The organism is Motiliproteus sp. SC1-56 (assembly GCF_017309075.1).
Classification (GTDB): domain Bacteria; phylum Pseudomonadota; class Gammaproteobacteria; order Pseudomonadales; family Balneatricaceae; genus Motiliproteus.
The window spans coordinates 338095-380704 of sequence record NZ_JAEMGS010000001.1 but is presented as its reverse complement, the minus strand read 5'-3'; the positions used below and the strand labels follow the sequence as shown (position 1 = coordinate 380704).

The 42610-nt window shown below is 61.8% G+C and carries 44 protein-coding genes, 1 tRNA gene, 1 other RNA gene and 1 pseudogene (1 of these 47 cut by a window edge); 17 read left to right on the top strand and 30 right to left on the bottom strand.

Annotated elements, in window-relative coordinates; all coding sequences use genetic code 11:
* Positions 1-158: pseudogene (locus tag JGZ97_RS01870) on the top strand (IS256 family transposase); the annotation flags it as partial.
* Positions 159-224: 66 nt separating this feature from the next.
* Here the strand turns inward: JGZ97_RS01870 and JGZ97_RS01865 are convergent.
* The 4 genes from JGZ97_RS01865 to JGZ97_RS01850 all read right to left on the bottom strand — a co-directional run bounded on the left by JGZ97_RS01865 (position 225) and on the right by JGZ97_RS01850 (position 3436).
* Complete coding sequence (locus JGZ97_RS01865) at positions 225-728, bottom strand: hypothetical protein (protein ID WP_207060893.1); 504 nt, start codon at positions 726-728, stop codon at positions 225-227.
* Positions 729-771: 43 nt separating this feature from the next.
* Positions 772-1209 carry a hypothetical protein gene (locus JGZ97_RS01860; RefSeq protein WP_207060892.1) on the bottom strand — a complete coding sequence of 146 codons (438 nt, stop codon included), beginning with the start codon at positions 1207-1209 and terminating at the stop codon, positions 772-774.
* Positions 1210-1959: 750 nt separating this feature from the next.
* A complete protein-coding gene (locus JGZ97_RS01855; protein ID WP_207060891.1) occupies positions 1960-2325 on the bottom strand; it encodes a hypothetical protein in 366 nt (121 codons plus the stop codon).
* Between the two features lie 55 nt (positions 2326-2380).
* On the bottom strand, positions 2381-3436 hold the full coding sequence (locus JGZ97_RS01850) for a restriction endonuclease (protein WP_207060890.1): 1056 nt from the start codon (positions 3434-3436) through the stop codon (positions 2381-2383).
* A gap of 597 nt (positions 3437-4033) precedes the next feature.
* Here JGZ97_RS01850 and JGZ97_RS01845 point away from each other — a divergent pair.
* Positions 4034-6169, top strand: a complete 2136-nt coding sequence (locus JGZ97_RS01845) for a Tex family protein (RefSeq protein WP_207060889.1) — start codon at positions 4034-4036, stop codon at positions 6167-6169.
* Between the two features lie 115 nt (positions 6170-6284).
* On the opposite strand, the gene JGZ97_RS01840 is transcribed toward JGZ97_RS01845, so the two are convergent.
* From JGZ97_RS01840 to rep, 6 genes are all read right to left on the bottom strand, one after another.
* A complete protein-coding gene (locus JGZ97_RS01840; protein WP_207060888.1) occupies positions 6285-7007 on the bottom strand; it encodes a tellurite resistance TerB family protein in 723 nt (240 codons plus the stop codon).
* Positions 7008-7597: 590 nt separating this feature from the next.
* Positions 7598-8275, bottom strand: coding sequence for a hypothetical protein (locus JGZ97_RS01835; protein ID WP_207060887.1), 678 nt, complete (start codon positions 8273-8275; stop codon positions 7598-7600).
* Positions 8276-8417: 142 nt separating this feature from the next.
* Positions 8418-8552, bottom strand: a non-coding RNA gene (locus JGZ97_RS01830) — RtT sRNA.
* 45 nt (positions 8553-8597) lie between these two features.
* Positions 8598-8674, bottom strand: a tRNA-Arg gene (locus JGZ97_RS01825).
* 83 nt (positions 8675-8757) lie between these two features.
* Positions 8758-10278: a GGDEF domain-containing protein gene (locus JGZ97_RS01820; RefSeq protein ID WP_207060886.1), complete on the bottom strand. Its 1521-nt coding sequence runs from the start codon at positions 10276-10278 to the stop codon at positions 8758-8760.
* 99 nt (positions 10279-10377) lie between these two features.
* Positions 10378-12447: a DNA helicase Rep gene (rep, locus tag JGZ97_RS01815; RefSeq protein ID WP_370583977.1), complete on the bottom strand. Its 2070-nt coding sequence runs from the start codon at positions 12445-12447 to the stop codon at positions 10378-10380.
* A gap of 204 nt (positions 12448-12651) precedes the next feature.
* Here rep and JGZ97_RS01810 point away from each other — a divergent pair, with 204 nt between their 5' ends.
* Complete coding sequence (locus JGZ97_RS01810; protein WP_207060884.1) at positions 12652-14376, top strand: bifunctional diguanylate cyclase/phosphodiesterase; 1725 nt, start codon at positions 12652-12654, stop codon at positions 14374-14376.
* On the opposite strand, the gene JGZ97_RS01805 is transcribed toward JGZ97_RS01810, so the two are convergent.
* A complete protein-coding gene (locus tag JGZ97_RS01805; protein ID WP_207060883.1) occupies positions 14348-15865 on the bottom strand; it encodes a YifB family Mg chelatase-like AAA ATPase in 1518 nt (505 codons plus the stop codon). The genes JGZ97_RS01810 and JGZ97_RS01805 overlap by 29 nt on opposite strands.
* A gap of 109 nt (positions 15866-15974) precedes the next feature.
* Positions 15975-16235 carry an accessory factor UbiK family protein gene (locus JGZ97_RS01800; RefSeq protein WP_207060882.1) on the bottom strand — a complete coding sequence of 87 codons (261 nt, stop codon included), beginning with the start codon at positions 16233-16235 and terminating at the stop codon, positions 15975-15977.
* Positions 16236-16537: 302 nt separating this feature from the next.
* On the opposite strand from JGZ97_RS01800, the gene JGZ97_RS01795 reads away from it, so the two are divergent.
* From JGZ97_RS01795 to JGZ97_RS01770, 6 genes are all read left to right on the top strand, one after another.
* Positions 16538-16876: a P-II family nitrogen regulator gene (locus JGZ97_RS01795; protein ID WP_207060881.1), complete on the top strand. Its 339-nt coding sequence runs from the start codon at positions 16538-16540 to the stop codon at positions 16874-16876.
* Between the two features lie 75 nt (positions 16877-16951).
* The gene (locus JGZ97_RS01790) at positions 16952-18214 is read left to right on the top strand and encodes an ammonium transporter (RefSeq protein WP_207060880.1); all 1263 of its coding nucleotides are present in this window, start codon (positions 16952-16954) and stop codon (positions 18212-18214) included.
* Between the two features lie 255 nt (positions 18215-18469).
* Entirely contained in the window at positions 18470-18808 is a 339-nt protein-coding gene (glnK, locus tag JGZ97_RS01785) for a P-II family nitrogen regulator (protein ID WP_207060879.1), read from the top strand.
* A gap of 23 nt (positions 18809-18831) precedes the next feature.
* The gene (locus JGZ97_RS18065) at positions 18832-19320 is read left to right on the top strand and encodes a DUF192 domain-containing protein (RefSeq protein ID WP_207060878.1); all 489 of its coding nucleotides are present in this window, start codon (positions 18832-18834) and stop codon (positions 19318-19320) included.
* Between the two features lie 71 nt (positions 19321-19391).
* Positions 19392-20426, top strand: coding sequence for an arginine N-succinyltransferase (gene astA / locus JGZ97_RS01775; RefSeq protein WP_207060877.1), 1035 nt, complete (start codon positions 19392-19394; stop codon positions 20424-20426).
* 153 nt (positions 20427-20579) lie between these two features.
* Complete coding sequence (locus tag JGZ97_RS01770) at positions 20580-20756, top strand: hypothetical protein (protein WP_207060876.1); 177 nt, start codon at positions 20580-20582, stop codon at positions 20754-20756.
* Positions 20757-20858: 102 nt separating this feature from the next.
* On the opposite strand, the gene JGZ97_RS01765 is transcribed toward JGZ97_RS01770, so the two are convergent.
* Positions 20859-21920 carry a tartrate dehydrogenase gene (locus JGZ97_RS01765; RefSeq protein WP_207060875.1) on the bottom strand — a complete coding sequence of 354 codons (1062 nt, stop codon included), beginning with the start codon at positions 21918-21920 and terminating at the stop codon, positions 20859-20861.
* An 84-nt stretch (positions 21921-22004) separates the two neighbouring features.
* A complete protein-coding gene (locus JGZ97_RS01760) occupies positions 22005-22673 on the bottom strand; it encodes a cupin domain-containing protein (protein ID WP_207060874.1) in 669 nt (222 codons plus the stop codon).
* Positions 22674-22840: 167 nt separating this feature from the next.
* Here JGZ97_RS01760 and JGZ97_RS01755 point away from each other — a divergent pair, with 167 nt between their 5' ends.
* The 3 genes from JGZ97_RS01755 (at position 22841) to JGZ97_RS01745 (ending at position 25170) form a co-directional block, all read left to right on the top strand.
* Positions 22841-23446 carry a TetR/AcrR family transcriptional regulator gene (locus tag JGZ97_RS01755; RefSeq protein ID WP_207060873.1) on the top strand — a complete coding sequence of 202 codons (606 nt, stop codon included), beginning with the start codon at positions 22841-22843 and terminating at the stop codon, positions 23444-23446.
* Positions 23443-23814: a thioesterase family protein gene (locus tag JGZ97_RS01750; protein WP_207060872.1), complete on the top strand. Its 372-nt coding sequence runs from the start codon at positions 23443-23445 to the stop codon at positions 23812-23814. Before JGZ97_RS01755 ends, JGZ97_RS01750 begins: the two co-directional genes overlap by 4 nt.
* Positions 23815-23976: 162 nt before the next feature.
* A complete protein-coding gene (locus JGZ97_RS01745) occupies positions 23977-25170 on the top strand; it encodes a YbfB/YjiJ family MFS transporter (RefSeq protein WP_207060871.1) in 1194 nt (397 codons plus the stop codon).
* 21 nt (positions 25171-25191) lie between these two features.
* Here JGZ97_RS01745 and JGZ97_RS01740 read toward each other — a convergent pair whose 3' ends face one another.
* From JGZ97_RS01740 to pomA, 4 genes are all read right to left on the bottom strand, one after another.
* A complete protein-coding gene (locus JGZ97_RS01740) occupies positions 25192-25497 on the bottom strand; it encodes a hypothetical protein (RefSeq protein WP_207060870.1) in 306 nt (101 codons plus the stop codon).
* A 152-nt stretch (positions 25498-25649) separates the two neighbouring features.
* Positions 25650-26063 (bottom strand): STAS/SEC14 domain-containing protein, encoded by a 414-nt coding sequence (locus tag JGZ97_RS01735; protein WP_207060869.1) that lies wholly within the window; start codon positions 26061-26063, stop codon positions 25650-25652.
* A gap of 113 nt (positions 26064-26176) precedes the next feature.
* Positions 26177-27136 carry a flagellar motor protein MotB gene (locus tag JGZ97_RS01730; RefSeq protein WP_207060868.1) on the bottom strand — a complete coding sequence of 320 codons (960 nt, stop codon included), beginning with the start codon at positions 27134-27136 and terminating at the stop codon, positions 26177-26179.
* Between the two features lie 15 nt (positions 27137-27151).
* Positions 27152-27913 (bottom strand): flagellar motor protein PomA, encoded by a 762-nt coding sequence (gene pomA, locus JGZ97_RS01725; RefSeq protein WP_207060867.1) that lies wholly within the window; start codon positions 27911-27913, stop codon positions 27152-27154.
* Positions 27914-28118: 205 nt separating this feature from the next.
* On the opposite strand from pomA, the gene JGZ97_RS01720 reads away from it, so the two are divergent.
* From JGZ97_RS01720 to dxs, 3 genes are read left to right on the top strand one after another with little or no spacing between them, the layout of a single operon-like run.
* On the top strand, positions 28119-28361 hold the full coding sequence (locus tag JGZ97_RS01720) for an exodeoxyribonuclease VII small subunit (RefSeq protein ID WP_207060866.1): 243 nt from the start codon (positions 28119-28121) through the stop codon (positions 28359-28361).
* Complete coding sequence (gene ispA / locus JGZ97_RS01715; protein ID WP_207060865.1) at positions 28358-29239, top strand: (2E,6E)-farnesyl diphosphate synthase; 882 nt, start codon at positions 28358-28360, stop codon at positions 29237-29239. Before JGZ97_RS01720 ends, ispA begins: the two co-directional genes overlap by 4 nt.
* A gap of 19 nt (positions 29240-29258) precedes the next feature.
* Complete coding sequence (gene dxs / locus JGZ97_RS01710) at positions 29259-31061, top strand: 1-deoxy-D-xylulose-5-phosphate synthase (protein ID WP_207060864.1); 1803 nt, start codon at positions 29259-29261, stop codon at positions 31059-31061.
* 11 nt (positions 31062-31072) lie between these two features.
* On the opposite strand, the gene ribA is transcribed toward dxs, so the two are convergent.
* Positions 31073-31678 carry a GTP cyclohydrolase II gene (gene ribA, locus JGZ97_RS01705; protein ID WP_207060863.1) on the bottom strand — a complete coding sequence of 202 codons (606 nt, stop codon included), beginning with the start codon at positions 31676-31678 and terminating at the stop codon, positions 31073-31075.
* A gap of 203 nt (positions 31679-31881) precedes the next feature.
* Between ribA and JGZ97_RS01700 the strand changes: the two genes are divergently transcribed.
* Entirely contained in the window at positions 31882-32592 is a 711-nt protein-coding gene (locus JGZ97_RS01700) for a zinc metallopeptidase (protein WP_207060862.1), read from the top strand.
* Here JGZ97_RS01700 and JGZ97_RS01695 read toward each other — a convergent pair.
* The 10 genes from JGZ97_RS01695 to JGZ97_RS01650 all read right to left on the bottom strand — a co-directional run bounded on the left by JGZ97_RS01695 (position 32569) and on the right by JGZ97_RS01650 (position 40341).
* Complete coding sequence (locus JGZ97_RS01695) at positions 32569-33036, bottom strand: phosphatidylglycerophosphatase A (protein WP_207060907.1); 468 nt, start codon at positions 33034-33036, stop codon at positions 32569-32571. The genes JGZ97_RS01700 and JGZ97_RS01695 overlap by 24 nt on opposite strands.
* 18 nt (positions 33037-33054) lie before the next feature.
* Positions 33055-34005, bottom strand: coding sequence for a thiamine-phosphate kinase (thiL, locus tag JGZ97_RS01690; RefSeq protein ID WP_207060861.1), 951 nt, complete (start codon positions 34003-34005; stop codon positions 33055-33057).
* Between the two features lie 8 nt (positions 34006-34013).
* Positions 34014-34430 carry a transcription antitermination factor NusB gene (gene nusB, locus JGZ97_RS01685; RefSeq protein WP_207060906.1) on the bottom strand — a complete coding sequence of 139 codons (417 nt, stop codon included), beginning with the start codon at positions 34428-34430 and terminating at the stop codon, positions 34014-34016.
* Positions 34431-34475: 45 nt separating this feature from the next.
* A complete protein-coding gene (ribE, locus tag JGZ97_RS01680) occupies positions 34476-34949 on the bottom strand; it encodes a 6,7-dimethyl-8-ribityllumazine synthase (RefSeq protein WP_207060860.1) in 474 nt (157 codons plus the stop codon).
* 23 nt (positions 34950-34972) lie between these two features.
* Entirely contained in the window at positions 34973-36085 is a 1113-nt protein-coding gene (gene ribBA / locus JGZ97_RS01675; RefSeq protein ID WP_207060859.1) for a bifunctional 3,4-dihydroxy-2-butanone-4-phosphate synthase/GTP cyclohydrolase II, read from the bottom strand.
* Between the two features lie 18 nt (positions 36086-36103).
* Positions 36104-36790: a riboflavin synthase gene (locus tag JGZ97_RS01670; protein WP_207060858.1), complete on the bottom strand. Its 687-nt coding sequence runs from the start codon at positions 36788-36790 to the stop codon at positions 36104-36106.
* Positions 36791-37912, bottom strand: coding sequence for a bifunctional diaminohydroxyphosphoribosylaminopyrimidine deaminase/5-amino-6-(5-phosphoribosylamino)uracil reductase RibD (gene ribD / locus JGZ97_RS01665; protein WP_207060857.1), 1122 nt, complete (start codon positions 37910-37912; stop codon positions 36791-36793).
* A gap of 2 nt (positions 37913-37914) precedes the next feature.
* The gene (gene nrdR / locus JGZ97_RS01660) at positions 37915-38382 is read right to left on the bottom strand and encodes a transcriptional regulator NrdR (RefSeq protein ID WP_207060856.1); all 468 of its coding nucleotides are present in this window, start codon (positions 38380-38382) and stop codon (positions 37915-37917) included.
* Positions 38383-38471: 89 nt separating this feature from the next.
* Positions 38472-39725: a serine hydroxymethyltransferase gene (gene glyA, locus JGZ97_RS01655; RefSeq protein WP_207060855.1), complete on the bottom strand. Its 1254-nt coding sequence runs from the start codon at positions 39723-39725 to the stop codon at positions 38472-38474.
* 199 nt (positions 39726-39924) lie between these two features.
* The gene (locus JGZ97_RS01650; protein WP_207060854.1) at positions 39925-40341 is read right to left on the bottom strand and encodes an Hsp20/alpha crystallin family protein; all 417 of its coding nucleotides are present in this window, start codon (positions 40339-40341) and stop codon (positions 39925-39927) included.
* Between the two features lie 298 nt (positions 40342-40639).
* Between JGZ97_RS01650 and ettA the strand changes: the two genes are divergently transcribed.
* The gene (gene ettA / locus JGZ97_RS01645) at positions 40640-42298 is read left to right on the top strand and encodes an energy-dependent translational throttle protein EttA (RefSeq protein WP_207060853.1); all 1659 of its coding nucleotides are present in this window, start codon (positions 40640-40642) and stop codon (positions 42296-42298) included.
* Between the two features lie 44 nt (positions 42299-42342).
* Here ettA and JGZ97_RS01640 read toward each other — a convergent pair whose 3' ends face one another.
* Positions 42343-42610: the 3' end of a hypothetical protein gene (locus JGZ97_RS01640; protein WP_207060852.1), read on the bottom strand. It continues 338 nt past the right edge of the window; 268 of the gene's 606 nt are visible here — the last part of the coding sequence; its start codon lies off the right edge, out of view; it ends in the stop codon at positions 42343-42345.

Below are 42610 nucleotides of genomic sequence, written 5' to 3'. Positions count from 1 at the left end.
CCAAGACTCGCCGATCATTCCCGACGGACAAATCAGTGATGAAGGTGCTCTATCTGGCCTTGCACCAGATCGCCAAGAAGTGGACCATGCCGATACGGGACTGGAAGCAGGCGATGAGCCAATTCATGATCCTGTTCGGTGACCGGATATCACATTGATCAACCGCCACTTACACAGAAAAATTTACAGTCTCGCCTGTAACGCCTTGTTATGAAAGAATAACATTAAATTTTGTGGAAGTTGCGGTCTCTATCGTACAAATAAATTTTGCCAAATCTATTATCACTACCATTTTTTATAATTTTGATTTTTAAAACAAGATCTTCAATATCTTCAATGTCAACGAATGGAGAGAACAAGCCAACCAAGAGTATTCCCTGGGCATACATTTTGTAAACATTACGTATTGCATTTTTATTATATTTCGCCAAGACAACATCTTGAACTACTCCTTCATATATTTGTTCAGGATCAATTATTAATTTTCTTTTCGTATGAATATGGGGAACATCATCAGCAGGGTACGAACTGATGCTTCTAGCTAATTCTTCATTTAGAAATGCATCTGTTATTTCTACCCAAGTTTCCTTACCATCTATATTCACTAGAGCGTCTGGTGGTTCAGGGTGGCCAATGATTTTGAGAGTGACACCTTTGTTTAATAAATATTTTTCAAAACTATGCAAAACACTTTGCTCATGTTTTTCTTTTGCTTCTCTTCTTTTCACTTTTTGAATACATTTCAAGATATCGAAAGGTTAACATACTAATCTACCACGGCAATTCATCTTCAGTTGCACAACTAATGCTGAGCAAATGCTGAGGGTATTTCCTCAAAATTGCAAAATATATTTCTATCATTGTTAAACTTCTTTTCTTTTTGTCTTCATATTCCTTTCGACCACTCTCTCCAATTATTGCACCAGGTGTCCCAAGATCGATTAAACAGGTTGAATAGTTGCCATTATCTTTTATGTAAATTTTAACTGAAAAGTTCGGGGTATATAAAAATTTAACGCTTCTTCTGTTCTTCCTTGACTGCATGTGTGTATATATTTTTTCCTTCCAAATGTAATCATATATTTTATCAGCCAGTTGCGGTGTTATTTTCATACCGAAAACCTTAAAACCAGCAGCCTCAACTTTTTCAGGGGTAAGATGATTTTTAATTTTATCCCATACATCTCGTCTAAAATACTCACGCTTCATATTTTATAAAAATCCTTTTTTAGGTATTCATAACAGTTTAATTCTGGGGCGCCCGTTTTGCCGTATTAATATCCTGAATAAAGGTTGGCAAATGGCTGAAAAGAAGAAGAAATTTGAGAACACCGATCATCTTCCTCCAATGAAAACGAGCATGCGCATCTATCCGGGTGGGGGGGCACTGTATCTCCGTGCCCCGCTATTCCTAACACCCTGATAATGTGGGATTTTGGTACGAGATGCCAGAGCAAACCGTGCAGCCAGCCCAGACAAAACGAGCGTCTTTTTCACAATGGAGCAGATATGCTGTATTCATAACAAGCCTTCCTAGTCTGTACATTTAGTGCTGCTAAAAGTCCGAAAAGAGGCCAGCTCTGTCATTCAGCATGCCTGATTGACCAAGTTTCAGCGTCCAGTTTTGACCGGGGTGGCTGGCTTACAAGCCGCCCGTATCGAGGCTTCTAGCCAATTCTAGGCTGATCAACAGCTGGGATGTCGCCACCGTCGCGCAGGTCGCTGTCGCGCCCGCTGCTATTAACCTTCATAAGATGACAATGGACGAATAGCGGACCTTGCGACCCTGGCTGGAGCAAATTGGCGAGTATGACGCTGGCATTGTCGAGTACACGATTGATGCGTGCCGAGCCCACCCGGATTCGAGGCAACACCTGTTGGGCCAAGGTTCCAAAGAAAACAGTCCTATTTAAACTAGCCCCTCTCACCAAAGCAATGACTTCAGAGGAAGCAGATCCTTCAGAGCCACTCTGGCTCATCCACCTTTCCGGCATCCCGCAAGGCCTCCACTGAGGCCTTCGCCCCCCACTCGACTGCCATATGATGCCCATTCAAATACAGCACTCCTTGGCTGGGATTTGGCTGACCGGTTTGTGAACGATATACCAGAAGGATGTTCAGAAGCTCCCTAAGGTGCAGCAAGAAACCAGATTCCCGCAGCGCGTCACAACAATCGTCCCCATCAAGCTGCCAATCTATGTAGTCGAGTTGGTTGTCCGGCGATTCGCTAAAGAAAAACGCCCGGCCATTAATAGTTTTATGCCGGAGGTGCTGATCCGCTAACAGATCTAAGCGATATTGGTCGAAGCATTCATCATAAGTCATACTTTTCCCTCATCAGAAACCAGTAACGGTCCGCACCACCAGCTGACTCCCTCCTCTAAAGCAGTAGGGAAGGCAACTTGGAGAGGCCCAGTTTATTGAGCGTGGCGAATGACAGATCATGAGCATGGTCTACAAGCCACTCTGTGAAGGTTTCACCGTCCATCACACCAATTCCATCGCTTTGAGCTTCTTCTACCAACTCAGCCGAGACGCCTCCCGTAGTAATGATCCAGCGCTGGACTCCGTCATCGCTGTCTAACAGCTTAAGCTGCTGGAGAGCCTGACGACCGGTCATGCCATTGTGATGCTTTACCTGTATTAACAGTTTGTTGGAAGAAAAACGATCACCACGGAAGGCCTCGACATCGGCATCTGCGCCCCCCTCGAAAGCGGACTTAGAGAGTACTCGTGCTGAATACCCTTCCAGCCGCAGGAGCTCTGCCACTAAGTTTTCTAAACCTATACCACCACTCTGTAAGTTTGTCTGGCCGTTACGAATATTAGCCAGCAAGCGCTTCCTGAGAGTATCCAAGGCGTCAGCTTCCAAGGCCTCGATATGAGAGTTGAAACTAGTTCCACCACCACTGCATACCTGATCAACCATTCGCAAAATGTCTTCGCGGAACTCGTTCAGGGATACCACAGACATCCGTATCCGCAAACGCGTGGAAAGCGCTTCCGGCAGCTCAGAGCGAGGAATCCGAACAACTGATCCGTCCTCGTTTCGCAAATACTCTACGCCCACCCGATTCTCACCGTATTCTACTCCTGTACGGTAGGAGCGAATCCCAGTAGCAAACCCAATAGCTACCGCTCGATAAAGAGGGACAACCACAATGTCTCCCTCGGAAATAGCGAGAAAGCGCTTCATCTGGTTGCGGTGTCGACCGGGGTCAATTCCTTTGGCCGAGAACGCCCCCATAAGCTCATCAAAAGACGAGGCATCGCTAAAATCGACTTGCCGCCATCCGTAACCTGCTAGGTTTTCACCAACCAAATCAGAAGGACTTCGAACCAGATAAATATTGCAGTTTTCCAAACCTAGCACTCCGTTATGCTCTTTATCGACACGTAAAAATACCTTATCGACCCAAATTACATTCCAGTACATCTAGAGGCAAGGACCCAGCTTGGCAGCGACACCTCGATTCCATCAAACTCACGAGCTGAGAGCTAGGCGGTCCAGCCGCATACTGGCCAAAAGCGACACTCTCTCTGCAAGAATTTGTTTTTCATGGACTAACCAGAAATAAGTCTCCCAGTGCGTAGGTTCCTTAGCCAAGCGCTCATGCGACGCAACCGCTAACGCATTTACCCGCCAAATGGGCGGTCATGCCCCCCCCCTGAAAAATGGGGGGGCTTTTTCTTACAGGGTCATGGACGCGGGTTCGAGTCCCTAAAACGGACTCGAACCCGCGTCCATGCAAAACGACTGGCGATTACCCGCCAATGTGCTACGCTGTCATTGTCTAGCATGCTGTAACAGCTTGAAATTTATCGGTAACCGAGGTCGGTGGAGAGTCCCGCCAGCTCCACCAACAATAAACCTTCGCCGGCAGGCGAGGGTTTTTTTATTTTCCAGCATTCAGGCGCAGAGAAAACGCGCCGCTGCCAGTTGCCTCCCCTCGATCCCATCCGCTAGGCTAGCGGCCCCTGTGCGTCCGCCATTGCGGGCGTCCCGCTCACTCTTCACGGGCCCGTGCCAATCATGATTCATCTGCGTATCGCCAGCGAACTTCAGGTTAAACCCGGGCAGGTGGAGTCGGCCATTCGGCTGCTGGACGAGGGCGCCACCGTGCCCTTCATCGCCCGCTACCGCAAAGAGGTCACCGGGGCGCTGGATGATTCCCAGTTGCGCCAGCTACAGGAGCGGCTCAGCTACCTGCGAGAGCTTGAAGAACGGCGCGCCACGGTGCTGCGCAGCATCGAGGAGCAGGGCCAGCTGACCGACGTCCTGCGAACCCAGGTGCTGAACGCCGACAGCAAAGTTCGCCTGGAAGACCTCTACCTGCCCTACCGCCCCAAGCGCCGCACCAAGGCGCAGATGGCGCGCGAGGCCGGCATCGAGCCCCTGCTGGAGAAGCTGTTGGCCGGGAACGGCCAGCCGTCAGCGCTGGCCCGGGGTTTTATCAACAGGGAGGCCGGCTACGGAGATCCGGAAAGCGTCCTGGCGGGCGCCGCGGCCATTCTCACCGAGCGCATGAGCGAGCAGGCCGACCTGGTGAGCCGGCTGCGCGAGCAGATCTGGCGGGATGCGGTGCTGCAGGTTCGGGTGCTGAATGGCAAGACGGATGAAGGGGCCAAGTTCCGCGACTACTTCGATCACCGCGAGCCGCTCAAACGCGTGCCCTCACACCGCGCCCTGGCCATTCTGCGCGGGGTGCAGGAAAAGGTGCTGAGCGCCAAGCTCGACCTCGATGCGCAGCTCGCCCACTACGATACGCGGGCCTGCCAGCAGGTGCGTTTCAATCCACGGGGCCCCAGTGGTGAGTGGGTACGCACTACCCTGGCCAAAGGGCTGCGCGGCAAGCTGCTGCCCCAGCTTGAAAAGGAGCTGCTGGGCCGCATGCGTGAGGCCGCCGAAGCCGAGGCCATTCGCGTCTTTTCCCGCAACCTCAAGGAGCTGCTGCTCAGCGCGCCGGCCGGCATGCGCCCGACCCTGGGGCTGGACCCGGGCCTGCGCACCGGGGTCAAGGCCGCCGTGGTGGACAGCACCGGCAAGCTGGTCGCCCATACCACCATCTACCCCCACGCACCGCGCAACGACTGGGACCGGGCCATCGCCTCCCTGGCCAAGCTCTGTCGCGCCTACGGGGTGGAACTGATCAGCATCGGCAACGGCACCGGCTCGCGGGAGACCGACGCCCTGGTGAGCGATCTGTTCAAGCGCCACCCGGAAATCAAGGCGCAGAAGGTGATGGTCAACGAGGCCGGGGCCTCGGTCTACTCGGCCTCCGCCCTGGCCGCCCGGGAGTTTCCCGAGCTGGACGTGACCCTGCGCGGCGCCGTCTCCATCGCCCGGCGCCTGCAGGACCCCCTGGCCGAGCTGGTCAAGATCGAACCCAAGGCCATCGGCGTCGGCCAGTACCAGCACGACCTCAACCAGACCAAGCTGGCCGAAAGCCTGGATGCGGTCGTGGAGGACTGCGTCAACCAGGTGGGGGTGGATCTCAACACCGCCTCTGAGGCCCTGCTGACCCGGATTTCCGGCCTGACGCCGACCCTGGCCCGCAATATCGTCGCCTACCGCGACGAGCACGGCGCCTTTGCCAGCCGCAACGAATTGAAAAAGGTCCCTCGCCTGGGCCCCAAGGCCTTTGAGCAGGCGGCGGGCTTTCTGCGCATCCGCGGGGGCAAGCAGCCGCTGGATGCCTCCAGCGTGCACCCGGAAGCCTACGGCCTGGTCAAGCAGATCGCCGCGTCTCAACAGCGCACCCTGCCCAGTCTGATCGGCGACAGCGCCTTTCTGCGGGGGCTGAATCCGGGCGACTATGTGGACGCGCAGTTTGGCGAGTTCACCGTGCGCGACATTCTAAAGGAGCTGGAAAAACCGGGTCGCGATCCGCGTCCGGAGTTCCGCACCGCCCGCCTCCAGGAAGGGGTGGAGTCGCCCAAGGACCTGAAGCCCGGCATGCAGCTCGAAGGCACCGTCACCAACGTGGCCAACTTCGGCGCCTTTGTGGATATCGGCGTACACCAAGACGGCCTGGTGCATATCTCGCAGCTGGCGGACCGCTTCGTCAAGGACCCGCACGAGGTGGTCAAACCCGGCGATATCGTTCAGGTGCGTGTGCTGGAGGTGGACCTTGAGCGCAAGCGAATTTCCCTTTCGATGAAGCGCTAGGCCTTACTGCCAATCACCTCGTACGGGTTATGCGCTCGCACCCCGTATTACGCGGCATTTTTCTATACCACTACGACAGGGCCCACAGGATCGAGCCTCAGGCCCTGTCTTCTCATCAGGCCGCCGCCGCATACACCTGACGCTCCAACTCCTGCGTCATTGCCGGCTCCAGCTGCAGTGCGGCGCCCAGCTGGTTCAGCCAGGCACGCTCCATGTCATTCTGCTCATCCACCATGGCGGCGCTAACCAGGTACATTTCCCGCTTGGCCTGGGGTGAGTCTGCGCTGCGGGCGAGTGTCTGGGCATCCAGCGGCGCCTTCAGCTGCTGCTGAATCCAGCCCTGCAACTCAGAGTCCGCTCCCAGCTTCTGGGTCTCCTTGACCAGCAGCGCCTGTTCATTTTCATCAATGTGGCCATCCGCCCTGGCGGCCATGATCATGGCCTGCAGTATTTCCAGCCCTCTTTGCTCCTGCGCATTGCCGTCAAGCTGCTCCAGAGGCTGTCCCTGCTCAGGACCGAGAGCAGAAGCGCCCTTCTTAAGGCTGGCCTGGTGCTTTTGGTAGGCTTGCCAGGCGAGTGCACCAATGCCAGCGAGCGCACCGTATTTCAGGGGCTTGCCCCCCATCTTCCGCCCCCGGCCTGCACCCACCAACATTCCCAGCAAACCGCCGCCAAGCGCGCTCTTGAGGTCGACGCCACCGGCGCCCTGAGCTCCCCTGACCTGCTTTTCGAGATTTGCCATCATGCCGCCCAGGTCCATTCCGCCTGGACCTCTGCCTTGCATGGACGCGCCCTGAGCCTGTTTCATGACTTCATTGAGAATCGATGTAACGTTCATTTGCAAACTCCTGTAACGAGATTCTGAAGGACATTGCCTCCGGGCCAATCGATCGCCCGTGCCGGCCTTACGGAGAAGCCGACAGGAGGGTTTCATCCCTGAACGAGTCCTTCTGTTCCCTGCCTTGCTCTTATGGCATCGACTAAGTATTGGACAGAAAGTTTGGCGGCGCTTTCCAATGGCGATCGCAGAAAGAACCCTTTTAAAAACGCTATTTATTTCATTTAGATACCGCTCGCGGCGTGGGAAACCGGGGCTCCTTCCTGGAAAATCGCCCAACACAGACAATCACTTAGGGGCGCCCCCTCCGGCGGGTTCGTGCTTGGATCAGCGAGACGGGCACCTTGAGACCAGAGACAAGGAGAGCACCGCCGGTGAGGCGGCTGAAGCTGGCGTGTGGACGCTGGCGACAGTCGAATCACTTCCGCCCACATCGACACACCGGCATGCCGAGACCGGGCTTTGGGCCGCTCTTGCCCGGTGTTTAAGTGCTCCTAACCGCGCCAGAAGCGGGTGTAGGCGGCGCGGCCGTTTCCGCGCAGGAGCGAACAAGATAAAGAACCGCGTTCAAAGTGCCGCCCCTTCTTAGCTCACTTTGCGACGGACAAAAAACCATCGATGTAGGAGCCTGGCACCACAAAAACCTGCTCCTCGCCGGAGCCGCTTATTTTGAACGAAAAGCCGCCCTCGATCTTTTTCTCTAGATAGTCTCTCGGCAGGTTTATGGTAATGTGTTCGGCGTAATGGCACCCCTCATCAGCCTTGCAGGACTGGACATCTTTATCGACTAGCGTCGTATCTAACCTATTGCCCTGATCATCATAGGCGCGATCATAATTTCTAAAGGTTTGGCTCTTATAGGTATCAAACGCGTAAACCTGATATACCCACTTGTCCCGCTCAACCCACTTCCACGCTCTCATCTTCACCTTATCTCCCGCTTCAGAGGGGAGAAAAGGTGCCTCATACATCACCATTTTCTTAAACTTGTCTTTATTAACGCTCACACTTTCAGCGACAATTTTCGGATCATCGAAATCAACGATCATTGTTTTAACGGCACCGCAAGCCGATAACAAAACAACCGACATAAAAAACGCAATTTTTTTGACCATCCCTTTAACCGCTCCTCCCTGCATAACTGGCGACACAGCCGTCACGCTATTAATACCAGGAGTATAGGCGAGCCGGCGCAGGACTTGTGACGGCCCAACCCGGCGGCAATAGGCCCAGAAACAGCACGAAGCGACTCTGTTGTAAGCAGCCATTAGAAGCGCGCAGCCAGAATAGCGAAAACACGTGCAGGTGATCGAAGATGGAAACGGCTATCAGCGACGCCGAAAAGCCGGTCTGCAAAGGCGTGGAGTTTCTTTTTCCGCTTAGGAAAGAGCAAGATAAAGGAAGGAAAAGTGGCGCACCCGGAGGGATTATTCGTCGCTGCGCCCCTCCCCCCTTCGGGGCCGTCACCGGCGGTGACGCTGCGTCGCGGCTGCGCCACTCGGCTCGAACCCGCGGGGCTTCTCACCCTCCGGTACGGTGGGCCCAAGTAATGACGAAGTGGTTGGAGAATCTGGAGGGGAACAGAAAAAGTGGCGCACCCGGAGGGATTCGAACCCCCGACCAACAGGATCGGAACCTGCTACTCTATCCAGCTGAGCTACGGGTGCGCAAAAGGATCTCTCAAAAGAGAGGGCGTATAATACTCAGCGACCACGGGTTGGGCAAGGGGCCAGACCCGCTTTTTCCCCCCTCAGCCCAGCGCCTCCTCCGGCGGATTCAGGGCCAGTGCCGGGTGATACTCGCAATAATCGCCCTGCAGCCGGTGCTTGGCTTCGTACATGGCCAGGTCGGCGTTGCGCAACAGGGTTTCACCGTCCTCGCCGTGGTCCGGGTAGCAGCTGATGCCGATGCTGACCCCTACCTTCAGGGATAACGAATCGATCGTAAAGGGAGCCTGAAACAGGTCGGCCACTTTCCGGGCCACGGCCAGCGCGCCCTCCCGTCCCGAGACCTCGGGCAGCATGATGATGAACTCGTCCCCGCCCAGGCGGGCGATTTGATCCACCTCCCGCAGGCTGCCGCTCAGGCGCGCCGCGGCGTCCACCAGCAGCTGATCACCCAGATCGTGGCCGTAGGTGTCATTGACCGCCTTGAAACCGTCCAGGTCGAGAAACAGCACCGCCAGCTTGCGTTCGGCCCGCCGCGCCCTTTTCACGTTTTCCTGCAGGCGCTCGCTGAACCAGCGCCGGTTGGGCAGGCCGGTAAGGGCATCGTGGGTGGCCATGTGCTTCAACTTATTCTGGGTTTTGCGGTGATCGTCGATTTCATCACGCAGTTGCTTATTGGCCTTGTAAAGCTCTTCGGTGCGCCGCCGAACCCGTTCGTCCAGCAGGTCATGAGCCTCCTGTAAACGCCGGGTCCGCTCCCGTACTTTACGGTTGAGCAACACCACGCCGCAAAAAAGCAACGCAGCGCCGCCAGCGAGCAGCGCGATCAGCCCGGAGACCCATTCCGGCAGCGGGTGCCTTGGATCAATGCCGTACCATTGATCCAGGGCCTGGAAGTAGTAGGACGCCTTATCGCTCTTGAGGGCTACCAGGTAGCGATCGAGGGTTGCAAGCTCATGGCCGAACTCACCGTCCCGAACGGCGTAACCGATCTCCTGGGAGCAGCAGACAATCGGGCTGCGACGGACGTCAAACTGCGGAGCAAGTCTATCGCCGTTGCTGCGCGAGGTAATACCCGCATCGGCGCGACCCGCGTCCACCTCCGCCAGCACCTGCTGGTAGCTGTTTACGAAGCGGAAGTCGACGGCCAGGTCAAAGCGTTTGAGCAGCGAACGGAAGCTGAGCGCGTAAACGTCCGCCTCGAGCCCCACCACCGTGCGGCCGTTGAGGTCGAGCAGAGATTGGATGCCGCCGTCGGTGGTGTAGATCTGCCCCCAGTTGACGAACATGGGCTCGCGAGTAAAGTCGTAGACCCGGTCGCGCTCAGGGGTGTGGGCCATGCCGGCCACCAGGTCGATCTCACCGTTGGCGAGCCCGTCCATCAATCCCGCCCAATCGGACTGGACGTAATCCAGCTGCCAGCCTTCCTGGCCGGCAACGTATTCGAGTATGTCGATATAAAAGCCGGAAACCCGGCTCTGGCCATCGATGAAGACACCGGGCTCGTTCTGGTATACCCCGACACGCAAAGAGGCATTTTGGTGGGTGGCTGCGTGAGACCCCAGGGCCAACATCAGCCCCAGCATTGCCAACATCCCTGACATCGAGCGTCCCTGCAAGAACCGCTTTAGTGTTTTGATCGGGTCACCACAGGCAGGTAGAAAAGAGAGCGATAATGAACCAAGCGCTCTGACCTGTCCAGATCAACAATCGGCCAGCAGGTTCTTGAGGCTGGAGAGGGTGGCCCGGCCGCGGGTCTGGTTGGCCTGCTCACAGCCCGGATCCCGCCCTTCCCACTCCAGGTCTTCCTCGGGCAGCTCGTCGAGAAAACGGCTGGGGACCGTGTCGGAGACCTCGCCGAACTGCTTGCGCTGGCGCGCCAGGGTCATGGTCAGGGTCTTGCGGGCACGGGTGATGCCCACGTAGGCCAGGCGCCGTTCTTCCTCGACAAAGTCGTCCTCGATACTGTTGCGGTGGGGCAGCAACTCTTCTTCCATGCCCATCAGGTAGACGTGGGGATACTCCAGCCCCTTGGAGGCGTGCAGGGTCATCAGCTGAACCCGGTCGGAGTCGTCCTCTTCCTCCTGCTGCTCGAGCATATCCAGCAGCACCAGGCGGGCCACGGCGTTGTCGATGCCGGCGTCCTCGTCGTCCTCGCGCAACCGCTCCAGGGTCCGCTCCAGCGACTCCACCAGGAACCAGACATTGGCCATGCGCCGCTCGGCCTGCACCTCACTGCTGCAGTTCTGGTAGATCCAGCCCTCGTAGTCGATATCCCGCACCATCTGCTTGACCGCGGCGATGGGATCGTCACGGTAGCAACGCTCGTAAATACCCTGCAGCCACTGGCTGAAGGTGCGCAGCTTCTCCACCGTACGCTCGGGCAGGACCGCACCGAGACCCAGTTCGCCGGCGGCGGCGAACATGCTCAGTTGGCGCTCGGCGGCGTACTGGCTGAGCTTCTCCAGGGTGGACGGGCCGATCTCCCGGCGCGGCAGGTTGATGATGCGCAGGAAGGCGTTGTCATCGTCCGGGTTAATCAGCACCTTGAGGTAGGCCATGATGTCCTTGACCTCGGCGCGGGCGAAAAAAGAGGTGCCGCCACTGAGCTTGTAGGGAATCTGGTAGGTCTGCAGCTTCATCTCGATCAGCCGCGCCTGGTGGTTGCCGCGGTAAAGGATGGCGTAATCCTTGAAACTGTTGCGGCGTTTGAGCCGCTGCTCGATGATGTCGGTGGCGATGCGGTCGGCTTCGGCGTCCTCGCTGCGGGTCATCACCACCCGCAGCGGCTCCCCCATGCCCATCTCGCTCCACAGGGTTTTCACGAACTCATGGGGGTTGTTGCTGATCAGCACGTTGGCGGCCTTGAGGATACGGCTGGTGGAGCGGTAGTTCTGCTCCAGCATCACCACCTTGAGGCTGGGAAAATCCTGCTTGAGCAGTGAGAGGTTCTCGGGGCGCGCCCCGCGCCAGGCGTAGATCGACTGGTCATCGTCCCCCACCACGGTGAGGCCGCCCCGGATTCCCACCAGCAGCTTCACCATCAGGTACTGGCTGGTGTTGGTGTCCTGGTACTCGTCCACCAGCAGGTAGCGGATCTTGCGCTGCCAGCGCTCCAGCACGTCGGGCTGGGTCTTGAACAGCAGCGTTGGAATCAGGATCAGGTCATCAAAATCCACCGCGTTGTAGGCGCGCAGGTGGCGGTTGTAACTGGCATAAACCCGCGCCGCCAGCTCCTCATTGCCGTTACGCGCCTGCTGCAGGGCCCGCTCGGGGCCGATCATGTCGTTTTTCCAGTTGGAGATGGCGTGCTGGATAAAATCCACCTGGTCGTTCTCATCCAATTGGTCGCGCAGCATCACGTCGCGGATCAGCGCATTGGCGTCCTGGGCGTCGAAGATGGAAAAGCCGGGCTTGAAGCCAAGCTGTTTGTGCTCACGCCGAATAATGTTGAGGCCGAGGTTGTGAAAGGTGGAAACGGTGAGCCCGCGCGCGGCGCTGCCCTGGACCAGCTTCCCCGCCCGCTCCTTCATCTCCCGCGCCGCCTTGTTGGTGAAGGTCACCGCGGCGATATGGCAGGCCTTGATGCCGCACTCCTCGATCAGGTAGGCGATTTTACGGGTAATAACGCTGGTCTTACCGCTGCCGGCACCGGCCAGAACCAGTAGCGGGCCGCCCACATAGTGGACCGCTTCCCGTTGGCGAGGGTTAAGTTGGGACACAGACAAACCTAAACAAATGGGGAACATGGCCGATAAGCCGAGATTAGCCATTGTATCAGGCCCGGCGCAGGCGGAAAATTATTCACTCCCCGCGAGCTCCGGCCTTTAAATCAGTCACTTAATAGAAACCAAATCATAAAAACAACAAATTAAAGGTAGAACCTAGAGTGATATCTAGTTAAGTTTTATGCACTCGAGTGGCGGCCCGTCCAGCGGCCCGCCGCGAGCGCCAAGTAAAGGTGGATTCCGCGTTTTATGCCGTCACTGGTTACATCCAGGCGGTCGCCCCAACGGATCCTGGTGGTCGACCCCTCTCCTGCCGCGTCTCAGCGCTTGCAGGAGGCTCTCAGACAGGATGTCACCCGACACTACGAGCTGCACTGGTTTGCCGGTGTCCGTGAAGCGCTGAGCGTCGCCCGGGCCCACGACGTCGATACCGTTTTCATGAGCTACTCCCTGGCCCGCAACCGCCGCCGGGATTACCTGGGCATGGCCCGGCGCTACCGGGTCAGCACCCCGATCATCGTCTACGGCGCCCCCCTTTCCGCCGAGGCCGAAGCGGGGCTGCACGCCGCCGGCGCCTTTGACTACCTGGCCGAGGATCAATGGGAGCCGCAGGCGCTGACCCGGGTTCTTCACTACGCCGGCCAGCTCAAGCAGCGCAACCAGCACATCATCGCGCTGCGCGACTTCGACCCGCAGACGGGAATTCCCAGCCAGCAGCACTGCTACCGCGCCCTGCTGCAGCAGCTGGAGCGGACGAGGGCCCGGGGCTTCCAGCTGGGCCTGCTGCAGATCAACCTGGACGGCTTCAAGGCCATTAACAATACCCTGGGCCGACGGGTCGGGGAGCGGCTGCTGGCAGAGGTGGTCAAACGGTTTCAATCCGTGCTCGCTCCCGGCCAGCGGCTTTACCGCCTGGGGGATGAGCAATTCTGCGTCAGCCTGACCAGCGACGACGCCCGCGATGCCCTGGGCGATCTGGTGGAAGAGCTGAGCGCCGTTCACGCCCGCCCTTACTCTCCCCAGGGTCATAACCTGATTTTGGGTTGCAGCATGGGCGGGGCCACCTTCCCGGACACGGCCGGGGACGTGGAGACCCTGTTCCGGCATACCGGGGCCGCCCTGCACCAGGCAAAAAAAGAGCGCGGTTGCAGCTACCGGTTCTACTCCGCGGGGCTCGCTCAGGCGGCAGCCCAGCAGATTGCCCTGGAACCGGAACTCATCAACGCCCTGCGCAACAAGGAGCTGCGACTGTTTTACCAGCCCCGCGTGGATATCAGCAGCGGGCGGATTATCGGCGCCGAGGCGCTGATGCGCTGGCAGCACCCCGAACGCGGGCTGATTCCTCCCGGCGAGTTTATTCCGTTGGCGGAGAAGACGGGGCTGATCGTGCCCATGGGCTACTGGGCCATTTACCAGGCCGGCGAAGACCTCAAGAAAATGAAGGCAGAAGGGGTCAACCTGCAACGCATCGGCATCAACCTTTCATTCCGCCAGTTCCAGGACGAGACCCTGGTGCCTACCATCGCCCGGCTGCTGACCCGGGGCAACATCCCCCCCTCCCAGCTGGAGTTCGAGCTGACCGAGACCGCCATGGCGCTCAACGAGCAGCACGTGGAGCACTGTATCCGCGAGCTAAACCGGCTGGGAATCGCCTTCTCCCTGGATGACTTCGGCACCGGCTACTCGTCGTTCGCCCACCTGCAGAAGCTGCCCATCAGCACCCTTAAGGTGGACCGAAGCTTTGTTCAGGGCGTTTGCGACAGCCCGGACGACGCCGAAATCGTGCGCGCCATCATCAACCTGGCGCACAACCTGCGCAAGGATGTGATTGCCGAGGGGGTGGAGACCCCGGAACAGCTGGCGTTCCTGCGCGAGCACGGCTGCGACCAGGTCCAAGGCTTCCACTTTGGCCGCCCGGTCCCTCTGGAAACGCTCTGCCAACAGGTCAAGAAACCGCGACGGATCCAGCTCTGAGCCGTTCCTGCTTGCGATAACCCAGCGCCTCGAGCAACTGGGGCCGTCCCGGTGTCGCCAGCCCCTCCAGATCGGCCAGGGTCCGGGCCACCCGCAGCACCCGGTGGTACGCCCGGGCCGAGAGGCCCAGCCGCTCCAGCGCCTGGGCCAGGAATTCACGTTCGCCGTCGCAGAGGCCGCAGGCCGCCTCCAGCTGTCCGGCGCCAAGACGGCTGTTCAGGCAACCCCGCTCCTCTAGCTGGCGCCGGCGCGCCGCCACCACCCGCGCCCGCACCTGGGCCGACGCCTCGCCCGGGGTTCCGGAACAGGTCATCTCGTGGCTGCCCAGGGGCGGCACCTCCACATGCAGGTCGAGCCGGTCCAGCAGGGGGCCGGAGATCCGACCCTGGTAACGACTGACCTGCCCGGGATTACACCGACACCGAACTTGACCGAAGTAACCGCAGGGGCAGGGGTTCATCGCCGCCACCAGCTGGAACCCGGCGGGATAGCAGACCTGGCGAGCCGCCCGGGAGATACGTATTTCCCCGCTCTCCAGGGGCTCGCGCAGCACCTCCAGCACCCGGCGATCAAACTCCGGCAATTCATCAAGAAACAGCACTCCCTGGTGGGCCAGCGAAATTTCGCCCGGGCGCGGAATGCTGCCCCCCCCCACCAGGGCCACGCCCGAGGCGGTATGGTGGGGGGCTCGAAAGGGGCGCTGGCGCCAACCCTGGGTTTCAGAGCCGGCGCTAGCCACCGAGGCGACGGCCGCCACCTCCAGGGCCTCGTCCTGGGTCAGGGGCGGCAATATGCTCGGCAGACGGCTGGCCAGCATGGTCTTGCCGCTGCCGGGCGGACCCACGAACAGCAGGCTGTGACCGCCGGCTGCTGCGACTTCCAGCGCCCGGCGAGCCTGGTGCTGACCGCGCACCTCCGCCAGATCGGGCAGCGCTTCGTCGTGCTCGGCCGTCGGTGGCAGGGGGGCCGGCAACGGGGACTGGGCGAGAAAGTGGGCACAGACCGCCAGCAGGTGATCGGCCTGGCGCACCGAGGCGCCCTCCACCAGCGCCGCCTGGGGACCGTTGTCTTCAGGAACCAACAGGGTACGCCCCGCGCGGCGCGCCTGGAGAGCGGCGGGCAGCGCCCCCGGCACCGGCCTCAACGCGCCGGAAAGCGCCAGTTCGCCAATCACCTCGTACTGGCTCAGTGCCTCGGCGGGCAACTGCCCCGACGCGCAAAGAATGCCCAGTGCGATGGCAAGGTCATAGCGACCGCCCTCCTTGGGCAAGTCGGCGGGGGCCAGGTTGACGGTGATCCGTCGCAGGGGAAATTCAAACTGGGTATTGAGCAGCGCGCTGCGCACGCGGTCCTTGGCTTCCTTGACCGCGGTCTCGGGGAGACCGACGATGGAAAGCCCCGGCAAGCCATTACTGAGGTGGACCTCGACGGTGACCGCCGGGGCCTCGATACCGAGCTGCGCCCGGCTGTGAATCACCGCTAGAGACATAAACCTTCCCTGGTTTGATGGCAGGCGCCTTGATTCCGTGAGCAGCGGATTTTCCCGCGATGCCGGCCCCGCTGCTCACCGGGCCAGCGATCTGGCCATAGGTTAAGGGCTACTCGCCCGACTTGGCCTGCAGGCTGCTTTCAAGCTGTTTAACCTGTTGCTCAAGCTGCTCAACCATGGCCCGGGTGCGCATCAACACCTCTTTTTGCGCCTCGAACTCTTCCCGTGTCACCAGGTCCAGGCGGGAGAACGCCCCTTGCAGCAGGACATTGATGCTTTTTTTCACCTCTTCCTGGGTTTTCTGCGGCCCTTCGCCGAACAGTTGGGTCAGTTGCTCGTTGAGACCTTCAAGCATTTTAGGTGGGAGCATGGCATAGGATCCTGTGAAATGAAGTTTTCCCAATTCTATCACGGGATAAATTCGCTGCTGACGCTCCCGCTCCGCCGATTAAGCACCAGAATGGTGCGCGCACCACATTAGCGCCTTTTTTTTGTGCTGTGCACTGCACAAAAACTCGCTCCAATCGCTGCACAACGCCCCTTCTACTCATCTAACCTACTGTTTATAAATCTTTTTGACGTTTTTGGCACAGCTGATGCAAAAGTGACAGCAACGGATTCAGGCTCAACGAACTGATCCCCAGTCCGCTTTTAAATATCGGGAGAAGAACCATGAAACTCATTTCGGCTGTGATCAAGCCCTTCAAGCTGGACGACGTGCGCGAAGCACTCTCCGAGATCGGCGTTCAGGGCATTACCGTCACCGAAGTCAAAGGTTTTGGCCGTCAGAAAGGACATACCGAACTCTACCGCGGCGCAGAGTACGTGGTGGACTTCCTGCCCAAGGTGAAGCTTGAGGCCGCGGTCAGCGAAAGCATCGTCGACCAGGTTATCGAGAGCATCTCCAAGACGGCAAACACCGGCAAGATCGGCGACGGCAAAATTTTCGTCACCGATATCGGAGAGGCGATCCGCATTCGAACCGGCGAAACCGGTGAGAGCGCCCTGTAACCGAACCGATCTCTTTTTCAGCGAAAAAACCCGACCGGCAGCGCCACAGGACGCGACGGTCATCGGAGGCTAACGATGGAAAATCAAATCTTTCAACTGCAGTATGCGATGGACACCTTTTATTTTCTGGTGTGCGGCGCATTAGTCATGTGGATGGCGGCCGGCTTCGCCATGCTCGAGGCCGGCCTGGTCCGCGCCAAGAACACCACCGAAATTCTCACTAAGAACGTCGCCCTGTTCGCCATCTCCTGCATCATGTACCTGGTGGTGGGTTACGAACTGATGTACGGCGGCGGTATCTTCCTCAGCGGCATCGAGGCCGTCGATGTGGAACAGGTGCTCAAGGACTCCGCCGAGGCGGGCTTTGAGGGCGGTGCGGTCTACTCCGGCGCGTCGGACTTCTTCTTCCAAGTGGTGTTTGTCGCTACCGCCATGTCCATCGTCTCCGGTGCCGTGGCCGAGCGCATGAAACTCTGGGCCTTCCTCGCCTTCGCGGTGGTGATGACCGGCGTTATCTATCCCATAGAAGGCGCCTGGACCTGGAACGGCGACGACGTGTTCGGCATGTACAACCTGGGCGACCTGGGCTTCTCTGACTTTGCCGGTTCCGGCATCGTGCACATGGCCGGTGCGGCTGCGGCCCTCTCCGGAGTCCTGCTGCTGGGTGCCCGTAAAGGCAAGTACGGCGCTAACGGCCAGATCAACGCCTTCCCCGGCGCCAACCTGCCCCTGGCTACCCTGGGTACCTTCATCCTGTGGATGGGCTGGTTCGGCTTCAACGGTGGCTCCGTGCTTAAGCTCGGTGACGTGGCCAACGCCCACTCCGTGGCCATGGTGTTCCTGAACACCAACGCCGCCGCTGCCGGTGGCGCCGTGGCTGCCCTGATCACCGCCCGCATGCTGTTCGGCAAGGCCGACCTGACTATGCTGCTCAACGGTGCCCTGGCCGGTCTGGTCGCGATCACCGCCGAGCCTTCGACCCCCACGGCCCTGCAGGCAACCCTGTTCGGTGCCATCGGCGGTGTCCTGGTCGTGTTCTCCATCATCACCCTGGACAAGCTGAAGATCGACGATCCGGTCGGTGCCATCTCCGTCCACGGTACCTGCGGTCTGCTGGGTCTGCTGCTGGTTCCCCTGACCAATGACGGTGTGACCTTCAGCGGCCAGATCATCGGCGCCCTGACCATCTTCGTCTGGGTCTTCTTCTTCAGCCTGATCGTCTGGGCTGTCCTCAAGGCTGTCATGGGCATCCGCGTCAGCGAAGAGGAGGAGTACGAAGGCGTCGACCTGACCGAGTGTGGCATGGAAGCCTACCCCGAGTTCACCAAGGGCTCCTGAGCCCTGAACAAAACACTGTAAATCCTCACCAGCAGTGAACTTGAGGCGCCCCGTCAAACGGGCGCCTTTTTTTATGCACCCGCGCACGGGTCGCCGGTGAGGCGCAGGACTGGCCCGACGGCGGCTCGCCTGACTGCCCCAAAGCCGCATTAACCCTTGGCTGGCAGTCGGGTTATACTAGCCTCAATTCCGTGTCGACAACGCCGCGTCACGCCCGTCGACCCGTCCAACGTGCAGTCCTACAGGAGAGATACCATGAAACTGGTCAGCGCCGTGATCAAGCCTTTCAAGCTGGATGATGTCCGCGAAGCCCTGTCCGAAATCGGCATCCAGGGAATCACCGTCACCGAGGTCAAAGGCTTCGGCCGCCAGAAAGGCCACACCGAACTGTATCGGGGCGCGGAATACGTCGTGGACTTCCTGCCCAAGGTCAAAATTGAAGCGGCCATCGACGATGCCATGCTGGATCAGGTCATTGAGGCGATCAGCAACTCGGCCAATACCGGCAAGATCGGCGACGGCAAGATCTTCGTCACCAGCCTGGAACAGGTGGTGCGGATCCGCACCGGAGAAACCGGCGCCGACGCCCTCTAGCCAGAATCTCGCCGGGGTTCGCTGTGGTCGGCTGGAGAAGTCCGCTGCTGGCACTGCTGCTGGCAGCCTCCGATGCCGCCCTCAGCGCACCGTCCTGCCCCCTCCCTCCCCTCGCCACACCATTCAGCCGCGGAACCCTGGCGCTGGATGGCGCCGTGCCCATTGAGCTCGCGGTTGCCACGACCTCCGCCCAGCGCCAGCGCGGCCTTATGTGCAGCCCCCCGCTGGCCGATAACCGGGGCATGCTGCTGGCCTACCCCAAGCCGCAGCACCTGGCCATCTGGATGAAAAACATGATCTTCTCCCTGGATATCCTGTTTCTCGACAGGTCCGCGAAGGTCCTGTCCGTCCATCGCCATGCCCCACCTTGTACCGAGGCGCCCTGCGCGCTATACCGCTCGGAAGGCAAAGCCCTTTATGCCCTGGAGCTGAGAGCCGGCCAGGCCGCCGCACTGGACCTGCACCCGGGGCGCCAGCTCAAGTTGCAGCTTTCAGACCCCGTCCCCCGGTAACCCCTTAGTCAAAGAGCCCTCGACTAGACTTAGGACACTCCGTCCAGGGTACTTGTCTGTGGAGAGCCCGAATGATCCGCGTACGTCCCATTCGTGAAGAGGATTTCCCGGTGTTGATGCGCATCGCCGAGGAGAGCGGCCCGGGCTTTACCTCACTGCCCGCCGCCCGCGATCTGTTGGAGGCCAAAATAGGCAGATCTCTGCAGGCCATGGGCACAGACATCTCGACCCCGGGGGATCATGGCTACCTGTTCATGATGGAAGAGAGTCGCAACGGCGAAGTGATCGGCACCACCGGGATCGAGGCCGCGGTGGGCATGCGCGATCCCTGGTACCACTACCGAATAGGGACCATCGTCCATGCCTCACGTGAGCTGGCCATTCACAACCAATTTCAGACCCTCTACTTGTGTAACGATTACACCGGCCACTCGGAAGTGTGCACCCTCTACCTGCTGCCCCGCTACCGCCGTGACGGCAACGGCACCCTGCTCTCCAAGTGCCGCTTTCTGTTCATGGCGCAACACCTCCACCGCTTCGCCCCGCGGGTGATCGCGGAAATGCGCGGCGTCAGCGACGAACGGGGCCGCAACCCCTTCTGGGAGGGGCTGGGCCGCCACTTCTTCACCATGGAGTTCTCCAAGGCGGATTTCCTTACCGGCATCGGCAACAAGGCGTTTATCGCCGAACTGATGCCCAAGCACTCCATTTACATCCACCTGCTGCCCCCCGATGCCCAGGCCGTCATCGGCGAAGTCCACGCCCACACCCGCCCGGCACGGCGGATGCTGGAGGACGAGGGGTTTCACTTCGAGGGTTACGTGGACATCTTTGATGGCGGCCCCACCTTGGTCTGCCGCACGGCCGACGTACGCAGCATCCGCCACAGCCGGCTTCTGACCAGCGCCGCACTCCGGCGCGCCTCGCCAACCGTCCACTGCCTGGTCAGCAACACACACCTTGAGGGCTTTCGCTGCATTCTGGCCCCCGTCGCCCTTGAAGCCGAGCGCGTACTCTTGACGGCGGAGCAGACCGACGCGCTGGAGCTGACCGCCGGCGCCCCGGTTCGGGTCGTCCCCCTGCAACAGACCCGAAAGTCCCACTGAAAGGAGCCATCTGCCTGCTAGTGGCCTGCGACGTCGACCACCGGGTAGCGCCGCCAAACTCGACGCCCGCCGGCCCCGGCACCATGCCCGGAATGGGCTAAGTAAGCGCAAACATGCTAGGATTACCGGGAACTCAAATAAATGGAATGACTTATGGCCGCCAAGCCCAAAAAATCAGCCGCCGTGGAAACGCACAAATCCATCGCCGAACAGACCGCCGCCTTCCTCAAGGCCGGAGGCCAGATCCAGGAAATTCCCCGCGGCGTTACCGGCCAGCAGAAAATGGCCGGCCCCCGCCAGATCGTCCTCGGCAAGCCGGCTACCCGCTAAGCCCACCCAGCCAGAACACTCCCCGCATTGTCTTCAGCCCCGCTCAGCCCCGGCCGGCGCTCTCTGTTCGCCGGTGCGGCGCTGGTTGCGGGCTGAAGCGAACTAGCTAATCGCGCTCAGCACAGCATCCCCGAGCTCCCGGGTGCCGGCGGAACCACCCATGTCCGGGGTCAGGCACTTGCCCTCGCGAAGCACGCTTTCCATCGCCGCCATCAGGGTGTCATGCACCTGCGAATAGCCCAGGTGCTGGACCATCATGGCGCCGGCCCAGATCGTCCCCAGCGGGTTGGCGATACCTTGCCCCGCGATATCCGGCGCCGAGCCGTGCACCGGTTCAAACATCGACGGAAAACGCTTCTCCGGATTGATGTTGGCCGAAGGGGCAATAGCGATGGTGCCGGTACAGGCCGGGCCCAGGTCCGAGAGAATGTCGCCGAAAAGATTCGAGCCCACCACCACGTCGAAGTGTTCCGGCATTCGCACGAAGTTGGCGGTAAGAATATCGATGTGGAACTGGTCCACCCTGACCTCGGGATAGCTCCTGGCCATTTCGGCCACGCGGGCATCCCAGTAAGGCATGGAGTGGTAGATGCCGTTGGACTTGGTGGCCGAGCTCAGGTGCCGGGCCGGGCGACGGTTGGCCAGCTCAAAGGCGTAGCGGAGGATGCGGTCGGTTCCGCGACGGGTAAACAGGCTCTGCTGGCAGACCACCTCCTGTTCGGTACCCTCGTACTGGATCCCCCCGATAGAAGAGTATTCCCCCTCCACGTTCTCACGCACCACGTAGAAATCAATATCCCCGGGCCGCTTGTTGGCCAAGGGACAGGGCACCCCCTCAAACAGGCGCACCGGGCGCAGATTAACGTACTGGTCAAAGGCGCGACGAATCGGCAACAACAATCCCCACAGGGAGATATGGTCCGGCACCCCGGGGAACCCCACCGCTCCGAGGTAAATGGCGTCAAAGCTGCGCAGTTGATCCAGCCCGTCCTCGGGCATCATCCGCCCGGTACGGTGATAAGTCTCGCAGGACCAGTCGAATTCGGTCCATTCAAAACTCACTCCATGGCGGCGCCCGGCCGCTTCCAGGGCGCGAATGCCCTCGGGAATCACTTCGGTTCCGATGCCGTCACCGGGGATCACGGCAATCTTCAATGCAGTCATAACTCGGCCCTTACTGACAAAAAACTGCTTCTATCATAAGGCACTACCGATTTGACCGCATTCGCCTCGAGACTTTAGCCGACCTCAGAGCAACTGCTGCAAGTGCCCGGTTTTGAGGTAAACCTGAACCCCCTCACGGCGGGTAAAAAACGACCAAGGGAGGCCCGGAGGATGGCGCAACCAGGTCCCCGGGGGATACGCCTGTTGGGCGTCATACAGGCAGCCCGCCAGCACCAGCAGCTCACGCCCGCCGTGATCGCCATCGAGCGGCATGAAGAGCTCCGCCGGCCAGCGCTCAAGCAACACCCGCTCACCCTCGAAGCGATGCAGCAACAGCTGCTGGATACCGTCGCTTGGGGTCAGCCCCCAGTCGGCGGCGGCCGTGTCGATCACACAGGGCGCCTGGTCGGCCGGATGGAACTGGTGCAATTTGACAAAAATAACCGCCCCCTCGCTGCCCACCCGGGGCCGGTGGGAAGTGCCGATCGGGTTACGCAGGTAGGTGCCGGCCGGGTAACGACCATGCTCATCGGCGAAGGCGCCCTTGAGCACCAGTATCTCTTCACCGCCAACATGGGTATGCCCGGGGAACTCGCTGTCGGGCGCATAGCGCACCAGGGAGGTCGCCCGGCCCACCTCCTCCCCGATACGGTCCAACATCATTCGCTCTACCCCGGGCACGGGCGAGGGCACCCAGCGATAGTCCTCGGGCGTCACCCGGACGGGTTCGGAAAAATCCGCGTTAAGCCTCATGGCTGCACTCCGTTCGCCTCACCTCGTTGAAAAATAGTTCACGCAGCCGTGACAGGCGATGCCGACACTTCCACCGCCGCCCTTGCGATCTCCGCGGCTCTTATCTTTGACATGATGATCATCATGCGATAGCTTCTTTTGCATGATGCACATCATATGGATTTCGCATGTCCTCACGAGCAACCCAAAAGCAGCAGTCGCGCGAACGAATCCTTGAGGCCGCCGGTCGGCATCTACGCACCGGGGGCATCGACGGTGCCGGCATCGCCGCCGTCATGTCCGAGGCCGGGCTGACCCACGGCGCCTTCTACGCCCACTTCAGCAACAAGGACGAGCTGACCCGCAATGCCCTGGTGCACGCGCTGGAGCAGAACCGGGCCCGCTGGCTTGGCAAGCCACAGCGAGAGTCCTGGACTCAACGCCTTGGCCGCCTCGCCCGGCGCTACCTGACCGGCGCCCACCGCCAGAGCCGGGCGGACAGTTGCGCGCTGGCGGCCCTGTGCTCGGAAGCGGCCCGGGGCGACAGCGCTTTTCGACGTACCTACGAGGAGGAGCTGCTGAAATCCCTGTCGGGGCTCTGCGAAGGCCCGTTTGAGACGCAGCCCCCCCAGCGCGGTGACGATGCCCTGGCGTATATGGCGTTGTTGGTCGGCACCCTGGCGCTGTCCCGCGCCGTCGCCTCCCCCGCCCTGGCCGAACGGCTGCTCAAGGCCGGGGCCGACGCTGCCGCTCGCATCGGCCACGCGGATCCTGAACAGAGAGCAAACCGATGACGCAACCCGAGACAAGCCAAGCACTCCTGGCGTTGGCCGATTTTCCCTTTCAGACCTTCGACAAGCTGCGCTACGCGGACACCGATCGCCAGGGACACGTCAACAATGCCGCCTTCTCGACGTTTCTGGAGACCGGGCGGGTGGAGTTCCTCTACGACCCGAACCATCCGCTGCACGGGGACAATGCGGCCTTTGTGATCGCCGGCCTGAGCCTGCAGCTGCTCGCCGAAATCCGCTGGCCCGGGCGCGTCGATATCGGCACCGCCGTCACCAAGGTCGGCAACAGCTCCCTGACCCTCTACCAGCAGCTTTATTCAGGAAGGGGCTTGCGTGGCGAGGGCGGAGACCGCCATCGTGCAGATGAATGAGCGCAGCCGAAAATCTCAGCCCCTCTCTGCCGAGGCCCGGGACTTTCTGCAACGCTACCTTGTGCCGGCTGAATAGCCGCCCAGGCCGAACCCTCACCGTATTCACCCGAACAATAAAAAAAAACAGGGCACCCGAAGTGCCCGGACGCTGGAGAAATACCCATGGCTACACGCACCGAACAGGTCAAGGTCCTGCTGGCAGGGATCAGCGGCCTGATCCTGATGCTGGGGATCGCCCGCTTTGCCTACACCCCCCTGCTGCCGCTGATGCTGGAGCAGTCCGGGCTCAGCGCCGCTCAGGGCAGCTGGCTGGCCAGCATCAACTACCTGGGTTATCTCAGCGGCGCATTGATCGCCTCCCGGATCAGCAACATGCCGCTCAAGGACAGCCTCTACCGCCTCGGGATCCTGGTGGCAGTGCTCTCCACCGCGGGTATGGCCCTCACCACCGACTGGCGGCTCTGGGCGCTGCTACGCTATATCGCCGGCCTGAGCAGCGCCGCGGGCATGTTGCTGTGCTCAGGACTGGTTCTTAACTGGCTGATTAGAAACCATTTCAGAGGAGAACTGGGGATCCATTTCACCGGCGTCGGCCTCGGCATTGCCGGCGGTGCCCTGCTGGTGGAACTGCTTGGCGACGCGTTCGACTGGCGCCAGCAGTGGCTCTGGTTTAGCGCGGCAGCGACGCTGCTCGCCATTCCCGCCTGGGGCTGGCTGCCCCGCCCCGGCGCCACCTCGGTGACCGTCAGCGGCGAGGCGCTGACCGACAGCCCCCCATCCCCCCTGTTTCTGCGCCTGTTCCTGGCCGCCTATTTCTGCGCCGGCACCGGCTACGTGGTCAGCGCCACCTTTATCGTGGCCATCGTGGACGCTCAGCCAGACCTCACCGGGCTGGGTAACCGGGTATTCCTGCTGATCGGGCTGGCCGCCATACCCGCCAGCATTCTCTGGGATCGCCTAGCGCGCCGCCTGGGGGTGCTCAATGCCCTGATCCTCAATTACCTGCTGCAGATCCTGGGAATCTCCCTGCCCCTGCTCAGCACCAGCCTGGAGGCCGCCCTGCTCGGCGCCCTCCTCTTCGGCGGCACCTTTGCCGGCGCCGTCAGTCTGGTATTGACCATGGCCGGTCGCTACTACCCCCGCCACCCCGCCAAGATGATGGGCAAGATGACCCTTTCCTATGGGGTTGCACAGATCCTGGCCCCGGGCCTGATCGCCCTGATGGTGACCAGCGATGCCGATTACCGCCAGGGGCTGGTGCTGGCCAGCGCGGCGATGCTGGTGGGCAGCGTGCTGATGGTCCTGCTGCGCGGCCTGGAAAAACACGAGTCCGGGCTGCACGCCCGGACAAGCTGATCCCGGGTCAGCCCCGCCCTCTCAACCAGCGCCCCGGAAGGTAGAAACGATCAGGGCCGCGGGCAACGCCGGGCTGTCGCCCTGCGCCCGTGACGGCACCTGGCGCGGGACTTGAAACGGCACCTGCGAGGGCGCCAGGGAGCAGATCAGAATCCCGCTGCAGGCGTTGAAGCGCTGCGGGGGCACATCCGCCCGAATGCAGAACTCGCCGGGATTAAGCTCACAGGGATTGCGGTGATCGGCGGAACGAAAGCCCGATTCCCGCAGCTGGATTAATTCATCGGAGAAGGCGCTGAAATCCATACAGCGTTTGGTGCGGATAGCCATCCTGGCACTCCTGAGGCGCAACGGCCAGCGTTAACAAGGTGTCCGACAGCGGGCGCTGGCGCCGACAACCTCCTCTCCCGCTCCTGGTCCCCTAGTGTAGTCGATGGCATGGAGCCGGGCGATGTGCAGCCTGAGCGCCCGGCACCCGGGGATCAGCCGGGAGAGTCGCCAGGGGCTTCCCCCGCCCCGGGCAGGGGAAGGCAGCCCTTCACCAGCCATTCCCGGGCCTGCTCAAACTCATCGAACAGCCGGGTTTCGATCCCCGTCAGGGTATAGACATTGGCAATGTGGGCGTAAGCGCGCTCATCACGCCCCGGCGCCCGCACCAAGGCGATCCGCGAACAGTGCGGCACGTCCCGGGCAAACTCCAGAGCCAGGGTATCCATGTCGATCAGGCTCAGTTCGCTGAGATCCGCCCGGCGACAATCCACCAGGGCGCATTCGAACGCCTGTCCCTGCCGGGTGGACTTATTTCGGGCCGCCTTGATGGCCTCCTGAGACAGGGTCCCGTCCTGGGTCACCTGCATAATACGGCCGCCATGGGTCAGTTCCAGCCGGGTCGTCATCGTGAAATCCGCTTAAAGCAGTGAATGGCGGCAATGGTACAGCCTTCGCGGCAGTGCCGCCAGCGGCCCTGAAAGGCCGCCGGGCAACAGCCCACACAGGCTGTGCTCAGGCGTTAGAAGATCTCCGAGGGCGCAAGTTCCACCCCTTCGATCTCCGTTTCGGCGCCCTCGGGTACCGCCGGCAGCCGCTTCAGGGTCTGCTGGTCCTGGCCTTTCTGGATCACGATCTCCACCCGCCGGTTAAGCGCCCGGTTCTGCGCCGTGTTGTTGGGTGCCAGGGGTTTGGTATCGGCATAGCCGATCACCTGGTAGCGGTCCTGGTTGATACGTTGGTCAGCGAACAGCTCCTGCGCCACGGAGAGCGCGCGGGCCGACGACAACCCCCAGTTGGACTGGAACTGGTTAGTGGAGATGGGAATGTTGTCGGTATGCCCCTCCACGGAGATCCGTCCCTGTATATTGAGCAGCAGGTCGCGGATTTTCTCGATGATGGGGATAAACTCGAAGTTGAGTTCAGCCGCCCCGGACTGGAAGGAGCCTTTCTCCCGCAGGCGGATGATCACTTTCGACTCACGGGTCTCCACATCCAGGGCGCCCAGGCCGATCTCGTTCTGCAGTGCCATGGCCAACTGCAGAGCGTCCTCCCGGGCCTCGGCTTCGGCCGCCGCCTGCTCCGCCTGCATCTTCTTGACCATCTCCTGCAGCGCGCCGGCTTCGGCGTCCATGAATTCAGCCTTGCCCTGCTGGCTGCGCACATCCAGGTTCTGCTTGCTGGTCTCGGTGGAGAACTGGCGCACCTCGTTCAGCGGCGTGGGCTCGGGCCGCCCGGGACTGAACTCCTGGGCGATAATGCTGGTGCCCTTGGGAATGTCCTTGACCTTGATCTGCTGCTGGACCCCGAATGCCTCGCGCATGGAGCCGGCCAGCTGCTTGAACTTGAGCACGTCCATCTCGGAAAAGGAGAGCAGCAGTACGAAAAAGCACATCAGCAGCGACATCAAGTCGGCAAAGGTGGCCATCCACGGGGGCGCACCCGCGCGCGGACACTTGCACTTCTTCTCTTCGTCGCTCATTAACGAGTCCGCGGCCTAGTCCGGCTCACCGGAGCGACGCTGGCTCTCGGGCAGGTAATTCTTCAGCATCGACTCGATCACCCGCGGGTTCTGACCCGCCTGGATCGCCAGCAACCCGTCGATGATCAGGGCCTTGTTGTTGACCTCTTCTTCCCGGCGCATGGTCAGCTTGTCAGCAATGGGGTTGGCGAACATGTTGGCGATCATCGCCCCGTAAAGGGTAGTCAGCAGGGCCACGGCCATGGCCGGACCAATCGCCTTGGGGTCATCCATGTTGGAGAGCATCTGCACCAGGCCGACCAGGGTGCCGATCATCCCCATGGCCGGCGCCACATCCCCCATGGCGGTAAACACCTTGGCGCCTTTTTCATGACGCACCTCGGCCTGGTTTTTGTCCTTGGCCAGCAGCACCTTGACCACCTCGGGGTCATGCCCGTCCACCAACAGCTGGATGCCGCGCTGCATGAAGTCGTTGCTCACCTCTTTCTCTTCCAGCGAGAGCAGCCCCCCCTTACGGGCGGCGTCGGCCAACTGCACGGTCTCGGCGATCAGGTCATCCGCCGAGTTGGAACGGAACATGAAGGCCTTGGCAGCGGTTTTGGTCGCGGCGATAAACTGCGCCATGGTGAACTTCATCAGCACCACCAGCAGCGTACCGCCCAGCACGATCAACATAGAAGGCGGGTTGACGAACACCCCGGCATTACCGCCCAGAATGATCGCCGATATGATGACTCCAAAGGACCCGATCAGTCCCACCAGCGTTGCGATATCCACCCCAATCCTCCGTTCACCCGGCAGAGCCCGGAGCGTGACGGCCCGGGCGGGATTTAGCTAAACGACTGGGATCATAACAAAAAACCCGTCGCGGTTGCGCTGCCACCCTCCGCTTTATTGATCCTGGTCGTCTCCGGTAGCCCAATTGACCCCCCCGGGGGGCTCAGGTAGTGTTAGCGGTCCGATTCACCACCGACATTTCCACATGCCCCGCAAAAAGAAGAGTCTCGATTTCGAGCAGAGTCTCGGCGAACTTGAAGCCCTGGTTAATCGCATGGAGCAGGGTGAGCTGAGTCTCGAAGAGTCCCTCGCCGCCTTCGAAGAGGGGATACGCCTGACCCGCGAATGCCAGCAACGGCTGGAGCAGGCCGAGCAGCGGGTGCAGGTCCTGATCGAAGAGAGTGGCGAGCTCAAAACCCGTCCCCTGGACGGGGATGACGTGTCGTGAGTCTGAGCCTGCAGGTGGCCCCCTGGCGACAGCGGGTTGATGCTCATCTGGAGGCCCTGGTGGCCCGCAGCGAAGCGGCGCCCCGGCTGCAGGCCGCGCTGCGCTACAGCCTCTTCAACGGCGGTAAGCGGCTGCGACCGATTCTGGTCTACGCCACCAACCAAGCCCTGGGCGGCAACAGCGAGGCCGCCGATGCCGCCGCCTGTGCAGTGGAGTGCATCCACGCCTATTCACTGGTCCATGACGACCTGCCCGCCATGGACGATGACGACCTGCGCCGGGGCCAGCCCACCTGCCATATCGCCTTTGACGAAGCCACCGCGGTGCTGGCCGGCGACGCGCTGCAGGCGCTGGCCTTTGAAGCGCTGAGCGATCCCCGGGACGAACTCCCGAGCACCACACAACTGGCGATGGTACGCACCCTGGCCCGGGCCAGCGGCGACAAGGGCATGGTCGCCGGTCAGGTAGTGGACACCCAGGCCGCCGGCGGGCCAATGACGCTGGAGGCGCTGGAAACCATGCACGCCCTCAAGACCGGCGCCCTGATTCGCGCCAGCGTCACCCTGGGGGCCCTGAGCGCCGGCGCCGACACCGCCGCGCTGAAGGCACTGGAGCGCTATGCCGAAGCCATCGGCCTCGCCTTCCAGGTGCAGGACGACATTCTCGACATCGAGAGCGACACCCAGACCCTGGGCAAGCGCCAGGGGGCGGACATCGCCCGGGACAAGCCCACCTACCCCGCCCTGCTGGGCCTTGAGGAGGCGAAAGCCAAGGCTCGCAAACTGCAGGCAACGGCCATCGAGGCCCTAGCGCCCTTCAACGACCGCGCGGGCCTGCTGCGCGCCATTGCCGCCTACATTATCGAACGCGACCACTGATGGCGCGGTCGTAGAGAGCATGTTCAGCGAAATTCCCGCCGCCCGTCCGCAGACCCCGCTGCTGGATAGTATCAACAGCCCCGAGGAGCTGCGTGACCTCGACCCCGCCCTGCTGCCGGAACTGGCCCGCCAGCTGCGGGCGTTTCTCCTTTACAGCGTGGGGCAGACCGGCGGCCACTTCGGCGCGGGGCTGGGCATGGTGGAGCTCACCCTGGCCCTGCATTTCGTCTATGACACCCCCCGTGACAACCTGATCTGGGACGTGGGACACCAGTGCTATCCCCACAAGGTGCTGACCGGGCGCCGCGAACAAATGGCCACGATTCGCCAGGCAGGGGGCCTTGCCCCCTTTCCGAAAATAGACGAGAGTCCCTACGACGCCTTCGGCACCGGCCATTCGAGCACCTCCATCAGCGCTGCCCTGGGCATGGCCCTGGCCCACAAGCTCAAAGGCGAGCCCAACCGAACTGCCGCCATTATCGGTGACGGTGCCATGACCGGCGGCATGGCCTTCGAGGCCCTCAACCACGCTGCCCACACCGGCGCCGACCTGCTGGTGATCCTTAACGACAACGACATGTCCATCTCCCCCAACGAGGGGGGGCTGGCCGCCTATCTTGCGAAGAACCTACGCGGCCGGACAGAAGCCAGCACCACCGCGGCCCTGTTCGAAGCCTTGGAGTTTCACTACACAGGGGCCCTCGACGGCCATGACCTGCAACGGCTGCTCCCCACGCTGCAGCGGCTACGGCAGGCTCCCGGCCCCCAGTTCCTGCACCTGATCACCACCAAGGGCAAGGGGTTCGCCCCCGCCGAGCAAGACCCCGTGGGCTATCACGCCATCACCAAGCTCCCGGCCCCGGATGAGAAAGCGCGCACGGAGCCCGCGGGCATCGCCTACTCCAAAATCTTTGGCAACTGGCTCTGCGATCAGGCCGCAGCCGATTCACGCCTGGTGGGTATCACCCCGGCCATGTGCGAAGGTTCCGGCATGGTGGAGTTCGCCGCTCGATTCAGACCCCGCTACTTCGATGTTGCCATCGCCGAGCAACACGCGATTACCCTGGCCGCCGGGCTGGCCTGTCGCGGCTGCAAGCCGGTGGTCGCGATCTACTCGACCTTCCTGCAGCGCGGCTACGATCAGCTGATTCACGACGTCGCCCTGCAGAAGCTGGACGTGCTGTTCGCCATCGACCGGGCGGGTCTGGTGGGCGAGGACGGCCCGACCCACCACGGCGCCTTCGACCTCAGCTTTCTGAGCTGCATTCCCGAGCTGCTCATCATGACCCCCGCCGACGAAGCCGAGACCCGGCGCCTGCTGAGCACCGGCTACCGCTACTCGGGACCAGCCTGCGTGCGCTACCCGCGCGGCAAGGGGCCGGGCGCAGAGGTCGATAACGACCTCGACCCGGTGGCCATCGGCCGCGCGCGGCTGCTCAGAGAAGGCCGCCAAGCGGCGTTGCTGAATTTCGGCAGCCTGTTAGGGGAAGCCCGCCAGGTAGCCGACGCCCTGGACCTGACCCTGGTGGACATGCGTTTCGTCAAACCCCTGGACGAGGCCCTGCTGCAGGAGCTGGCGGCCACGCACGACTTGCTGGTTACCCTGGAAGAAGGGTCTATCAGAGGAGGGGCCGGCGCCGGGGTGGCACAGTATCTGCAGTCTGCGCAGCTCAGCACCCCTTGCCTCAACCTGGGACTGCCGGACCGCTTTATCAGCCACGGAAAAGTGCCGGCACTGCTGGCCGAACAGGGGTTGGATGCAAAGGGAATCCAGGCGCAACTGCAACCGCGCCTGGAGGCGTTGAGGGCGTTCAAGCCCTAAACCGCCGCCGCTTAGTCCTTGAAGTGGTGCTCGGTCATCATGTGGCCGAGCTTGCCGGCCTTGGTCGCCAGATAGCTTTCGTTGTGGGAGTTTTTTCCCACTTGCAGGGGCTCGCGGGCCGCCACCTTGACGCCGCTTTTCTGCAGCGCGTCCAGTTTGCGGGGGTTATTGGTCATCAGCCGCACTTCGGCGATCCCCAGGTGCTCCAGCATCGTGTTGCAGATACTGTAATCGCGCAGGTCCGCGGCAAAGCCCAGCCGCTCGTTGGCCTCGACGGTGTCGGCGCCGCCGTCCTGCAGGTGATAGGCGCGGATTTTATTGATCAGACCGATACCACGCCCTTCCTGGCGCAGGTAAAGCAGAGCGCCGCGCCCTTCCTCGGAGATGCGTTTCAGCGCTTCCTGCAACTGAAAGCCGCAGTCACAACGCATGCTGAACAACGCATCGCCGGTCAGGCACTCGGAGTGGATGCGGGCCAGCACCGGCTCCCCGCTGTCGACGGCTCCCAGGGTCAGTACCACGTGCTCCTTGCCGCTGGCGCTGTCCTCAAAGCCATGCATGGTAAAAGTACCCCACGGGGTGGGCAGCTGGGATGAGGCGACGTAACGTACTGACACTGGCTTATTTCCTAAATTCTGACGCGCCGATATTCTACCAACCGCCTCAAGTATTGGCGACTGGTAAAGCCCTGCGGGCGTGTCTTTGATCGCCCGCTTGTACGACGAAAGTCTAATTCGTCTGCTATACAGACACTATTGTCGGCTTCCAATCCGGCAGACAGAAAAGGACCCGAGCGACACCCAACTACAGGATACTCACCATGGATGCCTTCCTCTTCGGCCTGACGGTGATTCTGACCCTGGCGAGCCCCAAAATCTGGGCCCGTTACGTCTTCTATAAACACAGCTGCAAACGCCAGGATCTCCCCGGCACCGGTGGCGATCTGGCACGGTTGCTGACCCGCTGCCTGCCCCTTAACCGGGTGAGTCTGAAACAGGCCGAAAACCGCAGCCATTACGACCTGGAAACCAGCAGCCTGAACCTCTCCGCATACACCATGAACAGCCGCAGCCTCACCGCCGTGGTGCGGGCCGCCTACGAAGTCGGCCACGCGGTACAGCACCAGCACAACGGCGACATGGCCCGTTTCAGGGAAGGGCTGCTGACACTGGCAAGATTCGGTGAAAAGCTCGGCTCGGGGGCCTTTCTGGTCGCACCGCTGATGGCCATCGTACTGCCTCCCGCGGCCGGCCTGCTGTTGTTTGTTGCCCTGGTCAGCATGTTGACGGGGGCCGTTATTCACCTAGTGCTCTTGCCGATGGAGTGGCAGGCCAGCTTTCACCTGGCCCGGCCCCTGCTGGCCGAGTCGCGCTACGTCCCCCACCAGGAGAGCGGTGCCGTGCGCCAGCTGTTGCTGGCCTGCGCGTTCAGCCAGCTGGCCTACGCCCTGGCCAACCTGCTGGACGGGCGCCACTGGCTGAAAGTGCTGGGGCTGCGCCAGGAGCGCTCAGGCCAGCCAGAGTGCAAATAGCTGCAGAACGAGCCAGGCGTAAGCAGCGGCCAAGACATCATCGAGCATGATGCCCAGCCCGCCCTCAACCCGCCGGTCCGCCCAGCGGATGGGCCAGGGTTTGATGATGTCGAAGATGCGAAACAGCACGACCCCTGCAACCAGCCAGCCCCAGCCGGGCGGCACCAGCACCAGGGTGAGCCAGAGGCCGACAAACTCATCCCAGACGATGCCGCCGTGGTCATGCACCCCCAGATCGCGGGAAGTTCGGCCACAGATGTAGATGCCGGCGACAAAGGCCACCGCGATCACCGCCAGGTAGGGCCAAAGCGAGAGCTGCTGCAGAAAATAGTAGGGAATCACGGCCGCCAGGGTGCCGCAGGTGCCCGGCGCCCGGCGCGCCGCACCGCTGCCGAAGCCGAAGGCCAGCAGGTGCCAGGGGTTGCGCCAGTTGGGCTGGATCAGAAGCAAAACCTTCTCCCGTCAGAAGTGGCGGTAGCCGCCGCGCGAGGCAACGTCGGCATCGGCGCCTGTCATCCGCAGCCCGGGCTGCGACTCCAGGGTGCCGATGCGGGTGACCGGCACCGTATGTTCAGCCAGTGCCGCCTCAAAGGCCGCCAGCCGCTCCGGGGGCACGGTGAAGCAGAGCTCGAAGTCCTCTCCGCCGCTCCCGGCCCAGCTCAGGGCCTGCTGTTTAGCGTAGTTGCTGCGTAACGCCTCGGATAGCGGCAGGCACTCGAAATCGATGCGCGCCCCACAGCCGCTGCGGTCCATCAAGTGCCCAAGATCGGCGACCAGCCCGTCGGAGATGTCAATCGCGGCACTGGCGTAGGGTCGCAGGGCCAGCCCGGTGGCGATCCGGGCCTGGGGACGGTAGAAGCGCTCGACCAGGGCCGGGGCCGGTTCCGCGACATGAAGCAGCTGGTCGAGCCCCGCCATGGCGTCCCCCAGGGTGCCGGTAACAAAAACAGCATCCCCCGGACGGCCACCGTCGCGGCGCAGCGCCTCTCCCCGGGGGACCCAGCCGTGTACCTGCAGGCTCAGGGTCAGGGGGCCACGGGTGGTGTCACCCCCCACCAGCGCCACACCGTAATCGGCGGCCCCTTCGGCCAGCGCTTTGCCGAAAGGCTCAAGCCAGGCGGGGTCGGCCGCGGGCAGGGTCAGGGCGAGGGTCAGCCAGGCGGGCTCGGCCCCCATCGCGGCCAGGTCACTGAGGCACGCGGCCAGGGCACGACGGGCAATACGCGCCGGAGGCGCATCGGCGGGAAAGTGAACCCCGCTCACCAGAGTGTCGATCGAGACCGCCAGCTGCTGCCCCGCCGGTACTTCCAGCAGGGCGCAGTCATCACCGATGCCGAGCGCCACGCCGCGCCCATGAGCGTCTGCACTGGACGCAAAGTAGCGCTCGATCAGCTCGAACTCCGAGAGCGCCATCAGCAGACCTAGCGGCCTTCGATCTCTGCCCGGCGCTGTCCCTTGGCCAGCTTGTCGAGCACGCCGTTGACGTACTTGTGGCTGTCAGTGGCACCGAAGGTCTTGGCCAGGTTGACGTACTCGTTGATCACCACCCGGTACGGCACTTCCAACCGGTGGGCGAGTTCGTATGCGCCCATGCGCAGCACGTTGCGCTCGATTGGATCCAGGTCGTCCAGAGACCGGTCCAGGCAAGGGCTCAGCAACGCATCCAGCTCCCCGACCTTGGCCGGAATGCCGTGCAGCAGCTCGGCGAACAGGCCAAGGTCAGCCTGTTCCATGGGCTGCTCGGTGCGGAACTGTGCCTCGATCTCGTTAAGGGTGTTGCCCGAGAGCTGCCACTGGTAGAGCGCCTGCAGGGCGAAGCTGCGCGCTTCACGGCGCATCTGGGTACGTGAAGCCTTCTTGGGCTTTTTTGGCTGGTTCACCGGTCAGCCCTCAAGTTGCTTGAGCAGGCTGACCATCTCCAGGGCGGAGAGGGCCGCCTCGGCGCCCTTGTTCCCGGCCTTGGTACCGGCGCGCTCAATGGCCTGCTCGATGCTGTTGACGGTCAGAATCCCGTTGGCCACGGGGATACCGAAGTCCAGGGAGACCTGGCCCACACCCTTGGCACTCTCCGCGCTGACGTATTCGAAGTGGGGGGTGCCACCGCGAATCACCGCGCCCAGGGCGATGATGGCATCGTCGCGCTTCTGCTCGGCGACTTTCTTCACCGCCAGGGGAATCTCAAAGGCGCCCGGCACGCGGATAATGCGAATGTTGGCTTCGGCCACACCGTGGCGCTTGAGGGCGTCCACCGCCCCGTCCACCAGGCTCTCCACCACGAAGGCGTTAAAGCGGCCCACCACAATGGCATAGCGCCCGTCGCTGTCGGTGAAGGTTCCTTCGATTGCTTGAATACTCATGTTGGCTTTTCCTGTTATGGGTCTCAGGCCTGGCAGGGGATGTACTCGACGATTTCGAGATCAAACCCCGAGAGGGCGTTGAACTTGATCGGAGAGCTCAGTACGCGCATCTTGCCCACACCGAGGTCACGGAGAATCTGGGAGCCGGTGCCCACGGTCAGGTAGGCGCCGGCGCCATCGGTATTCACGGGGCGCACCGGGCGCTGGTGAGCCCAGGCCTCAAGACTGTGGCCCAGGTCTTCCGGGGTGGTGTCCCCGAGCAGCACCACCACCCCGCGACCCTCTTCGGCCACCCGCTGCAGGGACTGGCGCAGACTCCACTTGGGTTCTCCCTGGTGGGCGGCACCGATTACATCCCGCAGGGCGTCGGCCATGTGCACCCGCACCAGGGTGGGTTCATCGGCCTTGATCTCGCCCATTACCATGGCCACGTGGCTCGCGCCCTGGATGGTGTCGCGGTAGCTGATCGCGCGGAACTCCCCGTGTTCGGTGGCCAGCACATGCTCCTGGCTGCGCTCCACGGTGTGCTCGTTGAGGGTGCGGTAATGGATCAGATCGGCGATGGTGCCCATCTTCAGGTCGTGCTTCTTGGCGAACTCCTCGAGGTCGGGACGCCGCGCCATGGTGCCGTCTTCGTTCATGATTTCAACGATCGCCGCCGCCGGAATACAGCCGGCCATCCGCGCCAGGTCGCAACCGGCCTCGGTGTGGCCGGCGCGGCTGAGCACCCCGCCGGGCTGGGCCATCAGCGGAAAGATATGGCCGGGCTGGACGATATCATCCGCCTTGGCATGGGGCGCCACCGCGGTCTGCACGGTGTGGGCCCGGTCGGCGGCCGAGATGCCGGTGGTCACCCCCTCGGCGGCCTCGATGGAGACGGTAAAGTTGGTGGAATGCTGGGCGCCGTTGTCGCTCACCATCAGCGGCAGGTTGAGGCGCTGGCAGTGCTCGCGGGTCAGGGTCAGGCAGATCAGGCCACGGGCGTGAGTGGCCATGAAGTTGATATCTTCCGGGCGGACCTTTTCCGCGGCGATAATCAGGTCGCCTTCGTTTTCGCGGTCTTCGTCATCCATCAGGATGACCATCTTGCCCTGTCGGATATCTTCGATCAGTTCTGCAGTGGAGTTGAGGCCCATGGTGTCTGTGTGTCCTCGTTAGTTGCGACCGGCAAAGCCGTGCTGAGCCAGGAACGCCAGGTTCAGGCCGCCGCTTGGCCGGTGTGGGGAATCCTCGGAGTCGCCGCCCGCCGCTCCTCCCTGGAGCAGACGTTCGAGATAGCGGGCGATCAGGTCGACTTCGAGGTTCACCCGCCGGCCGACACTGTAATACTTAATAAGGGTTTGTTCTAGGGTGTGGGGGACGATATTGAGCTCAAAACAAGCCCCCTCCACCCCGTTGACGGTGAGACTGACGCCGTCGACGCAGATCGAGCCCTTGGGGGCGATGTAGCGTCCCAGCGCCTCGGGGGCCTGGATGCGGTAACGGATCGAGCGTCCCTCCTCACGAATGTCCACCACTTCGCCGATACCGTCCACATGACCGCTGACCAAGTGGCCGCCCAGGCGACTGCTGGGGGTCAGGGCCTTCTCAAGGTTGACCCGCGCGCCCGGGCGCAGCAGGTGGAATTCGGTATGCGCCAGGGTCTCGCCCGAGACATCGGCCCAGAACCCGTCGCCTGGCAGCTCCACCACGGTGAGGCAGACGCCGTTGGTAGCAATGCTGTCGCCGAGGCGGACATCGCTCAGGTCCAGGTCTCCGGTACGGATGCGCAGGCGCAGGTCCTGCCCCTGGTCCCGGGCCTCGGCCACTTCGCCGATCGCTTCAATGATGCCGGTGAACATTCAGCTCGCTCCTTCCACGCGGTAAGTCAGGCACAGGTCCTCGCCGAGCCGACGCAGGTCGCTCAGCGTAAGGGGAATTTGCTGGTCCATGCGCGCCATTCCGGGCAGCTGCAGCAGCGGGCGCGCCTCTGAGCCCAGCAGCTTGGGCGCCACAAAGACCACCAGCTCGTCCACCAGACCGGCCCGCATCAGGCTGCCGGCGAGCACCGCGCCGGCCTCCACCAACAGCTCGTTGCACTCGCGCTCGGCAGCAAGCCACTGCAACAGCGACGCCGGGTCGTGAGGATCCATGGCCAGCAGGGAGGCGCCGGCCGCGGTCAGGCGCTCCGCCCGGGCCGGCTCATCGCAACGGTGCACGATCAGCGTCTCCCCGGGCTGCTTGAGAATGGCCGACTCTGGGGGGGTACGCAGCCCCGTGTCGAGAATAACCCGCAGCGGCTGGCGGCGCAGTGCCGCCTCGGCTTCAGCAGCGGGCAACCCCAGCTGCTCGGCGCGCAGAGTCAGGGCGGGATCATCGTGAATAACCGTGCCCACCCCGGTCAGGACCGCCGAGCTGCGCGCCCGCAGCCTTTGCACCGCGCTACGTGCGCAGGGGCCTGTAATCCACTGGGACTCGCCGGAGGCCATGGCGGTGCGCCCATCCAGGCTCATCGCCTGCTTGATACGCACAAACGGACGCCCGCGGGTCATGCGGGCGATAAACCCGGGGTTAAGCGCCCGCGCCTCGCTCGTCAGCAGCCCGCAGGCGGTGTCGATACCGGCCGCCTCGAGAATCCGGTGGCCGCGCCCGGCGACCCGGGGGTTGGGGTCTTCCATGGCGGAAACCACCCGCGCCACCCCGGCCTTGACCAGCGCCTCGGCGCAGGGGCCGGTGCGGCCCTGGTGGCTGCAGGGCTCCAGAGTGACGTAAGCGGTGGCCCCGCGGGCGCGATCACCGGCCACCGCCAATGCGTTCACCTCGGCATGGCCTTCGCCTGCGCGTACGTGAAAGCCTTCACCGACCACCACACCGTCGCGCACCAGCACGCAGCCCACCCGGGGGTTGGGCTCGGTGGTGTAAAGACCGCGCCGGGCCAATTGCAGGGCCCGCGCCATGTGGCGGTGGTCGTCGGCGCTGAACATGCTCAGGGTTCCTTCTGCGCCTGGGTAGAGAGCCGGTCGATCTCCGCCTTGAACTCATTGAGATCCTGGAAGCTGCGGTAGACAGAGGCGAAGCGCACGTAGGCGACTTCGTCCAGCTCGCGTAGCTCGTCCATCACCGCCTCGCCCAGGGTCATCGACTTCAGCTCCCGCTCGCCGGTGGCCCGCAAGCGGTGCTTGATGCGGTCGATGGAGGCCTCGATGCGCTCGATGCTCACGGGGCGCTTTTCCAACGAACGCTGAATCCCCGCCCGCAGCTTCTGCTCGTCAAAGGGCTGGCGGGTACCGTCCTGCTTCACCACCCGGGGCATAACCAGCTCCGCGGTTTCAAAGGTGGTAAAGCGCTCGTTGCAGGAAAGGCACTCACGACGACGGCGCACCTGGGCGCCTTCGGCCACCAGGCGCGAGTCGATCACCTTGGTTTCCTGAGCTTTGCAGAAAGGGCAGTACATAAGATGAACCCTGCGTCAGCCGCGTGCTGCGACAGAAACGACAAAGCCCCGGCACGAAGCCGGGGCTTGATGGTGCGGCGTCTCAGCCGTTACTTGTAGACGGGGAAGCGGGCGCACAACTCCAGCACCTGCTGCTTGACCCGGTTGATGGTCTCCTCGTTCTCGATATCGTCGAGAATGTCGCAGATCCAGCCGGCCAGCTGCACCGCCTCGGCCTCGCCGAAGCCACGCCGGGTGATGGCCGGGGTACCGATGCGCAGACCGCTGGTAACAAAGGGGCTGCGGGGGTCGTTCGGCACCGCGTTCTTGTTGACGGTGATGTTGGCCCGTCCCAGCGCGGCGTCCGCGTCCTTACCGGTAATGTCCTTCTTGATCAGGTCGACCAGGAACAGATGATCGTCGGTGCCGTTGGAGACGATATCAATGCCACGCTCCATGAACACCTTGACCATGGCCTGAGCGTTAGCCACCACCTGCTTCTGGTAGGTTTTGTAGTCTTCGGTCATCGCCTCCTTGAAGCAGATCGCCTTGGCGGCGATCACGTGCATCAGGGGACCGCCCTGGCTTTCGGGGAAGACAGCGAAGTTGAGCTTCTTCTCCAGCTCCTCGTTGGCCCGGGCCAGGATCAGGCCGCCGCGGGGGCCGCCCAGGGTCTTGTGGGTGGTGGTGGTGACCACGTCGGCAATCCCAACGGGCGAGGGGTAAACGCCCGCGGCGACGAGACCGGCGATGTGGGCCATGTCCACGAACAGGTAGGCGCCCACCTTGTCAGCGATATCGCGGAAGCGCTGCCAGTCGACGATGCGCGAATAGGCGGAGAAGCCCGCCACGATCACCTTGGGCTTGTGTTCGACCGCCAGGCGCTCGACCTCAGCATAGTCAATCTCCCCGGTGTCGGGGTTGAGGCCGTATTGAACCGCGTTGTAAATACGCCCGGAGAAGCTTACGGAAGCGCCATGGGTGAGGTGGCCACCGTGGGCCAGGCTCATGCCGAGGACGGTATCGCCCGGCTTGCACAGGGCCATGTAGACCGCCGCGTTGGCCTGGGAACCGGAGTGAGGTTGGACGTTGGCGTAGTCGGCGCCAAACAGCGCCTTGGCGCGGTCGATGGCCAGCTGCTCCACCACGTCGACGTGCTCGCAGCCGCCGTAATAGCGCTTGTTGGGATAACCCTCGGCGTACTTGTTGGTCAGGCAGGAACCCTGAGCCGCCATGGAGCGCGGGCTGGCGTAGTTTTCCGACGCGATCAGTTCAATATGCTCTTCCTGGCGTTTCTGCTCCGCCTCAATGGCGGCAGAAATTTCAGGATCGAACTCGGCAATCGACAACTCTGTGTTCAACATGGGCTACCCCTTATAAAACCTGTGCTTGGCCAGCGCGAAGAAAATAAAGCGCGGATTATAGCCCATTTAGTCAACACAGATCACTTGAAAGTCCGTCAAAAACCATCAAATTGGACTCAACTTTCAACCAACTTGAAAGCAAAAGCGATGAGTCGGGACAAAAGCAGAGAGGCTCCCGGCAGAGCCGGGAGCGAGAGGGTCAGCGTACGTCGATGTTCACGCCCCGGGCCGGCTGCTCAGGCTGCTTGGGCAGGGTCAGGGTCAACAGGCCGTCGCTGAATTGAGCCTTGACGGCGTCCGGGTCGACATCCGGACCCACCGACATCTGGCGTAAGAAGCTGCCGTAATGGCGTTCCTGGCGAATCAGTTTGCCCGCCTGCTTCTCCTCGTCCTCCTTGTGGGTTTCAGCACGGATGGAAAGGACTCCGTTCTCCAGCTTGACCTCGATATCCTCTTTTCTAACCCCCGGCAGGTCTGTCTTGATGATGTAAGACTCATCGGATTCCAGCACATCGATGGCCGGCAGTTTTTCGGTCGCAGACTGGGTCAGCGGGCGAAAAAAGTCATCGAAGAAAGTGTCACCGAACATGCGGTTGAAACGTGTTAAGTTGCTCATGACTGCGCCCTCCCTGTTGGTTGAACCACTTCACATCAGCACGGTTGATACACTCAATATCAACAGGTGCTAATTAACCCTACTATAAGTTTATTCGCCCCCGACCCGTTCGCCACTGAAAAAAATGCAGCCAAACAGGCCTGCACTTGAGCCGGCGTTTGGTTAAAATCGAGCCTTTAAACTCAGCAAAGGCCGAGGCCAGCAGCCGCCCCGGAAAGGGCTTCGGCCAGACGCGCTCAGCGACCGACTGCCGGGTCACCGACAGCGCCCATTTCTTCAAATATTTCAGGAGTTTTTAGTGGCACAGTTCGTCTACAGCATGAACCGGGTGGGCAAAATCGTCCCGCCCAAGAAGGAAATCCTCAAGGACATCTCGCTCTCATTTTTCCCCGGCGCCAAAATCGGCGTCCTGGGTCTGAACGGCGCCGGTAAGTCGACCCTGTTGCGGATCATGGCGGGTGTCGATAAAGACTATAACGGTGAAGCACGCCCGCAGCCGGGCATCAACATCGGCTACCTGCCCCAGGAGCCCGAGCTGGACGACAGCAAAACGGTGCGCGAGGTGGTCGAGGAGGGCGTTTCCGAGGCTAAGGAAGCCCTGACCAAGCTGGACGAGATCTACGCCGCCTACGCCGATCCCGAGGCCGACTTCGACAAGCTGGCCGAGGAGCAGGCGCGGCTGGAAAACATCATTCAGGCCACCGATGCCCACAACCTTGAGCGCCAGCTGGAAGTGGCCGCCGACGCCCTGCGCCTGCCCCCCTGGGAAGCCAGCGTCAAGCACCTGTCCGGGGGTGAGCGCCGCCGTGTGGCCCTGTGCCGCCTGCTGCTGCAGAAGCCCGACATGCTGCTGCTGGACGAGCCCACCAACCACCTGGACGCCGAATCCGTCGCCTGGCTGGAACGCTTCCTGGTGGACTTCAACGGCACCGTCGTCGCCATCACCCACGACCGCTACTTCCTGGACAACGCCGCCGGCTGGATCCTGGAGCTGGACCGGGGCCACGGCATTCCGTACGAAGGCAACTACTCCTCCTGGCTGGAGCAGAAGGAGCAGCGCCTGGAGATCGAGGCCAAGCAGGAGGCGGCCCACCGCAAAAGCATTCAGGCGGAGCTGGAGTGGGTGCGCCAGGGCGCCAAGGGGCGTCAGTCCAAGTCCAAGGCCCGCCTTAAGCAGTTCGAGGAGATGAACTCCCAGGAGTTCCAGAAGCGCAACGAGACCCAGGAGATCTACATTCCGCCGGGACCGCGTCTGGGCGACAAGGTGATCGAACTGCACGGGGTCACTAAGGCCTACGGTGACAAGGTATTGATCGATGACCTCAGCCTGAGCATTCCCCAGGGCGCCATCGTCGGCGTCATCGGCGGCAACGGCGCCGGTAAGTCGACCCTATTCCGCATGATCGCCGGTACCGAGCAGCCGGACCAGGGCGAGGTGGTGATCGGCGAGACCGTCAAACTGGCGTACGTCGACCAGATGCGCGACCTGGACGGCACCAAGACCGTTTTCGACGAGATTTCCGACGGCAACGACATCATCACCGTGGGCAATTACCAGGTGCCGGCCCGGGCTTACGCCGGCCGCTTCAACTTCAAGGGGGGCGACCAGCAGAAGTTCGTCAAGGACCTCTCCGGGGGCGAGCGCAACCGCCTGCACCTGGCCAAGCTGCTCAAGGAGGGCGGCAACGTACTGCTGCTGGACGAGCCCACCAACGACCTGGATGTGGAGACCCTGCGCGCACTGGAAGAAGCCCTCCTGGCCTTCCCCGGCTGCGCCGTGGTGATCTCCCACGACCGCTGGTTCCTGGACCGGATCGCCACCCATATCCTGGCATACGAAGGGGACAGCAAAGCGGTCTTCTTCGAGGGTAACTACACCGAGTACGAGGCCGATCTGGTCAAGCGTATCGGGGACACCACCCCGCACCGGGTCAAGTACAAGAAGATCGACGCCTGAGGCTCAGCCTGGGCGCCGGGCACTGAGCCTTTACGCCAAGCCCGTTACTCAAGGGAGGCCCCATGGCCTCCCTTTTTTGTGCTCGCACGCAACCACAGGGCACGGATCGCCGGAACGCTGGCGGCGGCCTCCGAGGTCGCCGCTGGCAGCACCTCCAGGATCCCCTCCATTCCCTGGCGCTGGTGGGTCGGTACGAAGCAGTGCAGGGAGTAGCGTCCGGGATCTTTTATATAAAGGTAGATATCCCGGCTGGAGAGCGGTGGCACGGGAATATGGTCGATGGTGGGCACATCGGTGCCGAGTATATTGACC

What these genes read in the sequence shown, in the direction of transcription:
- JGZ97_RS01860 (WP_207060892.1), bottom strand. Translation starts at nt 1,209, where the DNA reads ATGAAGCGTGAGTATTTTAGACGAGATGTATGGGATAAAATTAAAAAT.
- JGZ97_RS01855 (WP_207060891.1), bottom strand. Translation starts at nt 2,325, where the DNA reads ATGACTTATGATGAATGCTTCGACCAATATCGCTTAGATCTGTTAGCG.
- JGZ97_RS01850 (WP_207060890.1), bottom strand. Translation starts at nt 3,436, where the DNA reads ATGTACTGGAATGTAATTTGGGTCGATAAGGTATTTTTACGTGTCGAT.
- JGZ97_RS01845 (WP_207060889.1), top strand. Translation starts at nt 4,034, where the DNA reads ATGATTCATCTGCGTATCGCCAGCGAACTTCAGGTTAAACCCGGGCAG.
- JGZ97_RS01840 (WP_207060888.1), bottom strand. Translation starts at nt 7,007, where the DNA reads ATGAACGTTACATCGATTCTCAATGAAGTCATGAAACAGGCTCAGGGC.
- JGZ97_RS01835 (WP_207060887.1), bottom strand. Translation starts at nt 8,275, where the DNA reads ATGGCTGCTTACAACAGAGTCGCTTCGTGCTGTTTCTGGGCCTATTGC.
- JGZ97_RS01820 (WP_207060886.1), bottom strand. Translation starts at nt 10,278, where the DNA reads ATGTCAGGGATGTTGGCAATGCTGGGGCTGATGTTGGCCCTGGGGTCT.
- rep (WP_370583977.1), bottom strand. Translation starts at nt 12,447, where the DNA reads ATGGCTAATCTCGGCTTATCGGCCATGTTCCCCATTTGTTTAGGTTTG.
- JGZ97_RS01810 (WP_207060884.1), top strand. Translation starts at nt 12,652, where the DNA reads ATGCCGTCACTGGTTACATCCAGGCGGTCGCCCCAACGGATCCTGGTG.
- JGZ97_RS01805 (WP_207060883.1), bottom strand. Translation starts at nt 15,865, where the DNA reads ATGTCTCTAGCGGTGATTCACAGCCGGGCGCAGCTCGGTATCGAGGCC.
- JGZ97_RS01800 (WP_207060882.1), bottom strand. Translation starts at nt 16,235, where the DNA reads ATGCTCCCACCTAAAATGCTTGAAGGTCTCAACGAGCAACTGACCCAA.
- JGZ97_RS01795 (WP_207060881.1), top strand. Translation starts at nt 16,538, where the DNA reads ATGAAACTCATTTCGGCTGTGATCAAGCCCTTCAAGCTGGACGACGTG.
- JGZ97_RS01790 (WP_207060880.1), top strand. Translation starts at nt 16,952, where the DNA reads ATGGAAAATCAAATCTTTCAACTGCAGTATGCGATGGACACCTTTTAT.
- glnK (WP_207060879.1), top strand. Translation starts at nt 18,470, where the DNA reads ATGAAACTGGTCAGCGCCGTGATCAAGCCTTTCAAGCTGGATGATGTC.
- astA (WP_207060877.1), top strand. Translation starts at nt 19,392, where the DNA reads ATGATCCGCGTACGTCCCATTCGTGAAGAGGATTTCCCGGTGTTGATG.
- JGZ97_RS01770 (WP_207060876.1), top strand. Translation starts at nt 20,580, where the DNA reads ATGGCCGCCAAGCCCAAAAAATCAGCCGCCGTGGAAACGCACAAATCC.
- JGZ97_RS01765 (WP_207060875.1), bottom strand. Translation starts at nt 21,920, where the DNA reads ATGACTGCATTGAAGATTGCCGTGATCCCCGGTGACGGCATCGGAACC.
- JGZ97_RS01760 (WP_207060874.1), bottom strand. Translation starts at nt 22,673, where the DNA reads ATGAGGCTTAACGCGGATTTTTCCGAACCCGTCCGGGTGACGCCCGAG.
- JGZ97_RS01755 (WP_207060873.1), top strand. Translation starts at nt 22,841, where the DNA reads ATGTCCTCACGAGCAACCCAAAAGCAGCAGTCGCGCGAACGAATCCTT.
- JGZ97_RS01750 (WP_207060872.1), top strand. Translation starts at nt 23,443, where the DNA reads ATGACGCAACCCGAGACAAGCCAAGCACTCCTGGCGTTGGCCGATTTT.
- JGZ97_RS01745 (WP_207060871.1), top strand. Translation starts at nt 23,977, where the DNA reads ATGGCTACACGCACCGAACAGGTCAAGGTCCTGCTGGCAGGGATCAGC.
- JGZ97_RS01740 (WP_207060870.1), bottom strand. Translation starts at nt 25,497, where the DNA reads ATGGCTATCCGCACCAAACGCTGTATGGATTTCAGCGCCTTCTCCGAT.
- JGZ97_RS01735 (WP_207060869.1), bottom strand. Translation starts at nt 26,063, where the DNA reads ATGACGACCCGGCTGGAACTGACCCATGGCGGCCGTATTATGCAGGTG.
- JGZ97_RS01730 (WP_207060868.1), bottom strand. Translation starts at nt 27,136, where the DNA reads ATGAGCGACGAAGAGAAGAAGTGCAAGTGTCCGCGCGCGGGTGCGCCC.
- JGZ97_RS01720 (WP_207060866.1), top strand. Translation starts at nt 28,119, where the DNA reads ATGCCCCGCAAAAAGAAGAGTCTCGATTTCGAGCAGAGTCTCGGCGAA.
- dxs (WP_207060864.1), top strand. Translation starts at nt 29,259, where the DNA reads ATGTTCAGCGAAATTCCCGCCGCCCGTCCGCAGACCCCGCTGCTGGAT.
- JGZ97_RS01700 (WP_207060862.1), top strand. Translation starts at nt 31,882, where the DNA reads ATGGATGCCTTCCTCTTCGGCCTGACGGTGATTCTGACCCTGGCGAGC.
- thiL (WP_207060861.1), bottom strand. Translation starts at nt 34,005, where the DNA reads ATGGCGCTCTCGGAGTTCGAGCTGATCGAGCGCTACTTTGCGTCCAGT.
- nusB (WP_207060906.1), bottom strand. Translation starts at nt 34,430, where the DNA reads ATGCGCCGTGAAGCGCGCAGCTTCGCCCTGCAGGCGCTCTACCAGTGG.
- ribE (WP_207060860.1), bottom strand. Translation starts at nt 34,949, where the DNA reads ATGAGTATTCAAGCAATCGAAGGAACCTTCACCGACAGCGACGGGCGC.
- ribBA (WP_207060859.1), bottom strand. Translation starts at nt 36,085, where the DNA reads ATGGGCCTCAACTCCACTGCAGAACTGATCGAAGATATCCGACAGGGC.
- JGZ97_RS01670 (WP_207060858.1), bottom strand. Translation starts at nt 36,790, where the DNA reads ATGTTCACCGGCATCATTGAAGCGATCGGCGAAGTGGCCGAGGCCCGG.
- ribD (WP_207060857.1), bottom strand. Translation starts at nt 37,912, where the DNA reads ATGTTCAGCGCCGACGACCACCGCCACATGGCGCGGGCCCTGCAATTG.
- nrdR (WP_207060856.1), bottom strand. Translation starts at nt 38,382, where the DNA reads ATGTACTGCCCTTTCTGCAAAGCTCAGGAAACCAAGGTGATCGACTCG.
- glyA (WP_207060855.1), bottom strand. Translation starts at nt 39,725, where the DNA reads ATGTTGAACACAGAGTTGTCGATTGCCGAGTTCGATCCTGAAATTTCT.
- JGZ97_RS01650 (WP_207060854.1), bottom strand. Translation starts at nt 40,341, where the DNA reads ATGAGCAACTTAACACGTTTCAACCGCATGTTCGGTGACACTTTCTTC.